A 57,671-nucleotide genomic window follows, 5' to 3' on the forward strand; every position below is an offset into this window, starting at 1 on the left:
GCGTGAACGATCCCGCGCGGTCGCGGGGGATGTCGATGGTCACCGGCCCCACCTGGGAGAGCACGGTCTTGCGGCTGGTGCCGTTGCGGTGGTTGCCCGACCCCGCGCCGGCCGGGTCTCCTTTCTCGTAGCCCAGGTGCTCGGCCATCTCGGCCTCCAGCGCACCCTCCAGGACCAGCTTCACCAGCCCGGTGAGCAGACCGCTCTCGCCCACCAACTGGAGCCCGTCCCGTCGGGCCCGTTCCACCAACTCCTCGGCCAAATCCCGGTTCTTCTCAGCGATCCGCGCCAACTCCGCCCCCGTCCGCACCTGGTGCTCGCTCTCAACGGGGCCCGGTTCGTCCTTGCTGCCCATCTGTGATCCTTCCCGGCAGAGAACCCATCTCATGCCAACTAGGGTCACACCAGGCCAGACACACAAACTTCAGGACAGTCCCACTGATATTGGGTCTCACCGCTGTCGGGGCAAGGTGTCCAAAGAAGACGGGCTGAACGTCATCAGGCTCAAGTGCGATGACGGCAACACCGACCGGACTGTTGGACGGGTGTACGGGCTGTCGGCGAAGACCATGACTGTTGACTGGGAGGGGTTCGGGGCCGACATGTTCCTGCGAGCTACGCACGCAACTGGTTCGGCCTGAGCGGACGAGTCAAGCCTTCGGTCCGCGGGTTCGCTCCCCGGCGAACAGCAACGAGCTCCCCTTCCCGGTCAGGAATGGGGAGCTCGCAGGGTCGTACATGTCACGCAGAAGCCGAACCAGGCCTCAGACCCACTCCACCTCGGAAAAGATGTGCAGTGAAGCCTCAGGGCCCGGCAGCGGCGTCCGGAGGGGCACTGGCGGCGCCGACGGGCGCGGGACCGAGACGCCAGCCGCGGACAGTGCCGCCGTCAGCTCGTCCTCGCTCACTCCCGCCAGTGTCTCAATCACCCGATCGAGTGGCCCGCTCACGTCAGTGAGAGTGACCGCTCGACGCCGGCGCCGGACCCGCGTTCTTGACCGTCAGGGGCAGCAGCTTCTTGCCGGTCGGGCCGATTTGTATGGCCGTGTCCATCTGCGGGCAGACCCCGCAGTCGAAGCACGGAGTCCAGCGGCAGTCCTCGACCTCGGTCTCGTCGAGGGCGTCCTGCCAGTCCTCCCACAGCCAGTCCTTGTCGAGGCCGGAGTCGAGGTGGTCCCAGGGGAGGACTTCCTCGTACGTGCGCTCGCGCGTCGTGTACCAGTCGACGTCCACGCCGAAGGCGGGGAGGGTCTTCCCGGCGCAGGCCATCCAGCGGTCGTACGAGAAGTGCTCGCGCCAGCCGTCGAAGCGGCCGCCGTCCTCGTAGACCGCGCGAATGACGGAGCCGATGCGGCGGTCGCCGCGGGAGAGCAGGCCCTCGACGATGCCGGGCTTGCCGTCGTGGTAGCGGAAGCCGATGGAGCGGCCGTACTTCTTGTCGCCTCGGATCTTGTCGCGGAGCTTTTCGAGACGGGCGTCCGTCTCCTCCGCCGAGAGCTGGGGCGACCACTGGAACGGCGTGTGGGGCTTGGGGACGAAGCCGCCGATCGACACCGTGCAGCGGATGTCGTTCTGGCCGGAGACCTTGCGGCCCTCGGCGATCACGTTCATCGCCATGTCGGCGATCTGGAGGACGTCCTCGTCGGTCTCCGTCGGCAGGCCGCACATGAAGTACAGCTTCACCTGGCGCCAGCCGTTGCCGTAGGCGGTGGAGACCGTGCGGATCAGGTCCTCCTCCGAGACCATCTTGTTGATGACCTTGCGCATGCGCTCGCTGCCGCCCTCCGGCGCGAACGTCAGGCCCGAGCGGCGACCGTTGCGGGTCAGCTCGTTCGCCAGGTCCACGTTGAAGGCGTCCACACGGGTGGAGGGGAGGGAGAGGCCGATCTTGTCTTCCTCGTACCTGTCCGCCAGGCCCTTGGCGATGTCACCGATCTCCGAGTGGTCGGCCGACGACAACGAAAGCAGGCCCACCTCCTCGAAGCCCGTCGCCTTCAGGCCCTTCTCCACCATGTCGCCGATGCCGGTGATCGAGCGCTCGCGCACCGGACGCGTGATCATGCCCGCCTGGCAGAAGCGGCAGCCGCGCGTGCAGCCGCGGAAGATCTCGACCGACATGCGCTCGTGGACCGTCTCGGCCAGCGGGACCAGCGGCTGCTTGGGGTAGGGCCACTCGTCGAGATCCATGACCGTGTGCTTGGACACGCGCCACGGGACGCCCGACTTGTTCGGGACCACTCGGGCGATACGGCCGTCGGGGAGGTACTCGACGTCGTAGAACGCCGGGATGTAGACGTTGCCCGTCTTCGCGAGGCGGAAGAGGACTTCCTCGCGGCCGCCAGGACGGCCCTCCGCCTTCCAGGCGCGGATGATCTCGGTCATGTCGAGCACGGCCTGCTCGCCGTCGCCGATGATCGCCGCGTCGATGAAGTCGGCGATCGGCTCGGGGTTGAAGGCCGCGTGGCCGCCGGCCAGCACGATCGGGTCGTCCAACCCCCGATCCTTCGACTCCAGCGGAATACCCGCCAGGTCCAGCGCGGCCAGCATGTTCGTGTAGCCCAGCTCCGTGGAGAAGGACAGGCCGAAGACGTCGAAGGCCTTCACCGGGCGGTGGCTGTCCACCGTGAACTGGGGAACCTGGTGCTTGCGCATCAGCTCCTCCAGGTCCGGCCACACGCTGTACGTGCGCTCGGCGAGGACGCCCTCGCGCTCGTTCAGTACCTCGTAGAGGATCATGACGCCCTGGTTGGGCAGCCCGACCTCGTACGCGTCGGGGTACATCAGCGCCCAGCGGACGTCACAGGCGTCCCAGGGCTTGACCGTGGAGTTGAGCTCTCCGCCGACGTACTGGATCGGCTTCTGCACATGCGGGAGCAGAGCTTCGAGCTGTGGGAAGACCGACACAGCGGATTCGGCAGGCATCTCGCGAACCTTTGTGAGCTGGCAGGGGTGACCATCTAGCGTAACGCGGCCGGAGGGACCCGCCGGACCGTCAGACCGCTCCCTGCCCCTCGATGGCCTCCCAGGCCCCCGGCAGCGCGGCCTCGGCCGCCGCCGCCCGCTGCTCCTCGCGCCCGTACAGCACCCCGTACGTGAAGGAGCTCTCCCCCGCTGCGTACGCCTGCGCGGACAGAGCGAGCAGCGCGTCGCGGGCCATCACGCTGTCCTGGTGGTCGCCGAGCAGGGTCTGCAACGACTTCATCGACTTGACCAGGTCGGATGCGGGTTTGCCCAGGGCCGGGGCGGCGGTCTCGGCCGCGTACCTGGTCCGCTTGGCCTTCTTGCGGGCCTCGTGCATCGCGAGGTCGCGGTCGGCGCCGGGCGGCAGGTCGAGGGCCTGTCCGATCAGGTCGGAGACCTTCTTGAAGTCCTTGCGGACAGCCTTCGCGATCACCTTCGCGGGGTCTTGGGAGGCCGCCTTGAGCAGCGGCGGGTCGGAGACTGTCGCGTCGAGCGCGGTCAGCAGGTCCAGGTACCGCTTTCCGTCCAGTACGGCGATCAGGCGGCGCCGGGAGCCTCCGTGGCGGGCGTGGGACCAGGTGCGCAGGCGGGTGCGGACCGGGCCGGAGAGCAGGGTGCGGGGCAGGTTGTCGAGCGCTTCCGTGAGCCGCTCGGTGAGCACCTCCTGGTCGCGGTCGATGCCGAGTTCGCCGGCCAGCCACTTCAGCTCGTCGCCGATCGGGTCGGTGACGGTGCGGTCGAGGACTTTGCCGTACGAGCGGAACGTGCTGCGCATCCTGCGGGTGGCGACGCGCATGCTGTGCACGGAGTCGTAGACGTCGCGGCGGACGGCGGGGTCCAGTTCGACGATCGCGTCGCGCTGGGCGCGGATGTACGCGAGGACGTGGTCGCCCGCCGTGACCGGGTCCTTCTCCACGGGGGCCGCGGCGACCTTCTTGCGCTTGCCGGTCTCTCCCAGCGCCTTCGCCAGCTTGGAGGGCGAGGAGGAGCGGCTCAGGCCCGCCTTGCGGAGCTTCTTCTCGACCTTGTCGAGGAACGCGGGGTCGCCGTCGTCCGCGAGCTCCACCTCGATCTCGGTCCACTCGGCGGTGCCTTCGCCGCCGCTGAGCCGCTCGGCGCGCACGCGGTCGAGGCTGACCTCGGCGAGAAGGGCGCCGGAGGCGTCCACGAGGTGGCGGATGTCCCGGGCCGACAGCAGGCGTACGAGGGGGACGAGTTCGGCGTCACGGATCCGGGAGCGTACGAGGCCGGTCAGGGAGCGGGGCACGGTGTCGGAGAGCGGGGCGTGGATCTCGTCGCGTACGCCCTCGGAGACCGGGAGTTTGAGGTGCCAGCCCGCGTCGTCGCCGCCGGTGCGGCGGCGGAGGGTGAGGGAGGCGGCCGCGAGCCGTTGGTCGGGGGTGTCGTAGTAGGTGGCGTCGAGCTCGGCCACGCCCTTGTCGATGACACCCGAGACTCCGGACACGCCGGTCAGGTCCGGCAGTCTCGCGTCTTCGCCGGCCGGGGGACCCTCGTACTTTCGCTCGATCTCGCGCTTGGTGTCCGCCATGACATGAATCTAGTGGCAGCGGGGCTGGGATGGCAGTGCCGGAGCCTGCCGGGAAGGAACGGTTTTTCGCCCCCTCCGCCCCTACCCTCCCCCACTCTCGGCTTCGCTCGAGCGGGGGGACCCCCATCGTCCCTGGGGGCTGCCGCCCCCAGACCCCCTAAAAGACTGCGCAGTTCCCCGCGCCCCTGAAACGGGGCGCGGGGAACTGCGCGACCAAGGACCCACCCCTACGCCGACATGGGCCGCTGCACCCTGATCGACTGCAGCAACCCCACCGCCACCCACACCGCGAACATCGACGAGCCGCCGTAGGAGACGAAGGGCAGCGGGAGGCCCGCGACCGGCATGATGCCGAGGGTCATGCCGATGTTCTCGAAGGACTGGAAGGCGAACCAGGCGATGATGCCGGCCGCGACGATCGTGCCGTAGAGCTCGGTGGTCTCGCGGGCGATGCGGCAGGCGCGCCACAGGACCACGCCCAGCAGGAGCAGTATCAGGCCCGCGCCCACGAAGCCCAGTTCCTCGCCCGCGACCGTGAAGACGAAGTCCGTCTGCTGTTCGGGGACGAACTGGCCCGTCGTCTGCGAGCCGTGGCCGAGGCCCGTGCCGAAGAGGCCGCCCGAGCCGATCGCGATGCGGGCCTGGTTGGTGTTGTAGCCGACACCGGCCGGGTCGAGGTCGGGGTTGGCGAAGGCGGCGAAGCGGTTGATCTGGTACTCGTCCAGGATGTGGAGCTGCCAGACGGCGATCGCGCCCAGAGCGCCTGTGCCGAGCAGGCCGAACACCCAGCGGTTGGAGGCCCCCGACGCCAGCAGCACGCCCAGGATGATGATCACCATGACCATGACCGAGCCGAGGTCGGGCATGAGCAGGACGATCACGACCGGGACGGCGGCGAGGCCGAGGGACTGCAGCACCGTGCGGTGATCCGGATACTGCTTGTCGCCGGCGTCGACCCTCGCCGCGAGCAGCATCGCCATGCCCAGGATGATCGTGATCTTCACGAACTCGGAGGGCTGGAGCGAGAAGCCACCGCCCAGGACGATCCAGGCGTGCGCGCCGTTGACCGTGGCGCCCAGCGGGGTCAGCACCATCAGGATCAGGAAGACCGAGAGGCCGTACAGGATCGGCACGGCCGTGCGCAGGGTGCGGTGGCCGAGCCAGATCGTGCCGATCATCAGGCCGAAACCGATGCCGGTGTTCATGAGGTGGCGGATGAGGAAGTAGTACGGATCGCCCTGGTTGATCTCGGTGCGGTTGCGGGTCGCCGAGTAGACGAGTGCCGAGCCGATCATCGAGAGCGCGATGGCCGACAGGAGTATCGGCCAGTCGAGGCGGCGGGCGAGCGAGTCGCGGGCGAACAGGCGTGTCCAGCCCGCGCGCTCGGGTCCGTACCCGGAGACGGAGAAGTTGTTCGCTCCGGTCACCTCTGCCTCCCCCGCCGCTTCGTCACTCTGGTCATGTCTGGATCCTCTGCCGCCTCGTCGCTCCGGTCGTCATGTCAGGAGCCTCCGCCTCTTCTTCGGGCGGGCCGTGCGCCTTCGGGTATCGCGGTTGCTCCCGGTCGGCGACGGCGCCGTACCGGCGGGCAGTTGCTGGTCGGTGGCTCCGGGCGACGGGGACTCGCTGGCGTGCTGGTCCTTGGCCGGGTCCTTGGAGATCGCCGGGGCGTCGATCGAGCCGTCGGACTGGATCTTCGGCAGGCTCTTCTCCGGGGTGGGCAGCAGGGCCTTCTTGTCGTCGATCGAGCCGTCGGACTGGACGCCGTACAGCGCGTTGTAGATGTTGCGCACGGCCTCACCGGAGGCGCCGGATCCCGTACCGGCCTGGGCGATCGTCATGACGACCGTGTAGTCCTTGCTGTACGTGGAGAACCACGACGTGGTCTGCTTGCCGTAGACCTCGGCGGTACCCGTCTTGGCGTGCAGCGCGATCTTGTCCTGCGGCCAGCCGCCGAACTTCCAGGCGGCGGTACCACGGGTGACCACGCCCGCGAGGGCCTCGTCCATGCCCTTGAGCGCCGTCTTGTTGACCGGGAGCTTGCCCTTGGCCTTCGGCTTGATGTCCTGGACGGTCTTGCCGTCGGGGCTGACGATCGCCTTGCCGATGGTCGGCTGGTACATGGTGCCGCCGTTGGCGAGCGCGCCGTAGATCACGGCCTCCTGGATCGGCGTGACGAGGGTGTCGCCCTGGCCGATGGAGTAGTTGATCTCGTCACCCTCGCGCATCTTGTTGCCTTCGAGGCAGTTCTCGTACGCGATCTTCTCGACGTAACTGCCGTCCTTCTTACCCGTCTTGCACCAGGCGTCCTTGTTGGCCTTCCAGTAGCTCTCCTTCCACTGGCGGTCAGGGACGCGGCCGGTGACCTCGTTGGGCAGGTCGACGCCGGTCTCCTTGCCGAGGCCGAACTGGTGGGCGGCCTTGAAGAAGTAGTCCTTGGGCTCGCCCTTCTTCGGGTTGATGCCGCCGTCCTTCTTCCACTCCCTGTCGGCGAGGCCGTAGAAGACGGTGTCGCAGGAGACCTCCAGGGCGCGGCCGAGCGAGATCGGGCCGAAGCTCTCTCCCTCGAAGTTCTTGAAGACCTGACCGCCCACCGAGTACGAGCTGGTGCACGGGTAGCCGCCGTCCCACTCGTAGCCGGCCTCGACCGCGGCGGCCGTGGAGACCACCTTGAAGGTCGAACCGGGCGCGGACTGACCCTGTATGGCCCTGTTGAGCAGCGGGTAGTCGGAGTTCTTCCCGGTGAGGTTCTTGTAGTCCTTGGCGGAGATGCCGCCGACCCAGACGTTCGGGTCGTACGTCGGAGCGGACGCCATGGCGACGATCCGGCCGGTCTTGGCCTCCATCACGACGACGGCGCCCGAGTCGGCCTTGTAGTTCTCGCCGGTGATCTTGTCGAACTGTTGACGGGCGACCTTCATCGCGTTGTTCAGCTCGTACTCGGCGACGCGCTGGACGCGGGAGTCGATGCTGGTGACGAGGTTGGAGCCGGGCTCGGCGGCGTCGGACTCGGCCTTGCCGATGACGCGGCCGAGGTTGTCGACCTCGTAGCGGGTGACGCCGGCCTTGCCGCGCAGCTCCTTGTCGTACTGGCGCTCCAGGCCGCTGCGGCCGACCTGGTCGGAGCGGAGGTAGGGCGATTCGCTGTCCTTGGCCTTGGTGATCTCGTCGTCGGTGACGGGCGAGAGGTAGCCGAGGACCTGCGCGGTGTTGGACTTGCCGGGGGCGGCGTAGCGGCGCACGGCCTCGGGCTCGGCGGTGATGCCGGGGAAGTCCTCGGAGCGCTCGCGGATCTGCAGGGCCTGCTGGGTGGTGGCCTCGTCGGTGACGGGGATCGGCTGGTAGGGCGAGCCGTTCCAGCAGGGCTGCGGCGTCTTGGCGTCGCAGAGGCGGACCTTCTCCATGACCTCCTGGGGCTTCATGCCCAGGACCGCGGCGAGCTTGGTGAGGACGGCCTTGCCGTCGTCCTTCATCTTCAGCAGGTCGGTACGGGAGGCGGAGACCACGAGCCGGGTCTCGTTGTCGGCGATCGGCACACCGCGCGCGTCCAGGATGGAGCCGCGCACGGCGGGCTGCACGACCTGCTGGACGTTGTTGCCGGAGGCTTCCTTGGCGTACTCGTCGCCGTTGCGGATCTGGAGGTACCAGAGGCGGCCGCCGAGGGTGCCGAGTAGGGAGAGTACGAGAATCTGGATGACGACGAGTCGGATCTGGACCCGTGGGGTCCGGCCGGTCTCGGGGATGTTGGTCACTGCTGCTGCCTCCCCCTCTCAGTGTGTGTACGAGACATACGAGTACACGGTGAACCTGTGCGCGGCGACGCCGCGGTCGGCCAACTTCCGTGACGTGCGCGGCGCTTGAGGTCCCCTCACAGCTACCGTCGCCACTGCCCTGGCCCCTGTCCTCACAGCCGCTTGACCCCCTTGATGCGTCCCGCGCGGGCGACGCGCGCTCTCGCGGCCTTCACCCGCAGCCCGCCGCGCTGCCTGCCGATGCGCAGCCCGGTGCCGGAGGACAGCCAGCCCGCGGAGACGTCGGCCGCCTTGGCGGACGTGTTGGTCTCGGCGAGCGGATTGTTCTCGGCGCGCCGAGCCAGGGCCATCAGCGCCGGGACGACGAACGGCGCGAGCAGCAGGTCGTACAGGGCGGCGGTGAACAGCAGGCTGCCGAGGCCGACATGGCGGGCGGCGGTGTCGCCGACGAGGGCGCCGACACCTGCGTACAGCAGAGTGGAGCCGACCGCGGCGGCGACGACCACGGCCATCGGGCCGGTCGCGGACTTGAGCTGGCCGTTGTCCGGCTTCACCAGTCCGGCGAGGTAGCCGATGACGCACAGCACGAGGGCGTAGCGCCCGGCGGCGTGGTCGGCGGGTGGCACGAGGTCGGCGAGCAGGCCCGCGCCGAAGCCGATGAGGGCACCGCTGACATGGCCGTAGACCATGGCGAGGGCCAGCACGGTGAGCAGCACCAGGTCAGGGACGGCGCCCGGGAGATGGAGTCGGGCGAGCACGCTCACCTGGATCACCAGGGCGACGACCACCAGGGTGGCGGAGAGCAGCATCCGGTTGAAACGCATGGGATTCGGCTCCTCCTACTGCTGCTGGTCGTCGACGGGCACGGACTCCGAGGGGGTGACCGTCACGGTCACCGTCGGTGTGGGCGTCGGCTTGGGTTTCGGCGGCAGCACGGTGTCGCGCGGGTCCTTACTGGGGGCGTCGACGACGACACCGACGATGTCGAGCTTGGTGAACGAGACGAACGGCTTGACGTAGATCGTGCGGGTCAGCCCGCCACTGGAGGGGTCCACGCGGGACACCATGCCGACCGGGACGCCGGGCACGAACGGCCTGTCGGCCTGCGAGCCGAACGTGACCAGGCGGTCGCCCTTGTTGATTTTGGCCTTGCCGTTGAGCAGCTCCACCCGCAGCGGCCGGTCGCCCTGCCCGGAGGCGAAGCCGAGTTCGTCGGACGATTCCATCCGCGTACCGACGGTGAAATCGGGGTCGTTGGCGAGCAGCACGGTGGCCGTGTTCGGCCCGACGGTGGTGATCCTGCCGACCAGACCGTCCCCGTTCAGCACGGTCATGTCGCGCTTGATGCCGTCGTTGGCGCCGACGTCGATGGTCACGGTCCAGGAGAAGCCCTGGGCCGCTCCTATGGCGATGACCTCGGCGCCCTTGATGCCGTACTGACCCTCGGCCGCCACGTTGATCATCTTATTGAGCTGTTTGAGGCGGCTGCGGTTGCGGTCGTCGCTCCCGAGCTTCGCCTTCAACGCGGCGTTGTCGTGCTCGAGTTGGGCGATGCGATCGTGCCGGCCGCCCGAGTCACGGATCGCCGAGATCGCGTTGCCGACGGGGTCGACCGCGGACGACACCCCGTTCTCGATCGGGCCGAAGACCGTCGCGGCGGCCTGGCGGGCACCGTCGACCGGTGAGTCCTGCCCACCGCGGATGTCCACCGTGATCAGTGCGAACGCGATGGCGATCAGCAGCACCAGGAGCAGCCGGCTCTCTCGTGTGTCCCTCACGTGCGGCGGCCGTGCCTTCCTCATTGGATTGGGTCAACAGGGGCGCACCCCGAGCAGAAGATGCCCAAGGGTGTGATGAGGCGGTTATGGGGGGGGCAGTTGTACGTGGCTGGTATGGGGGGCCGTTGTGGGGCTGATGTGGGGGCTGTTATGGGGGAGCTTATGACTCTTTGCCGGAGGAGTTTATGCCTCCATACCAACGATCCGCCGTACGAGGAGGGATCATCCCGTACGGCGGAATCGAAGTGTTACTTCATCTGCGGGGCTGGGCGTCCAGGACCTGCTGGAGCGCCTCGAACTCCTCGACGCACTTGCCGGAGCCGAGCGCCACGCTGTCCAGCGGGTCCTCGGCGATGTGGATCGGCATACCGGTCTCGCGGCGCAGCCGCTCGTCGAGGCCGCGCAGCAGGGCGCCGCCGCCGGTCAGAACGATTCCGCGGTCCATCACATCGCCGGACAGCTCCGGCGGACACTTGTCGAGGGTCGTCTTCACGGCGTCGACGATCGCGTTGACGGGTTCCTCGATCGCCTTGCGCACCTCGGCGGCCGAGATGACCACGGTCTTGGGAAGCCCGGAGACGAGATCCCGGCCGCGGATTTCGGTGTGCTCGTCAGTGTCGAGGTCGTACGCCGAACCGATCGTGATCTTGATCTGTTCGGCGGTCCGCTCACCGAGAAGAAGGCTGTACTCCTTCTTGATGTGCTGGATGATCGCGTTGTCCAACTCGTCGCCCGCGACGCGGATGGACTGGGCGGTGACGATGCCGCCGAGCGAGATGACCGCGACCTCCGTGGTGCCGCCGCCGATGTCCACCACCATGTTGCCTGTGGCCTCGTGGACCGGCAGGCCGGATCCGATGGCCGCGGCCATGGGCTCCTCGATGATGTGCACTTGGCGGGCGCCGGCCTGGGACGACGCCTCGATGACGGCACGGCGCTCGACCCCCGTGATGCCCGAGGGCACACAGACGACGACACGGGGGCGGGCGAGGTAGCGCCGCTTGTGGATCTTCAGGATGAAGTAGCGGAGCATGCGCTCGGTGATCTCGAAGTCGGCGATGACACCGTCCTTCAGCGGGCGCACGGCAACGATGTTGCCCGGCGTCCGTCCGATCATCTTCTTCGCTTCCGCGCCGACCGCGAGGATGCCACCGGTGTTGGTGTTGATCGCGACCACGGACGGCTCGTTGAGTACGATCCCGCGACCCCTGACGTACACCAGCGTGTTGGCGGTCCCGAGGTCGACAGCCATGTCACGGCCGATGAACGACATTGAGTTCCCCATCAGGATTCGTCTGGCCTTCCCAAGTGGAGCTTTGACGGCTTTTTAGGACGGCGAGTTGGGTGCAGCGACGTGAAGGCTTCCATCGTAGACGCGCCTGCCCGAACACTGCGCGAGGGTCTTCGCCATTGTCAGCAGATGACGGGCCGCCCCGCTTGTGGAGACGGTCCATCGGGGGAACGCGTTCCCCCGATCGGCACGCATATGCCACGGGACGACCGAAAAACTATCGGCCGTCCCAGGTCAGGTGTCCGAGTGACGTGACGGTCCCTCAGAAAATTCTTGGAAAATTGATGTCCGCGTGATGTCCGCGCGGCGCTTCGGACGCTGTCCGGGCCGCGCTTCGGACGATGCTCGCGCGATGCTTCGGACGATGTCCGGAGGGTGCTCAGACGCGGCCGGGGAAGAAGATCTTCAGCTCGCGCTCGGCGGACTCCTCGGAGTCGGAGGCGTGGATCAGGTTCTCACGGACGATCACGCCGTAGTCACCGCGGATGGAGCCGGGAGCGGCGGCGATCGGGTCGGTCGGACCCGCCAGCGCCCGGAGGCCCTCGATCACACGCTCGCCCTCGACGACCAGCGCCACGACGGGCCCGGATGCCATGAACTCCACCAGCGGCTCGTAGAAGGGCTTGCCCTTGTGCTCGCCGTAGTGCTGCTCCAGCGTGTCCTGGTCCAGCGTCCGCAGCTCCAGCGCGGTGATCTGCCAGCCGGCCTTGCGCTCGATACGGCTGATGATCTCGCCGGTCAGGCCGCGACGAACGGCGTCGGGCTTGAGGAGGACGAGGGTGCGCTGGCTCACGGGGTGGCTCCTTCAGGTCACAAGTGTGCGGGTCACCGAGGCTACAGGGCGTAGCTGGGTGCCCTTTCGGCCCGTCCGGCGTTTGAGGACGAGGCCGTCAAGGCCGAAGCGGGGGGTCTGGGGGCGGCAGCCCTCCAGGGACGATGGGGGTCCCCCCGCTCGAGCGAAGCCGAGAGTGGGGGAGGGCAGGGGCGGAGGGGGCGAACAACCCCGACGGCCACCCCTACGCCGGGTTCCCCCCGGCCTCGGCCGACGCGGACGCCGATGCCTGCGTCCCCGCCTGCGCGGCGAAGCGGGCCTTCGCCTCGTCGATCTTCCGCCCGTAGTGCACCGACGCCCACCACAGGGCGGCGAAGATCGCCCCGAGGAAGAACATCGACGGCACCACGAACCCACTCGCGATCAGCGCGATCTGCAGCGCCCAGCCGAGCTGGACACCGCCGGGCCGGGTGATCATGCCGCAGAGCAGCACGCTCAGCGCCATGACGACCCCGCTGACCGTCCACACCGTGGCCGTCGAGAGGTCGGGATCCTTCATGGCGACGAGCCCGGCGAAGCCGATGACAAAGAACTCGCCGATCAGCGTGGAAGCACAGAGCGTACGCACAGCGGTCAGCCCCTCCCCAGGAGCAGTCGGGCCTCGCCGACGGTGATGACGGAACCGGTGACCAGCACGCCCCCGCCCGCGTACTCGCCCTCCTCCTCGGCAAGCGTGATCGCGGCCTCCAGCGCGTCGTCGAGCCGCGGCTCGACCTGCACCCGGTCCTCGCCGAAGACCTCCACGGCGATTCCGGCCAGCTCGTCCGCGTCCATCGCGCGCTGACTGGAGTTCTGCGTGACGACGACCTCGGCGAAGATCGGCTCGAAGGCTTCGAGCAGCTCTCGTACGTTCTTGTCGCCGCTCGCGCCGACGACCCCGATCAACCGGCTGAAGTCGAAGACCTCGCTGACGGCCTCGGCGGTGGCGCGGGCGCCCGCCGGATTGTGCGCGGCGTCCACGACGACGGTCGGCGAGCGGCGTACGACCTCCAGGCGGCCCGGCGAGGTCACCGAGGCGAAGGCCTTGCGGACGGTGTCGATGTCGAGCCCCTGGGTGTGTGCGGAACCGACGCCGAAGAACGCCTCGACCGCGGCGAGCGCCACGGCGGCGTTGTGCGCCTGGTAGGCACCGTGCAGCGGCAGGAAGATCTCTTCGTACTCGCCGCCGAGTCCGCGCAGCGTCACCAACTGTCCGCCCACGGCGACCTGTCGCGCGACCACCCCGAACTCCAGGCCCTCCCGGGCCACGGTCGCGTCGACCTCGACGGCCTTCTTCAGCAGCACCTGGGCCGCGTCCACCGGCTGCTGCGCCAGGATGACCGTCGCGTCCTGCTTGACGATGCCGGCCTTCTCCGCGGCGATCTCGGCGTGCGTCTCGCCGAGACGGTCGGTGTGGTCGAGATCGATGGGCGTAACGACCGCGACGTCCCCGTCGATGACGTTGGTGGCGTCCCAGCTGCCGCCCATGCCGACCTCGACGACGGCGACGTCGACGGGGGCGTCCGCGAAGGCCGCGTAGGCCATGCCGGTCAGCACCTCGAAGAACGACAACCGGTACTCCTGCCGGCCGTCGACCATCTCCACGTACGGCTTGATGTCGTTGTACGCCTCGATGAACCGCTCAGCGGAGATCGGGGCGCCGTCGAGGCTGATGCGCTCGGTGATCGACTGCACGTGGGGGCTGGTGTAGCGGCCGGTGCGCAGGTCGAAGGCGCCCAACAGGGCCTCGATCATGCGGGCGGTGGAGGTCTTGCCGTTCGTGCCCGTGATGTGGATCGAGGGGTACGCGCGCTGGGGCTCCCCGAGGACGTCCATCAGCGCGGCGATACGGCTGACCGAGGGCTCCAGCTTGGTCTCGCCCCAGCGGGTCGCCAGCTCCGCCTCGACCTCGCGCAGCGCCTTGTCGAGCTCGGGGTCGGCCGGGCGGGCGGGGACGTCGGCCTGCTGGCCGCCGGCGCCCTGCGTGCGCAGGGTGCGGCTGCCGGCCTCGATCACCGCGAGGTCGGGGTCGCGGTCGGTCTCGGCCGCGACGATCTCGTCGAAGAGGCCGAACGGTTCGCTCGGCTCCGGCTCGTCTGACTCGCTGCTGTCGTGCGGGGGGAGGTCACTCACGAGGCCAGTCTACGGAGCCACCGCTGTGTCTGGGCGTGTGGGGTTTTCGCCCCCTCCGCCCCTGTCCTCCCCCACTCTCGGCTTCGCTCGAGCGGGGGGACCCCCATCGTCCCTGGGGGCTGCCGCCCCCAGACCCCCGCCAAAAGATCGCGCAGTTCCCCGCGCCCCTGAAAAGGGGCGCGGGGGCGAAAACGACTACCCCGCCGGTAGCTCCGTCACGACCTCGTACATCCCGTCCCGGCGCCCCGCCGAGAAGGTCCCGCCCGCTGTCCGTACCCGCTCCGCCATCCCGGCCGTGCCGGTGCCCGTGGAGACGGCGGCGTGGACGGCGGCGCCGGTCGCGGGCACGCGGTTGCGGATCTCGGCCCGCAACCGCCCCGTCGCGACCAGGACGTGCACATGCACGCTCTCACCGGGCGCATGCTTCGCCGCGTTCGTGAGGCACTCCTGCACCACCCGGTGCACAGCGGCCTGCCGGAGCGGCGACAGCCGGTACGCGGCACCGTCGACGAGCAGCTCGACGGGGCTGCCGACCCGCTCGCTCGCCGCCGCCAGCGCGGGCAGCGCGTCCAGCCCGGGCGTGGGCGCACCGTCGACACCCCGCTGGACGATGATCTCGTTCAGCATCCGGTGGGCACCGCGCGCGGTCTCCGACAGTTCTTCGAAACCGTCCGAGTACGCCGACTCGCGCGCCCGCCGCGCCAGCACCTGCGAGCGCACGCTCAGCAGCGTCAACTCGCGCCCCACGAAGTCGTGCACATCCCGGGCGATCCTCGACCGCTCCCGCTGCACCGCCTGCAGCGCGGCCGTCTCCGCCCGCTGAGCCTCCAACTCCAGCTCCAGCCCCTGCCGGTTCGCCGCGATCCCGACCCCTGCCGCGAGCCCCCCGATCGGCACCACCAGGCTGAGGAAGTCGCTCAGCGACTCCCCGCGGTGCGGCGGCCACCCGGGCAGCTCGAAGAGGACGTACGCGACGAGGACGTATCCCACGACGCCGAGCACGCCCGCCCGCCGTCCGCGGTACCGGCCGAGGGAGTACAGCACGAACTGCGCCATCGTCAGCTCGTGCAGCCACCCGAGAAACACGAGTGAGACGACGTACGGCACCCACGGCGCCGTTCGCCGCAGCAGCAGCGTCGCCGAGCCCAGCGCGAGGACGGCGGCGGCCATCGGCCCGTTGAGCGAGTTGTCCGCCTCGGCGAGGCCGGGGATGTCGAGACTGGTCAGTCCGAGGCAGGTGAGCGCGGCGAGGACGTCGAGGCCGCGCGGGGAGCCGGTCGCCCGATCCACCGCACGCCCGACGCGGCGACGGCCCGCGGCCGCCGCCTGGCGCAGCGCGGGGGCGACGGGCAGGTCGTGCATTCCCTCATCCTCCGGGCCCCGTCTCTCCGATTCATCAGACTTTTGGCCCCTTTTTGTATGCAATGGAGTGATATGCGCCACGAGGACCGTCGCCGCCCTGACGTGGAACCGAACCGCCACCGACGCGGTCGTACGACGGACGAAGGCCCCCGGAACCATGGAGGTTCCGGGGGCCTTCGCACACGTACAACCGGCGGCTACGCCTCCGGCAGGCGGTCCAGCTGTGCCTTGATGCGGGCGATGTCCTCGTCCGCCTTGGCGAGCCGCGTGCGGATCTTCTCCACGACGTGGTCCGGGGCCTTGGCGAGGAACGCCTCGTTGCCGAGCTTGGCGTTCGCCTGGGCCTTCTCCTTCTCGGCGGCGGCGAGGTCCTTGGCGAGGCGCTTGCGCTCCGCGGCGACGTCGATCGTGCCGGACAGGTCGAGCGCGACCGTGGCGCCCGCGACCGGCAGCGTCGCCGTGGCCGAGAAGCTCTCGCCCTCCGGCTGCAGGCGCAGCAGCTGGCGGATGGCCGCCTCGTGCGGGGCCAGCGCGGTCCCGTCGAGGGTCAGCCGGGCCGGGACGCGCTGGCCGGGCTGCAGGCCCTGGTCGGCACGGAAGCGGCGGACCTCCGTGATGACCTGCTGGAGCGTGTCGATCTCGCGCTCGGCGGCGGCGTCGCGGAAGCCGCTGTCGGTCGGCCAGTCGGCGACGACGACCGACTCGCCACCGGTGAGGGTGGTCCAGAGGGTCTCCGTGACGAACGGGACGATCGGGTGGAGGAGACGAAGGGTCACGTCCAGGACCTCACCGAGGACCCGGCCGGAGACCTTCGCGGGCTCGCCGCCGCCCATGAACGTCGTCTTGGACAGCTCGACGTACCAGTCGAAGACCTCGTCCCACGCGAAGTGGAACAGGGCGTCGGACAGCTTGGCGAACTGGAAGTCGTCGTACAGCGCGTCGACCTCGGAGACCACCGAGTTGAGCCGGGACAGGATCCAGCGGTCGGTGGCCGACATCTGCTCGGGCGAGGGCAGCGGGCCCTCGATCGTCGCGCCGTTCATCAGCGCGAAGCGCGTGGCGTTCCAGATCTTGTTGGCGAAGTTGCGGGAGCCCTGGACCCAGTCCTCGCCGATCGGGACGTCGACGCCGGGGTTGGCGCCGCGGGCGAGCGTGAAGCGCAGGGCGTCGGAGCCGTACTTGTCCATCCAGTCCAGCGGGTTGACCGCGTTGCCGAAGGACTTCGACATCTTCTTGCCGAACTGGTCGCGGACCATGCCGTGCAGGGCGATGGTGTGGAACGGCGGGGTGCCGTCCATCGCGTACAGGCCGAACATCATCATCCGGGCGACCCAGAAGAAGAGGATGTCGTAGCCGGTGACCAGGACGGAGTTCGGGTAGAACTTCGCGAGCGATTCGGTCTGTTCGGGCCAGCCCATCGTGGAGAACGGCCAAAGACCGGAGGAGAACCAGGTGTCGAGGACGTCGGTGTCCTGATGCCAGCCCTCGCCGGTCGGAGCCTCGTCGTCGGGACCGACGCAGACGACCTCGCCGTTCGGGCCGTACCAGACCGGAATGCGGTGCCCCCACCACAACTGCCGTGAAATGCACCAGTCGTGGAGGTTGTCGACCCAGTCGAAGTACCGCTTCTCCATCTCCTGGGGATGGATCTTGACCTTGCCCTCGCGGACCGCGTCACCGGCGGCCTTCGCGAGCGGGCCGACCTTGACCCACCACTGCATGGACAGGCGCGGCTCGATGGTGGTCTTGCAGCGCGAGCAGTGGCCGACGCTGTGGACGTACGGCCGCTTCTCGGCGACGATCCGGCCCTCGGCGCGCAGCGCGGCGACGATGGCGGAGCGGGCCTCCAGCCGGTCCAGGCCCTGGAAGGGGCCGTGGGCGGTGATGACCGCGTGCTCGTCCATGATCGTGATGGCCGGCAAGTCGTGCCGCTGCCCGATCTCGAAGTCGTTAGGGTCGTGAGCCGGGGTGACCTTGACGGCGCCCGTGCCGAACTCGGGGTCGACGTGCTCGTCGGCGACGACCGGGATGGAACGGTCGGTCAGCGGCAGCCTGATGAGCTTGCCGACCAGATGCCTGTACCGCTCGTCCTCCGGGTGAACGGCGACGGCCGTGTCACCGAGCATGGTCTCGGCACGCGTGGTGGCGACGACGATGGTGTCGTCCCCGTCGCCGTACTTCATGGAGACGAGCTCGCCGTCGTCGTCCTGGTACTCGACCTCGATGTCGGAGATGGCGGTCAGGCAGCGCGGACACCAGTTGATGATGCGCTCGGCGCGATAGATCAGCTCGTCGTCGTAGAGCCGCTTGAAGATGGTCTGAACGGCCTGCGAGAGCCCTTCGTCCATGGTGAAGCGCTCACGAGACCAGGCGACGCCGTCGCCGAGGCGGCGCATCTGTCCGCTGATCTGCCCACCGGACTCGGCCTTCCACTGCCAGACGCGCTCGACGAAGGCCTCACGGCCCAGGTCGTGCCGGGACTTGCCCTCCTTGCCGAGCTCCCGCTCGACGACGTTCTGCGTGGCGATACCGGCGTGGTCCATGCCGGGCTGCCACAGCGTCTCGTAACCCTGCATGCGCTTGCGGCGCGTAAGGGCGTCGATGAGGGTGTGCTCGAATGCGTGCCCGAGGTGCAGGCTGCCCGTGACGTTCGGGGGCGGGATGACGACGGTGTACGGAGGCTTGTCGCTCTTGGCGTCGGCCTCGAAGTAACCGCGCTCTACCCAGCGCTCGTACAGCGGCCCCTCTACGTCGGCCGGCGCGTACTGGGTCGGCAGTTCGGTGTGGGGCGCTGATGGCTGCTGCTGAGCGTTGTCGGTCACGGGGTCAGTTTAGGGGCGTCACCGCCCTGTCCCGAAACGCGATTCTTTCGTAACGGTGAGGCCCCCGGGAGCCTGGCCGGGTGACCTGTGCGCCAGGATGTCAGGAACACATAAGCATCTGGAGGGGAACCCAGTAATGAGCTACAACCAGCCGGGCCCGTACGGCGGGCAGCCCCAGCAGCCCGGACCGTACGGTCAGCCGGGCCCCTACGGCCAGCAGCCGCAGGCCCCCCAGCCCGGCTACGGCTACCCGCAGCAGGCTCCCCCCGCGCAGCCCGGCTACGGCTACCCCCAGCAGGCTCCCCAGGGTGTCCCGCCGCAGACTCCCCCCTACGGCCAGCAGCCCGCGTACGGCCAGCAGCCCTACGGCGCCGTGCCGCAGCCGCCCGCCCCGAGCGGCGGCAAGAAGAAGACGGGCCTGATCATCGGCGCCGTCGCCGTCGTGGCAGCGATCGCGGTGGGGGCGTACTTCGTGATCGGCGGGGGTGGGGGTTCCGACGTCGCCGACGACGGTCCGCACAAGCTGACGACTCCGGCGACGGTGCTCACCGACTACAAGAAGGACAACAGCGCCGACAGCGGCGGCTTCGACGAGAACGACGTCAAGGACGCCGAGAAGCACGGCGTGAAGAACGCCAAGGACGTTCACGCCGGCTACCAGTCGGGGGACGAGGAGACCAGTCCGCTGACCGTGAAGGCGATCAACTTCATGGGCGTGTACGGCGAGATCGACGATCCTGAGTCGGTCGTCGACGCCATGTTCGCCGAGATGAAGAAGGACACCAAGAGCGACGAGGGTGAAATCGTCGGCAGCCCCAAGGCGTTCACCCCCGCCGGCCTGGACGGCGCGGTCCTGAAGTGCCAGGAGATCAAGTACAAGGGCGACTCGTCCTCCTCCAGCTCCTCGGCCGGACCCAAGGAAATCAGCATGCCGGTGTGCATCTGGGGTGACCACAGCACCCTGGGCGTCATCATCCAGGCCGATGTGGCCAACGCCATGACGGGCAAGAGCGCCGACCTGAGCGCGGGGGCCGACCTCACGGCCAAGTTCCGCAAGGAAGTCCGCGTCAAGATCTGACGACTGCACGGCAGTTCGCGCCCATGGGCGCCCGGCGAGTCTGCTGGGCGCCCATGGCGCGTACGGGCCGACGTCAGGCTCGTACGCACGCCCCCTGTGCGTCTGCCGGGCTGACGTGTATCTGTATCAGCTGGTTGAGGCAATTGGGGTTCCAGGCCTTGCCGAGCCCGACGTCAATCGCACCATGACTGCATGCCGTCTTCACCTTGGGTCCAACCAAGTACCCGTGGTTGCCGATGTAGTTCACGCAGGTGCTCTGATTGGCTTGTGCTGATGTCGCCACCACGACCGGCGTGATGGCCGCCGCAGCAACCACGGACAGTGCTGTGAACGCGCGTCTCATCCTCGTGTTCTTGCCTCCCGTTTCACTTGCCGCGAGGTGGTCGGCCTCGCGGTGATCAAGAAGATCACCCGAAGCCGGCGTCGCACAAGTGACCGACCTCGACGTGGCTTGATCCGGGCATGCAGCGACGGAGGGGGCGCCCAGCGGAATCCGCTGGGCGCCCCCTCCGTCGTAAGGGAACCGGCTACGCCGTCTTCTGCTCGCCCGGGCCCCGTCCGCGGGCATCCCGCGGAATCAGCGTCGGGTTCACGTTCGAGTGGACGACGTCCGCGGTGATGACGACGCGGGCCACGTCCTTGCGGGACGGGACCTCGTACATCACCGACATCAGGACTTCCTCCATGATGGCGCGCAGGCCGCGCGCGCCGGTCTGGCGGAGGATGGCCTGGTCGGCGATGGCTTCCAGCGCCTCGCGCTCGAAGTCCAGTTCCACGCCGTCGAGTTCGAAGAGGCGCTGGTACTGCTTCACCAGAGCGTTGCGGGGCTCGACCAGGATCTGGAGGAGGGCCTCGCGGTCCAGGTTGTGGACCGAGGTGATCACCGGGAGGCGGCCGATGAACTCGGGGATCATGCCGAACTTGACCAGGTCCTCGGGCATGACGTCCTCGAACTGGTCCTTGGACTCCAGCTCGCGCTTCGAGCGGATCGTCGCCCCGAAGCCGATTCCCTTGGCGCCGGCACGGGATTCGATGAGCTTCTCCAGGCCCGCGAAGGCGCCGCCCACGATGAACAGGACGTTCGTCGTGTCGATCTGGATGAACTCCTGGTGCGGGTGCTTGCGGCCGCCCTGGGGCGGGACCGACGCCGTCGTGCCTTCGAGGATCTTGAGGAGGGCCTGCTGGACGCCCTCGCCCGACACATCTCGCGTGATCGACGGGTTCTCGCTCTTACGAGCCACCTTGTCGATCTCGTCGATGTAGATGATGCCCGTCTCGGCCTTCTTGACGTCGTAGTCGGCCGCCTGAATGAGCTTGAGCAGGATGTTCTCCACGTCCTCGCCCACGTACCCAGCCTCCGTCAGCGCCGTCGCGTCGGCGATGGCGAACGGCACGTTCAGCATGCGGGCCAGGGTCTGGGCGAGCAGTGTCTTGCCGGAGCCCGTGGGGCCCAGCAGCAGGATGTTGGACTTCGCCAATTCAATGGCGTCGTCGCGATTTTGACCCGTGCTGTTCTCGCCGGCCTGGACCCGCTTGTAGTGGTTGTACACCGCGACCGAGAGAGCTTTCTTGGCCGACTCCTGGCCGACCACGTACCCCTCGAGGAACTCGTAGATCTCGCGGGGCTTCGGGAGCTCCTCCCAGCGGACCTCGCTCGTCTCCGCGAGCTCTTCCTCGATGATCTCGTTGCAGAGATCGATGCACTCGTCGCAGATGTACACACCGGGGCCTGCGATGAGCTTCTTGACCTGCTTCTGGCTCTTGCCACAGAACGAGCACTTGAGCAGATCGCCGCCGTCACCGATGCGTGCCACGGTGTGCTTCCCCTTCGCCTGGGAGACGCCTAGGTCCAGCGGCTCCTGGTGCTGCCTTATGTCCGACGGTACCTTGCCGAGCCCCCCGTTCGGGCCCCCCTTGGCGTGGTTCACTTTGTCGTGAACCACGCCAAGGAGCGGCAGACGATACAGCGATACGTCAGACGATCGCGGAACTGTTCATCTTGCGGGTGGAGATGATCTGGTCGATCAGGCCGTACGCGAGCGCGTCCTCAGCGGTGAGGATCTTGTCGCGCTCGATGTCCTCGCGGATCTTCTCGATCGGCGTGGTCGAGTGCTTGGCCAGCATCTCTTCCAGCTGCGCGCGCATCCGGAGGATCTCGTTCGCGGCGATTTCGAGGTCCGAGACCTGGCCGCGGCCGGTCTCGCTGTAGGGCTGGTGGATCAGCACACGGGCGTTCGGAAGCGCCATGCGCTTGCCCGGCGTACCGGCGGCCAGCAGGATCGCGGCGGCCGAGGCCGCCTGGCCCATGCAGACCGTCTGAATGTCGGGCTTCACGAACTGCATCGTGTCGTAGATGGCCGTGAGGGCCGTGAAAGAGCCACCGGGGCTGTTGATGTAGACCGAGATGTCACGGTCGGGGTCCATCGACTCCAGGCACAGCAGCTGCGCCATGACGTCGTTGGCGGAGGCGTCGTCGATCTGCACGCCGAGGAAGATCACGCGCTCCTCGAAGAGCTTCGCGTACGGGTCGTACTCACGCACGCCCTGCGAGGTGCGCTCGACGAAGCGCGGGATGACGTAGCGGGACTCCGCGCGAGGACCGGTGTACTCGGCCTGCGTGCGGGCGTGGAGGCCGCTGCCGGGGAAGTCGTTCACTGTGTCTCCTGAAGAGCCTGATAAGGGCTGAGGCGGTCGGCTGGGGGCGCTGGGCGGCTCGCGCCGCCCCTGGGGGCGGTGGAGAAGCCCTGCGCCGCCCTGGAGGGCGCTGAGGGGCTTACGCCGCCCCGGTGCCGCCGCCGCCCGGCATACCGGCAGCGGTGGGCATGATGTCGTCGATGAGGCCGTACTCCTTGGCCTCGATCGGGTCGAACCAGCGGTCGCGGTCCGAGTCACGAGTGATCTGCTCGACCGTCTGTCCGGTGTGGAAGGAGGTCAGCTCCGCCATCCGCTTCTTGGTGTGCAGCAGCCGCTCGGCGTGGATCTTGATGTCCGACGCGGAGCCGGCGAGGCCGGCGGAGGGCTGGTGGATCAGGATCTCGGCGTTCGGCAGGGCGAAGCGCTTGCCGGGGGTGCCGGCGCTGAGCAGGAACTGGCCCATCGAGGCCGCCATGCCCATGGCGATGGTCACCACGTCGTTCTTGATGTACTGCATGGTGTCGTAGATCGCCATGCCGGCCGTGATCGATCCGCCGGGGCTGTTGATGTAGAGGTAGATGTCCTTGTCCGGGTCGGAAGCAAGGAGCAGCAGCTGCGCCGTGATCTTGTTGGCGATGTCATCGTCGACCGCCTGGCCGAGGAAGATGATCCGCTCGCCGAGCAGCCGGTTGTAGACCTGGTCGCCGAGGCCACCACCGATGGAGGGGTCGCCGGCGGCGGAGGGCATCAGATTCGTCACGTATCCACCTGCTCGTCTTACGACGGCGCCGGGCCGTCTCACGTCTTCTGCTGGGGGCGTGGGACCCCGGTCCAACACCGCTCGGGCGGCTTCGGGGACTCCCCTGCCCTCGTATTCATGGACCCTAACGCGCGGGTCCCTCCGGTGAATCCCGCAGAAGGAACTGTTCGCTGTGAGCGCAGGTCGGGCGCCCCGCCGGGCGCGCCCCGCAAGGGGCGCGGGGAACCGCGCGATCAGCCCACGAAAGGCCGCATTCGCCGAGAGAGCGCCCCTGGCAGACGCGTCTGCGGGTTTGGCGGGGGTTGCTCGCGCCCACGCGGCGGAGCCGCAGATGTCACAGCCCGCGCCCAAAAGCCCGACGGGGCCCCCGGTGTCCCCGGGAGCCCCGTCCAGCTGTACAGCGAGGCTGATCAGGCCTCGGTGGTCTCCTCGGCGGAGCCGTCGGCGGCCTCACCCTCGGTGACCTCGGCGGCGACCTCCGTGGCCGTCTCCGTCTCGTCCTCGTCCTCGAGGTCGACGATCTCGCCGTTCGTGTCCTTGACCGTGGCGGCCTCGACGACGACCGCGAGGGCCTTGCCGCGGGCGACCTCGCCGACGAGCATCGGGACCTGGCCGCCCTCGACGACGGCCTGGGCGAACTGGTCGGGGGACATGCCGGAGGAGGCAGCGCGCCGCATGAGGTGCTCGGTGAGCTCCTCCTGGTTGACGTTCAGCTTCTCCTTGTTGACGAGCTCGTCCAGGACGAACTGCGTCTTGATGCCCTTGACCGCGGCTTCCTTGGTCTCGGCGTCGAACTCTTCCTCGGTCTTGCCCTGGATCTCCAGGTACTTCGCGAGGTCGAGACCCATCTGGCCGAGCTGGTGGTGCTCGAGGTTGTGCTTACGGGTGTTGATCTCGTCCTCGAGCAGCTTCTCGGGGACGGGCACCTCGACCAGCTCGAGCAGCTTCTCCAGGACGCGCTCCTGGGCCTGCGTGGCCTGGTCGTACTGCTTCATGTTCTCGAGGCGCTTGCGGCTGTCCGCCTTCAGCTCCTCCAGGGTGTCGAACTCGGAGGCGAGCTGCGCGAAGTCGTCGTCGAGCTCGGGGAGTTCGCGCGCGGCGACCTGGGTGACCTTGACGGTGACCTCGGCCTCCTTGCCGGCCGCGGAGCCGCCCTTGAGCTCGGAGGCGAAGGTGGCCTCGCCACCGGCCTCCAGGCCCGTCACGGCGTCGTCGATGCCGTCGAGCAGCTCGCCGGAGCCGATGGTGTAGGAGACACCGCTGGCGATGCCGTCCTCGAGGACCTCGCCGTCGACCTTGGCCTCCAGGTCGATGGTGACGACGTCGCCGTCCTGGGCGGCGCGCTCGACCGGAGAGGTCGACGCGAAGCGCTCGCGCAGGTCGGAGACGGCCTTCTCGACGTCCTCGTCGCTGACCGCGATGGCGTCGACCTCGACCTCGATGCCGGAGTAGTCCGGGATCTCGATGGTCGGGCGGACGTCGACCTCGGCGGTGAAGTTCAGCGTCTCGCCGTCCTTCAGCTCGGTGATGTCGACCTCGGGCTGGCCGAGGACGTTCAGCTCAGCCTCGTTGACCGCTTCGGTGTAGAACTTCGGGAGCGCGTCATTGACGGCCTCTTCGAGCACGGCGCCGCGACCGAACCGCTGGTCGATGACGCGCGCCGGGATCTTGCCCTTCCGGAACCCCTTCACCGTGACCTGCTGGTTGATCTTCTTGTACGCCGCGTCGAGGCTGTCCTTGAGCTCCTCGAAGGGCACCTCAATGCTGAGCCGAACCCGGGTCGGGTTCAGGGTCTCCACGGCGCTCTTCACGGTTCGGTCTCCTTGGGGGCTGACTTCTTGGGGGTTCTGCTGCGTGCTTCTGCCGGGTCGGGCAGAGCCTTAAGCGGATTCGCGGCCCTTGAGAGACGTAACAGTGCAGACACACGGGCGCGCAGCTTGCATAGTAACCGCAGGCGGTACACGCCCCAAAAGGTGATCTTGCGACGCGCGGAACCCTGGCGGGTTCCGGCTGGTGGTCGGGGTGGCGGGATTTGAACCCACGGCCTTCCGCTCCCAAAGCGGACGCGCTACCAAGCTGCGCCACACCCCGTCGGTGCGACACGTAGGGTACATGCCCGCAGGCAGTGGGGCTGCCGCATTTCCCGAGCGCCCGTGCGGCACGGAAACGGGGTGTGCGTCGAAGGCGTACGACCCGCTACGATGCCTCCTGTGCCGCGGTCACTGACCTGCGGCGCGACCTGCTCGCGGGCGTAGCTCAATGGTAGAGCCCTAGTCTTCCAAACTAGCTACGCGGGTTCGATTCCCGTCGCCCGCTCCAAAAGACGTAGGGCCAGGCCAGAGGTTCGATCCTCTGCCTGGCCCTGAGTCGTTTCCGGGGGCATCTTGAGTCCGCCGTGTCCCCCGCGTGCCCCTCGGGTTTTCGACCTTGCTTCTTCTTTGCCTCCAGGGATGGAGGCGGCGCCGTTCGCGAGTACCGGCCCGTAGTGGCGTGCGCGAGGTGCTGCCATCCCGTCCGGGCGCGGGCGGTGGGATCAGAAACCGATGGTGGTCTCGAAGGTGTCGCGGGCGCGGCTGAGGTGGTACCAGCGGTCTGCGATGGCGGCGGGGTCGCCGTCGCCGCTGCCGGGCAGGATCGGCAGTCCGACGCACATGTGGCCGACGTAGACGCCCTGGGGGGCGAGTTCGGTGTGTGCGGCGCCGGCCCAGTTGCGCAGGCCGGCCTGGGCGATGCCGGCGTTGCCGAGGATCGGCATGGGGGTGATGGCCGAGCGGCCGGTGGTGAACAGCAGGGCGCCGTCGCCGGCTTCACGCATCGCGGGCAGGACGTTGGCGACGGCGGTCAGGGCGCCGCCGACGACGAGGTCGAACTGGGCGCGGGCGGAGGCGGGGGTGGTCTCCAGGGTGCTGGTGATGCCCATGGCGACCATGTCGATCAGGCCGCCGCCGGAGTGGTCCCACACCGGAGCGGGGCTGTAGGAGAGAACGCCGATGCGGCCCAGCTCGTCCGCGGCCGCTTGGAGTGTGCCGGTCAGGGCCTTCTCGTCGGTGGCGTCGGCCGCGTAGGCGCGGGCGGTGATGCCCTCGTCGGAGAGGGAGGCGGCGAGGGCCTCCAGCTTGGCCTGGTTGCGGGAGATCAGGGCGACGGGGTGACCGGCTGCGCCGAAGCGGCGGGCGATGGCGAGGCCCAGGTTGGCTCCGGCACCGACGACGGCGATGGTGGACGAGGACAAGGGAGGTCCCCTTCATGGTTACGCTTTGTGCGTAACCGCACGATACTGACGTACGAAGACCTTCACAAAAGGCACATCTGCGTTCGGTAGTGACACCGGTGATAGCCACGGCGCCCCCAGGTTCGTCCCGCCGCACCCCTGTGCGGCATGGCCGGACAACGGTGCCGGCATCCGTCGGACCCTGGACCGCGTCGGCGACAAGTGGTCCGTGCTGGTGATCGGCATCCTCGCGGCGGGCCCACTGCGCTTCAGCGCCCTGCGTGACCAGGTCCCCGGCATCTCCCAGCGCATGCTGACCCTCACCCTGCGCCATCTGGAACGCGACGGGCTGCTCACCAGGACCGTCTACCCCGCGGTTCCGCCGCGCGTGGAGTACGAGCTGACCCCGCTGGGGGAAGGCCTCCGCGAGACCGTCTACGCGTTCGTACAGTGGGCGACCGACCACAACGACGAGATCGAGGAATCCCGCCGACGCTACGACGCCCGCTGAAGCGACTTTGGCCGTGTCGGGCACAGCCTGGGCCCTCGGCCCACTCAGCGCCGGCGGGGCGTGACGGCGGGCAGCAGGAACCCAGTCCCGGTGAGCGCGTCGGCTCCCCCGTTCCACATCCCCCGGCGCCCGTCGAAAGCGCGACGAGCGCATGCGTGCCATCCCGTCCCGTTCAGAAGCTGATCGAGTTGATCGTCTCCGCTATCGAGTTCAGGAACCGGTTGATGGACGGAGCCATGCCGGTCGACGCGAGGAAGAAGCCGAAGAGCACCGCGACTATGGCAGGTCCCGCCTTGATCGATCCTCCTCGGATCAACACCACAAGGATGATCGCCAACAGCAGCACCACTGACAGCGAAATGGCCACAACTGATCACACCCTACGGTCGGTCCGCTCTCCCGGCCCGGAGGTGCAACCCCTCACACCCCCGCCAGAACCATCGTGCCACCAACCAGGCTTTCGTATGCGGCGGGTGACGCATCGTCGGCCATGGACACGCCGGACCTGTACACCCGCACCGCCTCGGCGCGGACCAACGGCGGGACTCCGCACGGCAATTCGAGAGTGCACCCGCACGGGTCCGACAACGGAAATTCAGAGGGACCGTTGCCATGTCCACACATCCTGTTCGCAGGTAATTCGAATTGTTGCCACAGGCACATCGAAGACTCTGTAGACGGGTAACTAAAGGCCAATGAACCGGACATATCACCAGAGTCGCCCGCGAGCCTTATGCACCATTTAGTCGGGATGTATGGGGACAGAACTGCCCCATACGGTAAGCAAATCGGTATGCGGAACCACTTGCGACCCGACAAGCAGACATCTTCAAATCCTGGGTACTCGCAGGCGATAAGCAGGAATGACGTCGAGCGTTTTACGAAGACGCATAGACAACGCTAGGGTGCCTCAGATGTTCCACGCCGCCACGTCCCCCGCATGCGCAGCGAGGTCCAGGATCGTCTCCCCGAGTTCTTGGTGGGAGGGCCTGTGACGAACTCGCTCCGACCGCACGGCCACCACAGAGCGCCGCTCCCCCCGGCACAGCAGCCGGCGGAGGGAGTGCCGAGTCCGCGCTCACCTCAAACCCCCAGAGCGGCCACCGATGCCGCCGCATCGGGTGCCAAGCCCGCCAAGCAGCGCGACGCCTTCTTCGACAACGCCAAGTACCTGGCCATCGTGCTCGTGGCCATGGGGCACGCGTGGGAGCCGCTGAAGGGCCAGAGTCGCATCATAGAAGCGGCGTACACGGTCGTGTACACCTTCCACATGCCGGCCTTCATCATCATCTCCGGCTACTTCTCGCGCAGTTTCGACATGCGCCCCGACCGGCTCAAGCGGCTGGTGACCGGTGTCGCCGTGCCGTACATCCTCTTCGAGACGGCGTACTCCCTCTTCGATCGCTGGGCCGGCGGCGATCCGAGCCAGGCGATCACCCTCCTCGACCCCTGGTACCTCACCTGGTTCCTGGTTGCCCTCTTCGTCTGGCGGCTGACGACGCCGCTGTGGAAGCTGGTGCGCTGGCCTCTTCCGCTGGCGCTCGTCGTCGCGGTGCTCGCGTCCGTCTCCCCGGACATCGGCGACGACCTGGACCTCCAGCGCGTGCTGCAGTTCCTGCCGTTCTTCGTCATGGGCCTGTTCATGAAGCCCGAGCACTTCCAGCTGGTGCGGCGCCGTGAGGTGCGGATCCTGTCGGTGCCGATCTTCGCGACGGCGCTGGTCGTGGGCTATTGGGCGGTGCCGCGGATGAACACGGCGTGGTTCTACCACCGCGACGCGGCGCAGAATCTCGGCGCCCCGTGGTGGGCCGGTGCCGTGATGACACTCGCGCTCTTCGGCTGCTCGCTGCTGCTCACCGCGTGCTTCTTCGCCTGGGTGCCGCGGCGCTCCTTCTGGTTCACTGCGCTCGGCGCGGGCACGCTGTACGGCTATCTGCTGCACGGTTTCCTGGTCAAGGCCTCCGAGTACTGGGGCTGGTTCGACCACCCGTGGCTGCACAAGCCGCTCGGCGAGATCTTCGTGACGGTCCTCGCGGCCGCGCTGGTCACCGCGCTGTGCACAGTGCCCGTCCAGCGGATCTTCCGCTTCGCGATGGAGCCGAGGATGGAGTGGGCCTTCAAGCGGGACGCGACGGAGCTGGCCCGGGAGCGGGCGAGGGCCAAGGCCTAGCCACGTACCTGACCGGTTTTGAAGTGCGGGCCCGTGTTCTCACGTGCCCGCACTTTTCTGTGCCCGGCTACCTGTGCCCATCCACCCTTCCCTGCCCGGCCGCACTTCCGTGCCCGGCCGCACTTCCGTGCGCTTCCCGCGCAAGGGGCTTGGGCGGCTCAGGACGGCGGCAGCCCCAGCAGCGCCCGCATCGCCGCGTACTTCTTCGTCAGCCGGGCCCGGGTGTGCTCGTCCAGGACCGCGAGCCGGGCCGGATCGGCGTTGTGCGCCAGGTCCGACACCTTCACCAGGAGGGCACCCGGGGTCGTACGGATGCGTCGCGCGTACGACTCCGGCGGCTCCTCCTCCCGCTTGGTGAGCGCCAGCACGATGTCCTTCGTGCGCCGGGTCAGCGCGGCCTCGCTCAGCCAGTCCTCGGAGAGCGCGTCGTCCTCCACCGCGTCGTGCAGCCAGGCGGCCGCTATCTGTTCGTCGTCGCCGCCGCGTTCGCGGACGCCCTCCGCCACGGCCTGGAGGTGCTCGGCGTACGGCCGCCCCGCCTTGTCGGTCTGGGCGGCGTGCGCCTCGCGGGCGAGGGCTTCGACTTCGGCCAGGGTCAGAAGAGTCTGCGTCACTCCTCCAGTGTCTCCCCGCGCAGCGCCGCGCGGGCCGGGACGGTCGCCGCCGTCACGCCGAGCACGACGATCGTCGCGGCGAACGAGCCGTACAGCAGCGGCGGTATGTAGGGCCCCTGCCCGGTCAGCCCCTTCATCATCGGCACGAGCGTGGCGAGCGCGATGGCCGTGCCGATCGCGATGCCGGCGAGGACGACCAGGAGGGCCTCCCACCGGATCATGCGCAGCACCTGGCGGCGGGTGGAGCCGATCAGCCGGAGCGTGCCCAGTTCACGCCGGCGGTCGAGGACCGTCATCACCAGGGTGTTGACGGCGGCGACGGCCGCGAATCCGCCGAGCACCGCCGCCATCACGGTGTTCGCCCAGGCGTTGAGCTCCCGGTCCAAGGACTGGGCGGTGGTGTAGTCGCCTCGGTCCAGGACCGTGCCCAGCTCGGCCAGCGTGCTCGCCGTGCCACCCTTCGTCCAGATCTCGGTGTCGAAGGAGCTGGTGACGTGTGTCGCCAAATCAGCCCGATTCAAGGTGACTTGGGACAGACCCAGACCGCGGCCGTACGTCGCCACGACCGTCGGTGAGACCTTGGTGCCGTCGGGCAGCCGGAGCTCGACGCGCTGACCGACCTTGGCGTGGGCGCTGTCGGCGAGCGAGGCGTCGATCGCCACCTCGCCGGGCTTCAGTGACAGGGAGCCGTGCTTCACGTCCAGGTCCTGGACGCGCGCCAGGTCCTTCGGCGTGCCCGTCACGCCCTGCGTGGAGGCCGACTCCAGCGAGCCGCTCACCGGGATCAGTACGGCGGTCTTCAACAGGCCCACGGCGGAGGTCACTCCGGGCGCGCGGGCGGCCCGGTCCAGCGCGTCCGGGGCGAGGCCGGTGTCCGAGGTGACGATGTGGTCGGCCACGATGCCGTCCCGCTGCTGCTCCTGGGTGACCCGCTCCTCGCTGGTGTGCATGAAGACGAGTACGCAGGAGAAGGCCATCGCGAGGACGATCGGGGTGATCGCGGAGGCCAGCCGACGGGCGTTCGTACGGGAGTTGGCGGCCGCGAGCGATGCTGACGCGCCGGCCCCGCGCAACGGCAGCCCGAACAGCGCGGCGCAGGCGCGTGCGACCAGCGGGCCCAGCAGCGCCACGGCCAGCATGAAGAGCATGACGACGCCGAGGGAGGCGTTGGCCGCGTCCTCGCCGGTCAGCGAGGCGGCGAGGCCCGCGCAGACGAAGCCGCCGGCCGCCGCCGCGACACCCAGCGGCGTACGGATCCAGCCGGGCCGCAGCCGCTCCACGGACGCCTCGCCGATCGCCAGGCCCGGCTTGATGCGTGAGGTGCGGTGGGCCGCCATGTAGCCGGCGAACAGCGCGGTGAGCAGGACGGTGCCGACCGCGGAGAGCGGCGGGATGTACGAGACGGACAGGTCCACGGCCCGCGGGACCGCGCCCTTGTCCTGGAGCTGCCCGAACCACCAGCGGGCCAGGGCGATCCCGGGCAGGCAGCCGACGAGTCCCGCGAGGGGCGCGACGAGCAGAGCCTCGGTGGCGATCGTGCGGCGGATCTGCCGCGGGGTCGTCCCGATCGCCCTGAGCAGCGCGAACTCGCGGGCGCGCTGGCCGACCGAGAGCGCGACGGTGCCGGCCGCGGTGAAGACGGCCACCAGGGTGGCGACGCCCCCGAAGGAGCCGCCGAGCCCTGTGAGCATCTCCTTGGCATAGCCGAGCGAGGCGTCCTCGACGGCGCCGCGGTCGTCGCCGGTGTGCACCTTGGCGTCCACCTTGTCGCCGAGCGCGTGCGCCACTTGGGACTTGAGGGTCTCGGTGCGCACGCCGTCCTTGGGGAGTACGGCGATGGCGTCGATCCGGCCCGGGTGCGGCGAGAGGCGTACGGCTTCGGAGTCGGCGAACCAGGCGCTGGGGGTGGCTTGCCGGGCCGTTCCGGACACCTGGAAGGTGCGGGGGCCTTCGGCGGTGGTGAGGGTGAGGCGCTCCCCCACGGACGCGCCCTGGGAAACGACGACTTCTCCGTTGCCGGGGGCGTGTCCGGAGGTGAGCTTCTCGCCGGTGAAGGCCGTGGAGCCCCAGCCGTGGGCCGTGAGAGCGCCGTGCGCTGCGGTCCGCACCGGGAAGGTCACATCGGCGACCGCCGTACGCGCTCCCGGCACCGAAGCGGCCTTCGCCACCAGGGAGTTGTCGAGCCGGACCCGGTCCGGGACCTGTACGGCCTCGTCCTCGCGGTCCTCGCCGTGGCCGCTGACGAGGTGGGCGCGCTGGTCGGCGGCGACCAGCACGGGCGCGCCGGCGTAGCGCTGGGGCGGCACCGAGGCCCGTACGCCCGTCTCCAGGAGGATGCCGCAGGCCGACACGATCAGCGCGGCCATTGCGAGCGCGACGAACGTGCCCACGAAACCCGCGGGCTTGAAGCGGACGGCGGCGCGGGCCAGACCGTTGGGCATCAGCATCAGGCTGCCGCTCCGGCGTACGCGGGTGCGGTCAGCGCCGTCATCCGGGCCGCGATCCGCTGGGCCGAGGCGCGCTCCAGGCGGTCGGCGATGGAGCCGTCGGCGAGGAACAGGACGCGGTCGGCCCAGGCGGCCGCCGCGGGGTCGTGGGTGACCATGACGACGGTGGAGCCGAGGCCGTCGACGGCCTGGCGGAGCAGACCGAGGATCTCCGCGGCGGTGGTCGTGTCGAGCGCGCCGGTCGGTTCGTCCGCGAAGACGACGTCGGGGCGGGTGACCAGTGCGCGGGCGATCGCGACGCGTTGCTGCTGGCCGCCGGAGAGTTGGCCGGGGCGGCGGCGTGCCTTGTCGGCGAGGCCGACCTGGGCGAGTACTTCGGCGGCGCGGCGGCGGTCGGGGCGGTGGCCGGCCAGCCGCGTCGGGAGGACGACGTTCTGTTCGACCGTCAGGGACGGGAGCAGGTTGAAGGCCTGGAAGACGAAGCCGAGGCGGGTGCGGCGCAGGGCGGTCAGTTTGTTCTCGCTCAGGCCGGTGATGTCCGTGCCGCCGAGGCGTACGGTGCCGGCGGTCGGGCGGTCGAGTCCTGCCGCGCACTGCAGGAACGTGGACTTTCCTGAGCCCGAGGGGCCCATGACCGCGGTGAAGGTGCCGCGGGCCAGGGCGAGGTCGATTCCGCGCAGGGCGTGTACGGCGGAGCCGCCTCGGCCGTACTGCCGTCGTACGCCGTGCAGTTCGACCGCCCAGTCGTGGGTCGGGCCCGCGGGCGCGTCCTCGTGGCGCTTCTTTCGCAGGCCCATGGTGGGTCCCGTCCTTTCGTCCGTCACATCCGATTCGGTGATGTCTCGAACGTACGGATGCGCACGGGGTCTGGACCATGAGGGCTGCCGCCGACTTGGGGTGGGGAGAACCCCACTACCGGTTGTGGGGGGCTGGGCTGGGATTTTTTCGCCCCCTCCGCCCCTGCCCGTCCCCTGGGGGCTGCCGCCCCCAGACCCCCGCTAAAAGATCGCGCAGTTCCCCGCGCCCCTTTTCAGGGGCGCGGGGAACTGCGCGAACGGGGTCTGGGGCGAGAACCATCCTGTGCGTCACCGGGCCGGGGTCGGGACCTCTCGGCAGATCAGGAGGAGGGCGCGGTCGTCGTTGACGTCCCGGGCCACGGCTTCGATGAGGTGCCAGGCGGCTCCGTGGAAGCCGCCTGCCACGTAGCGGTCGGCTTCGCCGGTAAGGCGGTCGATGCCCTCGACGATGTCGCGGTCGGAGGTCTCCACCAGTCCGTCCGTGAACAGCATCAACACGTCTCCGGGACGCAGCGAGCCCTTCACGGGATCGAACTGGGCGCCGTCGTACACACCCAGCAAGGGGCCTTCCGCGACCTTCTCCTCCCACCGCCCACTGCCCGCGCTGAGCTGCAGGCCCGGCGGATGTCCGGCGGAGAAGAGTTCGTAGTCCCCGGAGTCCAGGTCGAGGACCAGGTGGATCGAGGTCGCGAAGCCCTCGTCCCAGTCCTGGCGGAGGAGGTAGCCGTTCGCGGCCGGAAGGAAGGCGTGCGGAGGGAGGGAGCCCAGGAGGCCTCCGAAGGCTCCGGAGAGGAGGAGCGCGCGCGAGCCCGCGTCCATGCCCTTGCCCGAGACGTCCGTGAGGACGACCTCCAGGGTGCGGCCTCCGTTCGTACGGGCGGCCACCACGAAGTCCCCCGAGAACGACTGCCCGCCCGCCGGCCGCAGCGCCATCTCGCGGTGCCAGCCCAGCGGCAGCTTCGGCAGCTTGCTCTGCACCCGGATGCGTTCTCGGAGGTCGAAGAGCATGGTGCCGCCCCGCCGCCAGGGCACGCCCACCCGGCTGCGGAACTGCGCGATCAGGAGTCCGAAGAAGCCGCAGGCCGCGACCACCAGCACCACGCCCGGCGTCACCCGGGACGGGCCCTCGGTGTACGGGCCCAGCTTCACGGACTCCACTATCAGCGCGGTGGCGGCGGCCGCGTACAGACCGAGCAGGCTGGCCGGGCGCAGCAGGAGGCCTCCGGCCACGATCGGGAGGACCAGGGCGGCGGGCGAGCACCACACCGAGTTCACCAGCGTCGTAGCCGCGATCAGGGGAATCGTGATCAGCAGACCGGCCAGCGCGATCCAGTCCGAACCGTCCCCACGGAAGTAGTCGACGGCGGATCTGCGCAGCCCTGTGCGGGCCCGGTGCCACTGCTTCTTCAACCGGGCCGTGAACGTATCGGCTTCCGCGCGCCGCTCTCGTCCTGCTGCCATTAGTTCGGGACCCTATCCATCGGACCAGGTGCTTGGCACGGGAGGTCCCACTTGTCCCCCGTCCGAGCGCTCAACTTCACAGAGAACTTCACACAGGGCACCGTGACGGCGGGGGAGAAATTCCCTCGCTCGTACCGCATTGCCCTGGTAGGCATGGGCTATGACGACTGACGTGCGGGTGCTGCAGCAGGCCGACTGGAATGTCTGGTACGACAACCTCATTCGCGCGTTCGGTGGCGTCCCGGAGTCGTCCGAGGAGCGCGAGCTGTACGACGCGCTCACAGAGTACGACCGTTCCCTGGGAGCGTGGGACGGCGATCAGTGCGTGGGTACGGCGGGCGCGTTCTCGTTCCGTGTCACCGTCCCCGGCGGCGCCTGTGTCCCGGCCGCGGGCATCACCATGGTGAGCGTCGCGGCCACGCACCGCAGGCGCGGGGTGCTGACCGCGATGATGCGCCGCCAGCTGGACGACATCCGCGCCTGGGGCGAGCCGCTCGCCGTCCTGACCGCCTCGGAGCCGGCGATCTACGGCCGGTTCGGCTACGGCATCGGCACGCTGCAGCTCAACGCCGAGATCGACACCACCCGCGCACGACTGTCGGTGCCGCCCGGCACCGACGACGTACATCTGCGCTACGCCGTGCCGGCCGAGGTGCTCGACGCGTGCGAGGCGGTGTACGCGCGCCTGGTTCCCCGCCGGCCGGGGATGCTGGCGCGGCAGCCCGGCTGGGAGCGCCTCCAGGTCCTCGACCCGGAGAGCGAGCGGGACGGCGCGTCGCCGCTGCAGTGCGTACTCGCCGAGCGGGACGGCGAGGTCGTCGGCTACGCGCGCTTCCGGGTCAAGCCGGAGTGGGGCCCGTCCGGGCACAACGGGTCCGTGATCCTGATCGACCTCGAGGGGCTCGACCCGGCGGCGCGGGCCGCGCTGTGGCGCTTCCTCTTCGACCTCGACCTGACGTCCACGCTGCGCACCCGGGCCCGGCCTGTCGACGAGGACGTGCAGCACCTGGTGTCCGACATCCGGCGCTGCAATCTGCGGATGAAGGACTCGCTGCACGTACGGCTCGTCGATGTCGGCGCCGCGCTGGAGGCGCGCACGTATCAGGCGCCGGTGGACGTGGTGTTCGAGGTCGAGGACGCGTTCTGCCCCTGGAACGAGGGGCGTTGGCGGCTCACCGGGGACGCCAAGGGCGCGTCGTGCGTGCGTACCGAAGACGCGGCGGATCTCGCCCTGACCGTACGGGAGTTGGGGGCCGCGTATCTGGGTGGGGTGTCGCTCGCCTCGCTCGCGGCGGCCGGGCGGGTGCGGGAGCTGCGGCAGGGGGCGCTGACGGAGGCGTCCGTGGCCTTCTCGTCCGTGGTCGCGCCCTGGCTGCCGCACGGCTTCTGACGGCAGCGCCCGGCTACGGCTTCTGGCAGGTCGGGCACCAGAACAGGTTGCGGGCGGCGAGATCGGCGGTGCGGATCTCGCCGCCACAGATGTGGCAGGGCAGGTGGGCCCTGCGGTACACGTAGACCTCGCCGCCGTGGTCGTCCACGCGCGGCGGGCGGCCCATCGCCTCGGGGGTGTGTTCCGGGCGCACCGTGTCGATGCGGTTGTTGCGGACGCCCTCGCGCATGAGATCCACGAGGTCCGTCCAGACCGCTTCCCACTCCGTGGGCGTGAGGTCCTTGCCGGCGCGGTACGGGTCGATGCCGTGCCGGAAGAGGACCTCCGCGCGGTAGACGTTGCCCACGCCCGCGATGATCTTCTGGTCCATGAGGAGGGCGGCGATCGTCGTACGGCTGCGGGAGACGCGGTGGTACGCCGCTGACGGATCGGCGTCGGGGCGCAGGGGGTCCGGGCCGAGGCGGTCGTGTATCGCCTGCTTCTCGGTATCCGTGATCAGGGCGCAGGTGGTGGGGCCGCGGAGGTCTACGTACGCGGTGTTGTTCGCCAGGCGGAGGCGGACGGTGTCCGTGGGGGGTGGGGCGGGGGCGTCGCCGAAGTTGACCTTGCCGAAGAGGCCCAGGTGGATGTGGATCCATTCCGCTGCACGGAAGCCGAGGAAGAGGTGTTTGCCGTGGGCTTCCGCGGTGCCGAGTTCCGTGCCGTCCAGGAGGGCGGCGGCCGCGGTGAACTTGCCCTGCGGGCTGGTGACGCGGGCCGGGCGGCCGCCGAAGCTCGCGAGGTAGTCCTCGGCGAGCCGGTGAATCGTGTGCCCTTCGGGCACGGGGTCCTCCTGCTGTTGTCTGCCGTCTGACGGCCCGGGCGTTTTTCGCCCCCTCCGCCCCTGCCCATTCCCGTCCCCTGGGGGCTGCCGCCCCCAGACCCCCGCCAAAAGATCGCGCAGTTCCCCGCGCCCCTTATCAGGGGCGCGGGGAACTGCGCGACAAGCCCCGACGGGGCTACGGCTGCTGCGGGTGGTGGGCCGGGATCGGGGGGAGTTCGTGGGTCGTCTCGTAGGTCGAGAGCATGTCGATGCGGCGGATGTGGCGCTCGTCACCGGAGAAGGGGGTGTTGAGGAAGGTCTCGACGAACTTCGTCGCTTCGTCCTCCGAGTGCATGCGGGCGCCCACGGCGACGACATTGGCGTTGTTGTGCTGGCGGCCCAGCGACGCCGTCTCCTCGCTCCAGGCGAGGGCGGCACGAACCCCGGCCACCTTGTTCGCGGCGATCTGCTCACCGTTGCCCGAGCCGCCGATCACGATGCCGAGGGACTCGGGATCGGCCGCCGTACGCTCCGCGGCGCGGAGGCAGAACGGCGGGTAGTCGTCCTGGGCGTCATAGATGAGGGGCCCGCAGTCGACGGGCTCGTGACCGGCGGCCTTGAGCCACTCGACGAGGTGGTTCTTGAGTTCGAAACCGGCATGATCGGAGCCGAGGTACACGCGCATGGTCCGAGTGTGACACGGCTGTTTCGCCGCCGCGCCGCGGGGGTTCGACCCCGAAAACTGTGAGCTATACTACAGAACCTCAGGGAAACCTCAAGTAACGATCTGGATTCAAAGGTTCACGAATTCCTTTGCCTCCGTTTCACTGGTCCGACCCGTACACCGCTCATGCACGGGAATCTGCTCACCGGCGCAAAGGAATCCCCCTCATGACCTCGCAGCCGACCCCCACGAAGGCCGCAAGCGGCCCCGGAGGCCCCGGAGAACCCGGTGGCGGCCTCCAGGCCGGACTCAAGAACCGTCATCTGTCCATGATCGCCATCGGTGGTGTCATCGGAGCCGGGCTGTTCGTCGGCTCCAGCACCGGCATCGCCACCGCCGGACCCGGCATCCTCCTCTCATACGCCCTCGTCGGCACGCTCGTGGTGCTGGTGATGCGGATGCTCGGCGAGATGTCCGCCGCGAACCCGACCTCCGGTTCGTTCTCCGCGCACGCCGACCGCGCGCTCGGCCGCTGGGCCGGCTTCTCCATCGGCTGGCTCTACTGGTTCTTCTGGGTCGTCGTGCTGGCCGTGGAGGCCACCGCCGGCGCCAAGATCCTCGAAGGATGGATCCCGGCCGTGCCCCAGTGGGGGTGGGCGCTCATCGTGATGATCGTCCTCACCGCCACCAACCTGGTGTCCGTGGGGTCGTACGGCGAGTTCGAGTTCTGGTTCGCCGGGATCAAGGTCGTGGCGATCGGCGCGTTCATCATCGTCGGCGCGCTCGCCGTCTTCGGTGTGCTGCCGGGCGTCGACAGCGACAAGGCCGGGCTCGGCAATCTGACCGACCACGGCGGCTTCCTGCCGCACGGCCCCGGCGCGATCCTCACCGGCGTACTGCTGGTCGTCTTCTCCTTCATGGGCAGCGAGATCGCGACCCTCGCGGCCGGTGAGTCCGAGGACCCGCAGCGGGCCGTCACCAAGTCCACCAACAGCATCATCTGGCGGATCGGCGTCTTCTACCTCGGCTCGATCTTCGTCGTCGTGGCCCTGCTCCCGTGGAACGACCCGTCGATCAAGGACAAGGGCTCGTACGTCGCCGCCCTGGACTCCCTCGGTATCGCACACGCCGGTCAGATCATGAACTTCATCGTGCTGACGTCGGTGCTGTCCTGCCTCAACTCCGGGCTCTACACGGCCTCCCGCATGGCCTTCTCGCTCGGTCAGCGCGGTGACGCGCCGAAGGCCTTCGCGAAGACCACCTCGCGCGGTGTGCCGATGGCCGCGATCGTCGTCTCGGTCGTCTTCGGCTTCGTCGCCGTCTTCTTCAACTACAAGTTCCCGGACTCGGTCTTCCTCTTCCTGGTCAACTCCTCCGGTGCGGTCGCCCTGTTCGTCTGGCTGGTCATCTGCTTCTCGCAGCTGCGGATGCGGAAGATCATCCAGCGCGAGGCGCCGGAGAAGCTGGTCGTGAAGATGTGGCTGTACCCGTACCTGACCTGGGCGACGGCCGCGCTGATCGTCTTCGTGCTCGGGTACATGCTGACCGATACGGAACACGACGGCCGGGAGACCGTGCTGCTGTCGCTGCTGGTCGCGGCCGTGGTCCTCGTCATCGCCGTCGTCCGGCAGAAGGTCGGGGCGGGCGCGCCCTCCGTGAAGCCCCTCGCGGCCGCCGAGCCTCGGGACGAGGATCCGGTGAAGGTCGGCTGAGCCGAGCGCGACGCCGGGCACGGCGTCGTGATGTGACATGCGGGAGGGGCTCCGCGGCGATGGTCATCGCCGCGGAGCCCCTCCTTTCGTTTGCGCCACGCGTCGTTTGCGCCACACGGCCCCGGGTCACAGGACCGTGAAGCTGCTCTTGACCCGCTGGTAGACCTGGAGTGCCCGGTTCTCGATGTCCGGCTGGTACCAGGTGTTGATCTGGTACGACTTGCCGTCGGCGTCGAAGCCGAGCAGCAGGGCGTGCCAGTGCACACCTTTGAGCGTGAAGGTGTACTCCCAGACGACCGCGGGCCTGCCCTGGAACGTCGTCCGGTCCAGGCGGATCTTCTGGTAGTCCCGCCCCTGGCGCGCGTTCCGTTCCGAGGTCTGCCACGTCTGCATCAGGTCTCCCTTGGCCAGCGAGGACTTGGCCGCGAGTTCCTGTTCGCCGTCGGGTGAGGTGTAGTGCACCTCCGAGCCCGTCTTCAGGTCGCGACGCCAGTCCTTGGGCGTCACCCAGGCATACCCGCCGGCCTCCCTATGGGCTCCCGGGGGCAGGCTGGGCGGCCGCGAGGTGCCCTCGACCGTGGACGAGGGGGACGGGGAGCCACCAGTGCCTGCCGACGAGGCGGTCGGCACGGACGATCCGGAGGAAGCCCCGGTCCCGTCGTCGGGGGATCCGCCCGTCGCCGCGATGACGACCCAGGCGACGACTCCCGCGGCGACCACACCACCGGCCGCGGCCAGCCCCATACGACGCCTGCTCTGTCCCGGGCCGCTGGACGGCACGGCGGGGCCGGGGAGTTCGCCGGGAGGCATCACGCCGGGGCCGGGCGCCGTCGGCAGCCGTGCCGCGGTCACCGCCGTCGCGGTGTGCGCCGACGGGTCGGGAGCGCCGACGGAGGGGATCTCCGAGCCGACCTCCGCGCGCAGTTCGGAGGGGACTTCGGTGGAGGCGTTGGGGGCGGAGGCGGGCGACTGCTCCGGACGCTTCTTCGGTGGCCTCTTCGGGTCCTTCTCGAAGTCGGGTGGGCTCTCTCGCGTCGGGGTGCGGTGCGGCGGTATCGCGTCGTGTACGGGCTCGGGTTCGGGGGCGCGCTGTTCTTCCGGAGGTGGGGTGGCCTCGGGGAGGTCCGACGGGGGCTGCCGTGCGGCACGTAGCAGCTGGGCGTCGAGGAGCGCGGGCGTGGGCGACTCCTCGCGAGCCGGCGGAAGGGGCGGTGGGGTGGCTTCCGGCACGTCCGGCTCCGGCTCGGAACTGGACACCGGCTGGGCCCCGGGCTCGGGCCCAAGCCCGGGCCAGGGCTCTGACTCTGACTCTGACTCTGACTCTGACTGAGTCTCGGTCGCGTACTCGAATTCGTACTCGGAGTCGAAGTCGTACTCGGGCCCCGTATCCGGCAGTTCGGCGGGACCAGTGCCCACCCCCGCCCCCGATCCCCGGTGCACGATCGCCGCGAACTCCGCCTCAAGTTCCTCAAGGCCGGGCCGGGTCGACGGCTCCTTCTCCAGGAGTGCGGCCAGAATGTCCCGCAAGTCGCCTGCCGAGGCGGGGAGTTCGGGCTCCTCGTACAGGACGGCGTGCAGGGTGGCCAGCGTGGTGGAGCGGGAGAACGGGGAGCGGCCGCCGAGGGCCGCGCAGAGGGTCGCGCCCAGGGACCACACGTCGGACGGCGGGCCCTGCGGGCGGCCGGAGATCCGTTCGGGCGCCATGTAGTCGGGGGAGCCGACCAGCATCCCGACCATGGTGAGCGCCTCCGCGTCCTGCAGCGCGGCGATGCCGAAGTCGGTGAGGACGACCCGGTGGCCGCGCCGCTCGACCAGGACGTTGCCCGGCTTGATGTCGCGGTGCAGCACTCCCCCCGCGTGCACCTGGCGCAGCGCCGAGACCAGTTCGAGCCCGATCCGGGCCGCCTCGGGCGCGCCGAGCGGTCCGTCCTCCACCACGATCTGTTCGAGGGAACGCCCGGCGACGAGTTCCATGACGATCCACAGCCGCTCGCCCTCGTCCACGACGTCGTAGATGCGGACGACGTTGGGATGGTCGATCCGGGCCGTGGCCCTTGCCTCGCGCAGTGTGCGTTCGCGGCGCGTCCTCGTGTCCTCGGGATCGAGTCCGTCGATACGCATTTCCTTGACCGCGACCTGCCGGTCGAGCATTTCGTCGGCGGCTCGCCACACCCGCCCCATTCCCCCCTGCCCAATACTCTCGACCAGCCGATAACGCCCCGTCACCAGTAATCCCGGAACACCGCCCTGTACGTTCGCCGACAATCCCTGCACCCCCTCAACATCAGCCACAATCGCTCGTCACAACAGAAACACAATGGTCACACTTCAGGCCGTACCAGCATAGTGCGGAGAAATCTTGTGGTACCTCTTCAAGTACTGCGAATTCAGGCGCAGCCAAGGGGGACGAACATGAGTTCTCGTCACACGACGACCATCGCGGGATCGCTGCTCACGGCATCTTTCTCGGCCGTGATGATCCTTTCCTTCACCGCCGTCGCGGACGACCAGGGACCGGGGAGCAGCAAGGGGGGAAAGGTAATTGACGAGGCACCGGCGGGTGTAAAGCTGACCACGCTGCTGCCCGAGAAGATCTCGGTCGACAACAGTTCACAGAAGACGGCGATTACCGCCACGGTAAAGAACGAAGGAACCAAGGACAGCGGCGACATCAGGCTTTTGGTGGTCGGTTTCGACGGCCTTCAGGTCAAGGGCGTCAAGGGCTGCACCGCCATGGCCGACAAGGATCTGCCCAAGGGATCGAACAGTGGTTTCGTCTGCTCGGTCGGCAATCTCGCGGCCGGCAAGTCGAAGTCGTACGCGGTCGACGCGACGTTCGATCTGAGCAAGACCGGGAAGATCTGCCTCCCGGTGCAGACGGGCGACGGGAAGAAGACGTACTGGCAGCAGGGCCCGGTGCCGTTCGGTACGACGAACCCGTCGCCGAACGCCCCGGCCACCCCGCTGCTGCTCGGCACCGACAACAAGCCGGTGGCACCCGGCGGTGACCAGCTGCCGAAGACCGGCGCGGGGAGCGACGTACTGCCGCTCGGCGCGGCGGGCGCGACGCTGATCTCCGCGGGAGCGGCGGGCCTGTGGTGGGCCACGCGGCGACCGCGGCAGCAGCAGTCCTGAACAGCGACCGCCAAGGGCGGGCCGGGATGCCGAGCGTGGCATCCCGGCCCACCTTTTTTCATGACTCCGGAAAACCTGACGGCACTTGTCAAGTAATGCCGCCACGATGAGCCGTATGGACACCGTCGACAACACCGCATACCAGGACCGGAACTCCGCAGACCGTGACCGGCTCGTCCTTCGCCCCGGTGAGCCCGGGTACGACGAGGAACTCGCCGGTTTCCAGACCGGCTTCGCGCAACGGCCCGCCCTGATCTTCGCCGCCTCGTCGGCCGACGACGTGGCCGCCGCGGTGCGGTACGCCGCCTCCGCGGGCCTGCCGGTCGGCGTGCAGGCCACCGGGCACGGGCTGCCGGGTGCGGCGGAGGGCGGCGTCCTGATCACGACGAAACGCATGGACGAGGTGAGCGTCGATCCTCAGGCGCGCACCGTCCGGGTCCAGGCGGGCGTCCGCTGGGGCCAGGTCGTCGCGGCGGCCGAGCCGTACGGGCTCGCCCCGCTGAACGGATCGGCGCCGGGCGTGGGCGCCGTCTCGTACACGCTCAGCGGCGGACTCGGCATCCTGGCACGGGAGTTCGGGTACGCCGCCGATCATGTGCGCTCGCTCGACGTGGTCACCGCCGACGGCCGGCTCCGCCATGTGACGCCCGCCTCGGACGGCGACCTGTACTGGGCGCTCCTCGGCGGCGGCCACCACTTCGGCGTCGTCACCGAGTTGGAGATCGGCCTCGTACCGGTCGCGCGGCTGTACGGCGGCTCGCTCGCCTTCGACGGGCGCGCGGTCGATCCGGTGGCCGTACTGCGGGCGTACGAGCGCTGGACGCGGACCGTGCCGGACGGGCTGACCTCGTCGTTCGCGGCCGTGCCGTACCCGGACGTGCCGGGGATGCCGGCGCAGCTGCGCGGGCGGTACGTGATCTCCGTACGCGTGGCGTACACGGGCGCGGACGGTGAGCGGGTCGTCGCCCCGCTGCGGGAGATCGGGCCTGTCCTCGCGGACTCGCTGCGCGAGATGCCGTACGCCGAGAGCCACACCATCCACAGCGACCCGGACTTCCCGCACACGTACTACGGCGACAGCGCGGTGCTGAGTGAACTGGATGCGGCCGCTGCGGGCGAACTCCTCGCCCGCACCGGTCCGGACGCGACCGCGATGTGCGTCGTGCAGATCAACCATCTGGGCGGGGCACTGGCGCAGGACGCGCCGAACTCCGTACCCCACCGCGAAGGGCGTTTCCTCGTACGGCTGTTGGCGATGGCCGACCGGGAGCAGGCTCGCGAGGTGCTGGACCCGGCGTTCGAGGGGATCGCATCGTGGACGATCGGGCGTGCGCTCAACTTCGCGTTCGGGGCGGGCGATCGGACGGAGGGGCTGTACGACGCCGGAACGCGGAAGAGGCTCGCCGGGCTGAAGTCTCAGTACGACCCGGCGAACCTCTTCCGCAGGAACTACAACATCAGCGACTGAGCGTCACTTGTTGATCAGCTTCCAGGCGGTGGGCAGCGCGCCCATCGCCAGGGCGGCCTTGAGGGCGTCGCCGATCAGGAACGGGGTGAGGCCGGCCGCGATGGCCGCGCTCGCCGACATGCCGGTGGCCAGGGCCAGGTACGGGACGCCGATCGCGTAGATGATCGCCTCGCCGAGCAGCATGGCCCCGGCCATGCGCAGGACCGAGCGGTCCGCGCCGCGGCGGGCGAGGGCGCCCACGACGGTGGAGGCGAGGAGCATGCCGAGGATGTAGCCGAAGGACACGGTGACGCCGGAGGCACCGCCGGCGAACCACGGGACACCGGCCAGGCCGAGCAGGGCGTACAGGGCGAGGGAGAAGAGGCCCCGGCCGGCGCCGAGCGCCGTGCCGACGAGGAGCGCCGCGAAGGTCTGGCCCGTCACCGGCACGGGGGAGCCCGGTACCGGGAGGGAGATCTGGGCGGCCAGGCCGGTGAGGGCGGCGCCGCCGAGCACAAGGGCGACGTCACGGACGCGAGACGCGGGCAGGAGGTCGGCGAGGACCTCTCCGGGGCGGGCGGTGGCGACAGCGGTGCTCATGGGGACTCCGGCGGGTGCGGGCAGGTTGGGACACGGTGACGCTATCCCAGGGGTGCGTGGGCGATCACCGTCAGTGGTCGACAAAGGACCGAACGGGGGCTTGGTGGACTCCCGACAAGAGTGTGCGTTACACCGGGTACGGCGTGATGCCGGTCACTGAGGTGGAGTGGCTTGCCCTACGTGACTGCGACGCAGGCTGTCTGTAGGGACTCACCAAATGTGTCAGCCGTCTGTACGGATGCCGTCTCGCCCGTCGGTCGCCGTCTGGGCAGCGGTGGCCCGTTTTGCTAGCTTCGAGCACATGGTTGCCCAGGCCCGGAACTTCTCGTCGCGTCGCCATGTCGACCTGCGACGTGTGAGCGCGGCCGCCTGTCGCCGTCCTTAGCGAGGCGGGCGGAGCGGATCCCGTGCGCCTCACTTACGAGACGGCGCAGTGTCGGACCCGTTCCCGAGGATGATCGCCATGCCCAGTACCGCGGCACCCACTCTCACCTCCCCCGCCCCTACTTCTCCCCCCTCCCGCATACCGCGCGCCGCCGATCCCGACCGGCGCAGGACGAGCGCGAGCGTCGTCCTGCGGTCCGTGCTGGAGCACGGTCCGGTGGCCCGCAGCACCATCGCCCGGCTGACCGGTCTTTCGCCGGCGTCGGTGACCGACTACTGCGCCCGGTTCGCCGAACTCGGCCTGATCCGCGAGGCGGCCGCGCCCCGGCGGTCGAACGGGGTGGGGCGTCCGCACGTCCCCGTCGACCTGGACGACTCACGGTTCGTGGTCGGCGGCGTGCATGTGGCGGTGCCGTACACCACGGTCGCGCTGCTGGATCTGCGCGGCAAGGTGGTGGCCCGGCGCGAGCTGAAGCACGAGGGCACCGATCCCGGTGCGGTGCTGGCGCGGGCCGCCCACGGGCTGGGGACGCTGCTGGCCGGGGCCCCCGGCTGCAGACCCCTGGGCGTCGGCGTGGCCGTCGGCGGGTGGGTGGACCGGGAGTCCGGGACCGTCGTCGAGCATCCGCTGCTCGGCTGGCGGGACGTGGCGGTGCGGGAGGTGCTCGGCGAGCGCACCGGGCTGCCGGTCCATGTGGACGGGCACGCGCGGGCGCTGGTCAACGGGGAGCGGCTGTTCGGGCTGGTGCGGGGCAGCGGGAGCGTGCTGCACCTGTTCGTCGGCAACGTCGTCGACGCGGCCTTCGCCACCCACGACGAGGTGCACCACGGGCCGCGCTCGCAGGCGGGCGCCATCGCCCATCTGCCGGTGCCGGGCGGCACGGAGCCCTGCGACTGCGGGCGCATCGGCTGCCTCCAGGCGGAGTTGAGCGAGCGGACGCTGTGCCGGCGGGCACGGGAGGCGGGCGTCGTCGAGGGCGTGAACCCCATGCACGTGGTCGCGGCGGCGGCCGGCGGTGACCCGGAGGCCGTACGGCTGCTGGTGGAGCGGGCGCGCGCCATCGGACGGGCGGTGCGGCTGCTGCTCGACGTGCTCAATCCGGAGACGGTGGTCGTGACCGAGGTCGGGATCATTCACCGGGAGGACTGCCTCGGCGCGCTGCGCGAGGGGGTCGGTGACGAACGCGCGGCCTCCGTCGTGCCGACGAGTTTCCCGGATTCCGTACTCGCCGTGGCCGGCGGCTCGGTGGCACTCGACGTGCTCTACCGGGATCCGCTGGCCGCTTCACCTGAGGCTATTTAATTCAGAAACTCCGAATGTTGACAGGAGTTGCACTTGACCAGGAACATCCTGCTCATGAGCCCGTTCGTGAGCTGTCGCACCCTTTGTTGCTGACACGTTGCCGCGTGTGAAGCGCTCATTTCTTCCTGCGTGAATTCCCTTTTCCCTGGGCTTCCCCGCGCCCGGAATTCCGCATGCATTCCTGCCTTCTTCCGAACTCACGGAGTACTTCCATGCCTTCTTCTCCCGTGTCGGGTGTCGACCGACGGCTCTTCCTCACCTCCCTGCTCGGCGCCGCGGCCGGCGTCGCCGGTCTCAGCGGCTGCGCGGGCAGCAGCGCCGCCGCCGACACCAAGGGCGCCTCGTCCGCCCCGCTCGCCGACAAGGTCCCGGCCGGTACGAGCCTGAAGATCGCGTCCTACCAGAACACCCAGCAACTCCAGTTCAAGCTGGCCAAGTTGGACGACCTGCCCTTCAAGGTGTCGAGCTGGGTGAACATCGGCGCCGGACCCGACGTCATCAACGCCTTCCGCGCCAAGTCCCTGGACGTCGCCAACAACGCGGGCATTCCGCCGATCCAGGCGCACTATCAGGGCTTCGACGCGAAGATCGTCGCGATCAACATCACCCGCAAGCCCAACTACCTCTTCGCCACCAAGCCCGGCAGTGACATCCAGTCGGTCGCGGACTTCAAGGGCAAGAAACTCGCCTTCTCGCAGGGCCAGGCGCAAGGCGTCGTACTCCTGCGGGCGCTCGAGAAGGCCGGGCTGAAGTACGACGACGTCGAGCTCGTCCCACTGACCAGCAACCAGTTCCTGACGGCCCTGCAGTCGGGCCAGGTGGACATCGCGCCGCTCGCCAACAGCCAGTCGCCCGCCTATCTGCAGCAGTACAAGTCCAAGGGCGCGCACGTCATCACCACGGACGTCGTCGACCTCCTCAACCTGCTGTGGGCGCCGGTCTCGGTGCTGAACGACTCCGCGAAGGCGGCCGCAGTCGCCGCGTACATCCCGTACTGGGCCAAGGGCCAGGTCTGGACGTACGAGCACCCCGACACCTGGAACGAGGAGTTCTACGTCAAGACGCAGAACCTGACCCTCCCCCAGGCCCGGTCGATCAGCAAGCTCGCCAACAAGCCGCTGTTCCCGCCGAGTTGGGACGAGGCCATCAAGTGGGAGCAGGAGACCGCCGATCTGCTGGCGGAGGGCGGCTTCGTGAAGAAGTTCGACGTCTCCTCACTCTTCGACCACCGCTTCGAGGACATCGCCGCCAAGGCCGTGGCGGCGGAGTACCGGAGGTGAGCGCCGTGACCACCACGACCACTGCCCCTCCGGTGACGGCTCAGGAAGAGAGCCCTCGGGTACGACGGCGGCGCCGAGGCCTCTCCCCCGGCAAACGCCTGCCCGCCTCCCGGCTCATCGGCCCGGCCTTCATCGTCGCCCTGTGGGCCGTCGCCTCCGCCGCCGGACAGCTCGACCCCGGCGCGATCCCGGCCCCCTGGACCGTCCTGAAGACGGCCGGTCATCTGTGGACCGCGGGGACTCTGCCCACCGACATCCTGACCTCGCTGGAGCGCGCCGGGTACGGATTCGCCATCGGCCTCACGGCCGGGGTCACCCTCGCGCTGGCGTCCGGGCTCAGCCGGGTCGGCGAGGCGCTGATCGACGGGACGGTGCAGCTGAACCGGGCGATCCCGACCCTTGGTCTGATCCCGTTGTTCATCCTGTGGCTGGGCATCGGTGAGACGTTCAAGATCGCGATCATCGCCATCGTCGTCTACATCCCGATCTACCTCAACACGCACGCCGCGCTGTCCGGAATCGACAGCCGTTTCGTCGAACTCGCCGAGGTCCAGGGCCTGTCGAAGTGGGCCTTCATCCGCCAGATCGTCATTCCCGGAGCGCTGCCCGGCTTCTTCGTCGGGCTCCGGCTCGGGGTGACCGGCTCCTGGCTGGGCCTGGTGGTCCTGGAGCAGATCAACGCCACGAGCGGACTCGGCTACCTGATGTTCCAGGCCCAGAACTACGGCCAGTCCGACGTCATCCTCGTAGGCCTGCTCGTCTACGGCGTCTTCGGCCTCATCTCCGACAGCGCGGTCCGTCTCATCGAACGGAGGGTGCTGTCATGGCGCCGCACACTGAGCAGCTGACCCGGCCGGCCGTCCAACTCCGCGGACTGACGAGGTCGTTCGACGGCCGTACCGTCCTCGACGGCATCGACCTCGACCTGCCGGCCGGACAGTTCACGGCCCTGCTCGGGCACAGCGGCTCCGGCAAGAGCACGCTGCTGCGGGCCGTCGCGGGCCTCGACCACGAGGTCGCGGGGAGCGGTCAGCTCACCGCCCCGGAGCGGGTGTCCGTGGTCTTCCAGGACTCCCGGCTGCTGCCCTGGCGCCGGGTGCTGGACAACGTACTCCTCGGCCTCGACGGCAAGGAAGCGGCGCAGAGGGGCCGCGAGGCCCTCGTCGAGGTGGGTCTGAAAGGCCGCGAACGCGCCTGGCCCAACGAGCTGTCCGGCGGCGAGGCCCAGCGCGCCGCCCTCGCCCGCTCGCTCGTCCGCGAGCCCGAACTCCTGCTGGCCGACGAACCGTTCGGTGCCCTCGACGCGCTCACCCGGATCCGGATGCATGTCCTGCTGCGCGAGCTGTGGGAACGCCACCGGCCCTCCGTCCTGCTCGTCACGCACGACGTCGACGAGGCGATCGTGCTCGCCGACCGGGTGCTCGTGCTCGACCAGGGCCGCATCGGCCTCGACCTGACCATCGACCGCCCGCATCCGCGCTCGTACCGGGACCCGCTGCTCGGCGAGTACCGGGAGCGGCTGCTGACCGCCCTCGGCGTCACGGAGGACCACAAGTGACCCGCCCAGCCCGCAGTCTCCACCTCAACGCGTTCCTGATGAACACCGGCCACCACGAGGCGTCGTGGCGGCTGCCGGAGAGCGACCCGTACGCCCACGTCGAGCTCGCCCACTACGTCGAGCTGGCCCGCATCGCCGAGCGGGGGACCTTCGACTCCCTCTTCCTCGCCGACGGCCCACAGCTGTGGGGCAACCTCGCCCAGCGGCCGGCCGGCGCCCTGGAACCGCTCACCCTGCTCACCGCCCTGGCGACGGCCACCGAGCACATCGGTCTGATCGCCACGGCCTCCACCTCCTACAACTCCCCCTACAACCTGGCCCGCAAGTTCGCCTCCCTGGACATCATCAGCGGCGGCCGGGCGGGCTGGAACATCGTCACCACCGCCGGCGCCGAGGCCGCCCGCAACTTCGGCCTCGAACACGAACCCGCACACGCCGACCGGTACGCCCGCGCCGCCGAGTTCCTGGACGTGGCCCTGAAGCTCTGGGACAGCTGGGAGGACGACGCGATCGTCGGGGACAAGGCGGCCGGTGTCTGGGGCGACGACACCAAGATCCACCCGCCCCGGCACAAGGGGACGTACTTCAGCGTCGAGGGCGCCCTCAACGTGCCCCGCTCGCCGCAGGGTTACCCGCTGCTCGTGCAGGCGGGCTCCTCGGAGGACGGCAAGGCGTTCGCGGCCCGGTACGCGGAGGCGGTGTTCACCGCCCAGCAGACCCTCGCCGACGCGCAGGCCTTCTACGCCGAACTCAAGTCCCGTACGTCGGCGGCCGGTCGGGACCCCGACCACATCAAGGTGCTGCCCGGCATCGTCCCGGTGCTCGGCTCCACGGAGGCCGAGGCACGGGCGAACGAGCAGGTCCTCGAAGACCACATCGTGTACACGCACGGGGTGGACCGCCTCGAGAGACTGCTGCAACTCGAGCCCGGAACACTGGAGTTGGATGCCCGGCTCCCCGCCGACCTCCCTCCCGAGGACGCCATCGAGGGCGCCAAGAGCCGCTACACGCTCATCGTCGAACTCGCCCGGCGCGAACGCCTCACGGTCCGGCAGCTGATCGGCCGGCTCGGCGGCGGACGCGGACACCTCACCTTCGCCGGCACGCCCGAGCAGGTCGCCGACGCGATCGAGGAGTGGTTCACGCACGGCGCCGCCGACGGCTTCAACATCATGCCCGCCGTCCTGCCGTCCGGCCTCGAGCTCTTCGTCGACCACGTCGTCCCGATCCTCCGCGCCCGCGGCCTGCTCCGCGTGGAGTACGGCACGCGGCAGACCCTGCGGGAGCGCTACGGCCTCCCGCGCCCCGCCAACCAGCACGTCACCCCGGCACCCGCCCTCGTCTGAAAGGACCCGCCCGCCATGGCAGACATCCAGATCCACAAGGTCACCGGAAACATCGGCGCCCGGATATCCGGCGTCGACATCGCCAAGCCCCTCGACGACGAGACCGTCGCCGCCCTGCGCACCGCCCTCAACGAGCACAAGGCGCTGGTCTTCGACGACGTCGACCTGGACGACGAGGGCCAGCAGGCGTTCGCCCGGCACTTCGGCGACCTCACCACCGCCCACCCCACCGTGTCCGCCGTGGACGGCGCCCCGAACGTGCTGCCCGTCGACAGCGAGCGCGGCCGCGCCAACCACTGGCACACCGACGTCACCTTCGTCCTCAACCCGCCGCAGGCCAGCACCCTGCGCAGCATCACGATCCCGCCGTACGGCGGCGAGACGCTCATCGCCAACTCCGCGGCCGCCTACCGCGACCTGCCCGAACCCCTGCGCGCGCTCGCCGACACGCTGTGGGCCGAGCACACCAACGACTACGACTACGCGGTGCCGGACGAACAGATCGACGAGGAACAGGCCGCACAGCGCGCCCAGTTCACCTCCATCAAGTACCGCACCGCCCACCCGGTCGTCCGGGTCCACCCGCTGACCGGCGAGCGCGGGCTGTTCATCGGCGGCTTCGCACAGCGGATCGTCGGCCTGTCGGCGGGCGAGTCCCGCAAGATCCTCGATCTGCTCCAGGCGTATGTCACCCGGCCGGAGAACATCCTGCGCTGGCGCTGGTCCCCGAACCAGCTGGTCCTGTTCGACAACCGGATCACCCAGCACTACGCCATCGACAACTACGACGGCCTGCCGCGCCGTCTGCACCGCGTGACCGTCGCCGGTGACGTGCCGGTCGGCATCGAGGGCAAGGAGAGCTACTCGATCGCGGGCGACGCCTCGCACTACACGTCCGTCGCCGCGTAACGCGGACGTCACTCACCGTGCGGCGCGTGTCCGCATAGTGGGCAGCCTCTCCCTCTGAGCGGAGAGGCTGCCCAGACTGTGGGCGTTTTTGCCACTCGCACGTAAGGGACCACCCGCTCTCATGTCCCGCACCACCCTCGACGCCCCTCCCGGCACCCCCGACACGGACGTCTCCCTCTCGCACGGCCTCAAGCAGCGCCACCTGTCGATGATCGCCCTCGGCGGTGTGATCGGCGCGGGCCTGTTCGTCGGGTCCGGCGCGGGGATCGCCGCCGCCGGGCCTTCGATCGTCATCGCGTACGCCGTCTCCGGTCTGCTCGTCATGCTGGTGATGCGGATGCTCGGCGAGATGTCGGCCGCTTATCCGTCGTCCGGCTCCTTCTCCGCGCACGCGGAGCGGGCGATCGGGCCGTGGGCGGGCTTCACCGCGGGCTGGTCGTTCTGGGTGCTGCTGTGCACGGCCGTCGGCCTGGAGGGCATCGGCGCCGCGAAGATCGTCACCGGCTGGCTGCCGGGCACGCCCGAGTGGGCGTGGGTGGCGCTGTTCATGGTCGTCTTCTGCGCCACCAATCTCGCCGCCGTGAAGAACTTCGGCGAGTTCGAGTTCTGGTTCTCCGCGCTGAAGGTCGGCGCGATCAGCCTGTTCCTGGTCCTTGGCGTGCTGGCCATCGCGGGCGTCCTGCCGGGCACGGATTCCCCCGGCGCCTCGAACCTCACCGGTGCGGGCGGCTTCCTGCCGAACGGCAGCGAGGGGCTCGTCATCGGCCTGCTCGCCTCGGTGTTCGCGTACGGCGGCCTGGAGACGGTGACGATCGCGGCGGCCGAGTCGGAGAACCCGGTCAAGGGCGTCGCGAGCGCCGTACGCACCGCCATGTGGCGCATCGCGCTCTTCTACGTCGGCTCGATGGCGGTCATCGTCACCCTGGTCCCGTGGGACTCCAAGGAGGTCGTGGAGAAGGGCCCGTACGTCGCAGCCCTCGACCACCTGGGCATCCCGGGCGCCGCGCAGCTGATGAAGGTGGTCGTCCTCGTGGCCCTGCTCTCGGCGATGAACGCCAACATCTACGGGGCCTCGCGCATCGGGTACTCGCTGGTGGCGCGCGGCCAGGGCCCGAAGGCGCTCGGCCGGGTGTCGGGCGGGGTCCCGCGCATCGCGGTGCTGGCGTCCTCCGTCTTCGGCTTCGTGTGCGTCGTACTCAGCTACTGGCGCCCGAACGACGTCTTCCCCTGGCTGCTGAACATGATCGGCGCGGTGATCCTGGTCGTCTGGATCTTCATCGCGGTCTCGCAGCTGCGGCTGCGGCGCCAGGTGGAGCGGGAGGCCCCGGAGAAGCTGGTCGTGCGGATGTGGGCGTTCCCGGTGCTGACATGGGTCGCGCTGGCGGGCATGGCGGCGATCTTCGTCCTGATGGCCCGGGAGCCGGACACCCGCGTACAGCTCTACTCGACGGGCGGGATGACGCTGTTCCTGGCGGCCGTCGGCTACGCCTGGCAGAGGGCGCGGGCCCGTCACTGACGCCCCTCGACTTGCCGAAAGGCCCCCGCGTTGCGCACGCGGGGGCCTTTTTGTTGCTAGCGTGCAGTTGCAAGTAAGTTGCAATAAGAGGTCGGAGGGGACCCCGCATGCCCGTCTACACGCTCCCTGAGCTGCCGTACGACTACGCCGCGCTCGCGCCCGTGATCAGCCCCGAGATCATCGAGCTGCACCACGACAAGCACCACGCGGCCTACGTCAAGGGCGCCAACGACACGCTGGAGCAGCTCGCACAGGCGCGGGACAAGGAGTCGTGGGGCTCGGTCAACGGCCTGGAGAAGAACCTGGCCTTCCATCTCTCCGGCCACATCCTGCACTCGATCTACTGGCACAACATGACCGGTGACGGCGGCGGCGAGCCGCTGGCCGCGGACGGCGTCGGCGACCTCGCGGACGCGATCACGGAGTCCTTCGGCTCGTTCGGCGCCTTCAAGGCCCAGCTGACCAAGGCCTCCGCGACCACGCAGGGCTCCGGGTGGGGCGTCCTCGCGTACGAGCCGCTGAGCGGCCGCCTCGTCGTCGAGCAGATCTACGACCACCAGGGCAATGTGGGCCAGGGCTCCGTGCCGATCCTCGTCTTCGACGCCTGGGAGCACGCCTTCTACCTGCAGTACAAGAACCAGAAGGTCGACTTCATCGAGGCCATGTGGCAGGTCGTCGACTGGCAGGACGTGGCCCGGCGTTACGAAGCGGCCACGTCCCGCGCAGACGTATTGCTGCTGGCCCCCTGAGGCAGGTATGAAACGTCCTGCTCGTGATCGTCTTCTCACCCTTCACGTGGCAGGCGGAGAAAAGGAAAGCCCCCGCGAGGACCTGACTCGCGGGGGCTTTCCCTCATGGTGCGCACGGCACGTTGAGCGACAGCAGGGCGACGCTCCCGTCCGCCACCCGCAGTTCGCTGACCGCCGCGTTGCGCAGGTGCGGAAAGACGCGGCGGTACTCGCCCAGCGGGATGGACAGGACGGAGCAGAGCACCAGGCGGAGCAGGGTGTTGTGGGCGACGACCAGGACGCGTTCGCCGGGGTGCGCGGCCGCGATGCGGCGCAGGGCGCCCGCGCCGCGGGCCGCGGCGGTGCGGGGGTCCTCCGCCTCGGGGAAGGGGTACGACACCGGGTCGGCCCGGAAGGCCTTGGCGCGCGCCGGGTTCTCCGCCTCGAACTCGGCGAGGGTGCGGCCCTCCACGACCCCGAAGTCGCATTCGCGCAGGGCGGGTTCGCGGTGCGGGGTGAGTCCCAGGGCGCGGCAGGCCGGTTCGGCCGTGGCGATGGCGCGGGCGAGCGTGGACGTCCAGATCGCGTCGACCGGGTGTGCGGCGGCCCAGCGGCCGAGGGCCTCCGCCTGGGCGCGGCCCTCGTCGGTGAGGGGGACGTCGCTCACGCCGGCGTAGCGGTTCTCGGCATGCCAGACGGTCTGCCCGTGCCGGGCCAGCAGAAGGGTCGCACCGCGGGTGCTTGTCGTACTCATGAGCCCGCAGTATCCAGGTCCAGGCGCGCTCGCGCGTGCGCCGCGACGGAAGCGGGGAGCCAGCCGCGCCGCTCCAGCTCGTCGACGAACCGCGCGTACGGGTCCGCGAAGAGTGCCGTACGGGCGGGGCGGGGTTCGAGGACCGTGCGGAGCCGGACCATGGCTTCGGCGGCGTCCGCGAGGGTGCGGGCGGCGCCCGTGCCGTAGGCCGCCAACACCGCCATGCCCAGGGCGGGTTCGGTCTGTTCGGGTACCCGGGCGGGGCGGCCGAGGATGTCGGCGCGGAGCTGATTCCAGTACGGGCTGCGGGCCGCGCCGCCGGTGAAGGTGAGCGGTCCGTCCAGCGGGGCGCCGAGGTGGTGCAGGTAGTCCAGGCAGAGCCGCTCGGCGAGGCCGACGCCCTGGAGAAGCGCGGCCCACAGGTCGGCGTCGGAGGCGGGTTCGCCGAGGACGAAGGCGGTGGCGTCCGGTGCGAGGAAGGGAAAGCGTTCACCGGGTGAGGTGAGGGGGTAGGCGAGGACGGACGCGGGCTCGTGGGCCGGGGCGGCCTTGTCCATGGCGGCCGGTGAGGCATGGGGGAAGTACGCCGCCAGCGCGCCCGCGCCGACGCTGGACGCACCTCCGGGCAGCCAACTTCCGTCCGGGGCGAGGTGGTTGTAGACGACGCCGGTCGCGTCCCGTACGGGCTGCGCTGCCGCGCCCTTGAGCACGAGCGTCGTCCCGAGCACCGAGTTCCAGGAGCCCTCGCGCAGGGCGCCCGAGGCGATCTGGGCCGCGCAGCCGTCGGTCATACCGGCGATCACGGGGGTGCCGGCGGGGATGCCGGTGCGCTCGGCGGCGGCCGCGCAGACCTCGCCGAGGCGGGTTCCGGGGCGTACGACCTCGGGCAACAGGTCCTCGGGCAGGCCCAGTTCGGCGAGGGCCGCGTACGGCCAGGTGTCGCGCTCCAGGTCGTAGGCGGTCTTCAGGGCGTGGCTGGAGTCGGTGGGCGTCGGGTGGCCGGTCAGGCGGGCGGTGATGACATCGGCCTGGTGCGCCAGGCGAGCGCCGCCGCACTCCCGCACCAGCCACAGCGCCTTCGGCAGCCCCCAGCCGTTCTGCACAAAGAGCCCCGCCGCACGGGCCCGCCGCCCCTCCGCCGCGGCGCGTCCGTCGTCGTACATCAGGCCCGGTGTCAGCGGACGCCCCGCATCGTCCGTGAGCAGCACCGTGCCGGACGTGGCGCACACGGCGAGCCCACCGATCCGTACCCGGTCGAGCGACCCGAGCGCCGCCCGGGACGCCGCGCACACCGCGCCCCACCAGTCCCCCGCGCCCTGTTCATGGCGCGGACCCGCCCGCCGTCCGGTGAGCGGGGCCGCGCCGCTGCCGAGGACGCGTCCGGCGCCGGTGACGGCGAGGACACGAACCCCTTGTGTGCCCAGGTCGATCCCCAGCCACGCCGTTCCGTCTTCCGCCATCCGGACCTCCTGCTTTTTTGGCTCGCTCGCCTCCGGGGGCGCTCAAGCCGGTGTCGAGAGCCCGAGCGTGCCCACTCGCGGTATCCCGACCCAGACTGTGAACTTCTCACTCTGCCCTGAGATTTTCCCCTGCGCGAGGGATTGACGGTCAACCCCCGCCGTTACACCCTCTGTTAACGAGTCGACTCGACGTGTTAACCGGAACCGGACCGAACCGAACCGACGTGGAGGTCACGGATGGACATGCACGTGCACGACCGCCGGCGCTTCCTCGCGCTGGCCGCCGCGGCGGCCACGGCCCCGCTGCTGACCGCCTGCGGCGCCGGGTTCGGTGGGGACGACAAGAAGAACGACGGGTCGGCGGCCGCCGACGTCACCGGCTCCTTCGACTGGAAGCGGGAGAAGGGGAAGACGGTCAAGGCACTGCTGAACAAGCACCCTTACACGGACGCGCTGATCGCCGACCTCAAGTCGTTCACCGAGAAGACCGGCATCAAGGTCGAGTACGACGTCTTCCCCGAGGACAACTACTTCGACAAGCTCACCGTGGACCTGTCCAGCGGGCGTGCCTCGTACGACGTCTTCATGCTCGGCGCGTACATGGTGTGGCAGTACGGGCCGCCGGGCTGGCTGGAGGATCTCGGGCCCTGGATGCGCAACTCCTCGGCCACCGGCGACGAATGGGACCAGGCCGACTTCTTCCCGAACCTCCTGCAGGCCGACCAGTGGTCCCTGAAGGCGGGCGCGCCGCTCGGGCAGGGCGGACAGTACGCGCTGCCGTGGGGCTGGGAGACGAACGTCGTCGCCTACAACACGGAGGTCTTCAAGAAGCTCGGCCTCAAGCCGGCGGAGAGCTTCGACGAGTTACGGGAAGTGGCGTCCGTCATCAAGAAGAAGGCGCCGGACGCCGGATTCGACGGCATGTACGGCATCGCCGTGCGTGGCTCGCGCAGCTGGGCGACCATCCACCCCGGCTTCATGACGATGTACGCGCGCAATGGACTCAAGGACTTCACCGTCACCGACGGCAAGCTCAAGCCCGCCATGAACACCCCGGAGGCCAGCGCCTTCACCCAGGACTGGGCGGGCATGGTCAAACAGGGCGGCCCGCCGTCGTGGACGTCGTACACCTGGTACCAGTGCTCCAGCGACCTCGGCGCGAAGAAGGCCGGGATGCTCTTCGACGCGGACACGGCCGCGTATTTCCAGGCCGTGAAGGGGGCGAGCCCGGCGTCCGGGAAGATCGCCTTCCATCCGGGCCCGAAGGGGCCCGACGGGTCGCTCGCCACCAATATGTGGATCTGGTCGCTCGGCATGAACGCCAAGAGCAAGAAGAAGAGCGCCGCGTGGCTGTTCCTGCAGTGGGCCACCGGCAAGGAGCATCTGCGCAAGGGCGCGATCACGTACAACCACATCGACCCGGTGCGGAAGTCGATCAGCCAGGACGGCGCCTACAAGGACAAGATGAGGCACCTGGAGGGCTTCATCGACACCTTCGAGGCGGTCGTCGACCAGACGAAGATCCAGTTCACCCCGCAGGCGCAGTTCTTCGACGCGACGACGAGCTGGGCGTCGGCGCTCCAGGAGATCTACGGCGGGAAGAACGCCGAGTCCGTGCTCAACGGCCTCGCAAGTGACCTTGCGACCAAGGTGAGTTGAGCCCGATGACCTCGTTGACGGAGACCGACCACGGGGCGGCCTCTCGCGAGGAGGGGGCACGGCAGGTACGGGCCGTTCCGCGCTGGCGACGCGGTCTGCGCCCGTACCTGCTGATCGTGCCCGCCCTGCTGCTCACCGGCGGGATCCTGTACCCCTTCGGACTCGGCCTCTACTACACGCTGTTCGACTTCTCGGCGAGCAAGCCGCAGCCGGACATGGTGGGCTTCGAGAACTACCGGACGGTCTTCACACAGGAGGCCTTCTGGAACTCCGCCTGGGTGACGGTGCTGTACGCGGTCGGGGCCGCCGCCGTCGAGACCGTGCTCGGGGTCGCCGTCGCCCTGCTGCTGCACCGGTCGTCCCTCATCGGCCGGGTGCTGGAGAAGATCCTCATCCTGCCGCTGATGATCGCGCCGGTGATCGCCGCGATCATCTGGAAGCTGATGCTCCAGCCCTCCGTGGGCGTGATCAATCACTTGCTGAAGCCCTTCGGCCTGGGCGGAGTCCAGTGGACGGACACCCCCACCGGCGCGCTCCTGTCGTCGATCGCGGTGGACGTGTGGGTGTACACACCGTTCGTGGCGATCCTGGCGCTGGCCGGGCTGCGCTCGCTGCCGACCTCCCCGTTCGAGGCGGCCGCGGTGGACGGCGCGGGCTGGTGGTACACCTTCCGGCGGCTCACGCTGCCGATGCTGTGGCCGTACGTCCTGGTCGCGGTGATCTTCCGGTTCATGGACTCGCTGAAGGTCTTCGACATCATCTACGCGCTCACCGAGGGCGGACCCGGCGACTCCACGGTGGTGCTGCAGATCCGCGCCTATCTGGAGGCGATCCGCTTCCAGCGCTACTCCTTCGGGATCAGCTACACGATCGTGCTGTGGG

The 57,671-nt window shown here is 69.4% G+C and carries 46 protein-coding genes and 2 tRNA genes (2 of these 48 cut by a window edge); 18 read left to right on the forward strand and 30 right to left on the reverse strand.

The window, feature by feature from the left end; translation table 11 throughout:
• The 13 genes from AB5J53_RS17360 to AB5J53_RS17420 form a co-directional block, all read right to left on the reverse strand.
• A protein-coding gene (locus AB5J53_RS17360; protein WP_369246561.1) for an IS256 family transposase crosses the window boundary here: on the reverse strand, window positions 1-355 show its 5' portion. It extends 947 nt beyond the left edge of the window; the window shows 355 of its 1,302 coding nt (coding positions 1-355); its start codon is at window positions 353-355; the stop codon falls past the left edge of the window.
• 596 nt (window positions 356-951) lie between these two features.
• Window positions 952-2,922, reverse strand: coding sequence for a TIGR03960 family B12-binding radical SAM protein (locus AB5J53_RS17365; protein ID WP_369246562.1), 1,971 nt, complete (start codon window positions 2,920-2,922; stop codon window positions 952-954).
• 70 nt (window positions 2,923-2,992) lie between these two features.
• Window positions 2,993-4,510 (reverse strand): CHAD domain-containing protein, encoded by a 1,518-nt coding sequence (locus AB5J53_RS17370; RefSeq protein ID WP_369246563.1) that lies wholly within the window; start codon window positions 4,508-4,510, stop codon window positions 2,993-2,995.
• 227 nt (window positions 4,511-4,737) lie between these two features.
• Window positions 4,738-5,937 carry a rod shape-determining protein RodA gene (rodA, locus tag AB5J53_RS17375; RefSeq protein WP_369246564.1) on the reverse strand — a complete coding sequence of 400 codons (1,200 nt, stop codon included), beginning with the start codon at window positions 5,935-5,937 and terminating at the stop codon, window positions 4,738-4,740.
• Between the two features lie 69 nt (window positions 5,938-6,006).
• Complete coding sequence (gene mrdA, locus AB5J53_RS17380; RefSeq protein ID WP_369246565.1) at window positions 6,007-8,262, reverse strand: penicillin-binding protein 2; 2,256 nt, start codon at window positions 8,260-8,262, stop codon at window positions 6,007-6,009.
• A 152-nt stretch (window positions 8,263-8,414) separates the two neighbouring features.
• Window positions 8,415-9,086, reverse strand: a complete 672-nt coding sequence (gene mreD / locus AB5J53_RS17385; RefSeq protein ID WP_369246566.1) for a rod shape-determining protein MreD — start codon at window positions 9,084-9,086, stop codon at window positions 8,415-8,417.
• 15 nt (window positions 9,087-9,101) lie between these two features.
• The gene (mreC, locus tag AB5J53_RS17390; protein WP_369246567.1) at window positions 9,102-10,040 is read right to left on the reverse strand and encodes a rod shape-determining protein MreC; all 939 of its coding nucleotides are present in this window, start codon (window positions 10,038-10,040) and stop codon (window positions 9,102-9,104) included.
• 253 nt (window positions 10,041-10,293) lie between these two features.
• A complete protein-coding gene (locus tag AB5J53_RS17395) occupies window positions 10,294-11,313 on the reverse strand; it encodes a rod shape-determining protein (RefSeq protein ID WP_081217257.1) in 1,020 nt (339 codons plus the stop codon).
• 397 nt (window positions 11,314-11,710) lie between these two features.
• The gene (gene ndk, locus AB5J53_RS17400; RefSeq protein WP_369246568.1) at window positions 11,711-12,124 is read right to left on the reverse strand and encodes a nucleoside-diphosphate kinase; all 414 of its coding nucleotides are present in this window, start codon (window positions 12,122-12,124) and stop codon (window positions 11,711-11,713) included.
• A gap of 223 nt (window positions 12,125-12,347) precedes the next feature.
• Window positions 12,348-12,731: a DUF4233 domain-containing protein gene (locus AB5J53_RS17405; RefSeq protein WP_369246569.1), complete on the reverse strand. Its 384-nt coding sequence runs from the start codon at window positions 12,729-12,731 to the stop codon at window positions 12,348-12,350.
• A gap of 5 nt (window positions 12,732-12,736) precedes the next feature.
• Entirely contained in the window at window positions 12,737-14,275 is a 1,539-nt protein-coding gene (locus AB5J53_RS17410) for a folylpolyglutamate synthase/dihydrofolate synthase family protein (RefSeq protein ID WP_369246570.1), read from the reverse strand.
• Between the two features lie 195 nt (window positions 14,276-14,470).
• The gene (locus AB5J53_RS17415) at window positions 14,471-15,637 is read right to left on the reverse strand and encodes a sensor histidine kinase (RefSeq protein ID WP_369246571.1); all 1,167 of its coding nucleotides are present in this window, start codon (window positions 15,635-15,637) and stop codon (window positions 14,471-14,473) included.
• A gap of 197 nt (window positions 15,638-15,834) precedes the next feature.
• Window positions 15,835-18,459, reverse strand: a complete 2,625-nt coding sequence (locus AB5J53_RS17420) for a valine--tRNA ligase (protein ID WP_369246572.1) — start codon at window positions 18,457-18,459, stop codon at window positions 15,835-15,837.
• Window positions 18,460-18,595: 136 nt separating this feature from the next.
• Here AB5J53_RS17420 and AB5J53_RS17425 point away from each other — a divergent pair, with 136 nt between their 5' ends.
• Window positions 18,596-19,537 carry a hypothetical protein gene (locus AB5J53_RS17425; RefSeq protein WP_369246573.1) on the forward strand — a complete coding sequence of 314 codons (942 nt, stop codon included), beginning with the start codon at window positions 18,596-18,598 and terminating at the stop codon, window positions 19,535-19,537.
• A 527-nt stretch (window positions 19,538-20,064) separates the two neighbouring features.
• Here the strand turns inward: AB5J53_RS17425 and clpX are convergent.
• The 5 genes from clpX to AB5J53_RS17450 all read right to left on the reverse strand — a co-directional run bounded on the left by clpX (window position 20,065) and on the right by AB5J53_RS17450 (window position 25,022).
• Entirely contained in the window at window positions 20,065-21,351 is a 1,287-nt protein-coding gene (gene clpX, locus AB5J53_RS17430; protein ID WP_189185069.1) for an ATP-dependent Clp protease ATP-binding subunit ClpX, read from the reverse strand.
• Between the two features lie 160 nt (window positions 21,352-21,511).
• A complete protein-coding gene (locus AB5J53_RS17435) occupies window positions 21,512-22,192 on the reverse strand; it encodes an ATP-dependent Clp protease proteolytic subunit (RefSeq protein ID WP_369246574.1) in 681 nt (226 codons plus the stop codon).
• Window positions 22,193-22,310: 118 nt separating this feature from the next.
• Window positions 22,311-22,919, reverse strand: a complete 609-nt coding sequence (locus tag AB5J53_RS17440; protein ID WP_362018419.1) for an ATP-dependent Clp protease proteolytic subunit — start codon at window positions 22,917-22,919, stop codon at window positions 22,311-22,313.
• A 422-nt stretch (window positions 22,920-23,341) separates the two neighbouring features.
• Complete coding sequence (tig, locus tag AB5J53_RS17445) at window positions 23,342-24,742, reverse strand: trigger factor (protein WP_369246575.1); 1,401 nt, start codon at window positions 24,740-24,742, stop codon at window positions 23,342-23,344.
• A 203-nt stretch (window positions 24,743-24,945) separates the two neighbouring features.
• Window positions 24,946-25,022, reverse strand: a tRNA-Pro gene (locus tag AB5J53_RS17450).
• A 154-nt stretch (window positions 25,023-25,176) separates the two neighbouring features.
• On the opposite strand from AB5J53_RS17450, the gene AB5J53_RS17455 reads away from it, so the two are divergent.
• Window positions 25,177-25,250: transfer RNA gene (locus tag AB5J53_RS17455), tRNA-Gly, on the forward strand.
• A gap of 214 nt (window positions 25,251-25,464) precedes the next feature.
• Here AB5J53_RS17455 and AB5J53_RS17460 read toward each other — a convergent pair.
• Window positions 25,465-26,163 carry an SDR family NAD(P)-dependent oxidoreductase gene (locus AB5J53_RS17460; protein WP_369246576.1) on the reverse strand — a complete coding sequence of 233 codons (699 nt, stop codon included), beginning with the start codon at window positions 26,161-26,163 and terminating at the stop codon, window positions 25,465-25,467.
• Between the two features lie 169 nt (window positions 26,164-26,332).
• On the opposite strand from AB5J53_RS17460, the gene AB5J53_RS17465 reads away from it, so the two are divergent.
• Window positions 26,333-26,653, forward strand: coding sequence for a winged helix-turn-helix transcriptional regulator (locus AB5J53_RS17465; RefSeq protein WP_369252290.1), 321 nt, complete (start codon window positions 26,333-26,335; stop codon window positions 26,651-26,653).
• 172 nt (window positions 26,654-26,825) lie between these two features.
• Here AB5J53_RS17465 and AB5J53_RS17470 read toward each other — a convergent pair whose 3' ends face one another.
• On the reverse strand, window positions 26,826-27,020 hold the full coding sequence (locus AB5J53_RS17470) for a hypothetical protein (protein ID WP_016435177.1): 195 nt from the start codon (window positions 27,018-27,020) through the stop codon (window positions 26,826-26,828).
• Between the two features lie 624 nt (window positions 27,021-27,644).
• Here AB5J53_RS17470 and AB5J53_RS17475 point away from each other — a divergent pair.
• On the forward strand, window positions 27,645-28,823 hold the full coding sequence (locus AB5J53_RS17475; protein ID WP_369246577.1) for an acyltransferase family protein: 1,179 nt from the start codon (window positions 27,645-27,647) through the stop codon (window positions 28,821-28,823).
• A gap of 158 nt (window positions 28,824-28,981) precedes the next feature.
• Here AB5J53_RS17475 and AB5J53_RS17480 read toward each other — a convergent pair whose 3' ends face one another.
• The 4 genes from AB5J53_RS17480 to AB5J53_RS17495 form a co-directional block, all read right to left on the reverse strand.
• Entirely contained in the window at window positions 28,982-29,437 is a 456-nt protein-coding gene (locus tag AB5J53_RS17480; protein WP_369246578.1) for an HD domain-containing protein, read from the reverse strand.
• On the reverse strand, window positions 29,434-31,884 hold the full coding sequence (locus tag AB5J53_RS17485) for an ABC transporter permease (RefSeq protein ID WP_369246579.1): 2,451 nt from the start codon (window positions 31,882-31,884) through the stop codon (window positions 29,434-29,436). Before AB5J53_RS17485 ends, AB5J53_RS17480 begins: the two co-directional genes overlap by 4 nt.
• Complete coding sequence (locus AB5J53_RS17490; protein WP_369246580.1) at window positions 31,884-32,681, reverse strand: ABC transporter ATP-binding protein; 798 nt, start codon at window positions 32,679-32,681, stop codon at window positions 31,884-31,886. The genes AB5J53_RS17485 and AB5J53_RS17490 overlap by 1 nt, the downstream gene beginning before the upstream one ends.
• Window positions 32,682-32,969: 288 nt before the next feature.
• Window positions 32,970-34,142 carry a PP2C family protein-serine/threonine phosphatase gene (locus tag AB5J53_RS17495; RefSeq protein WP_369246581.1) on the reverse strand — a complete coding sequence of 391 codons (1,173 nt, stop codon included), beginning with the start codon at window positions 34,140-34,142 and terminating at the stop codon, window positions 32,970-32,972.
• A gap of 160 nt (window positions 34,143-34,302) precedes the next feature.
• Here AB5J53_RS17495 and AB5J53_RS17500 point away from each other — a divergent pair, with 160 nt between their 5' ends.
• Window positions 34,303-35,532, forward strand: coding sequence for a GNAT family N-acetyltransferase (locus AB5J53_RS17500; RefSeq protein ID WP_369246582.1), 1,230 nt, complete (start codon window positions 34,303-34,305; stop codon window positions 35,530-35,532).
• A gap of 13 nt (window positions 35,533-35,545) precedes the next feature.
• On the opposite strand, the gene AB5J53_RS17505 is transcribed toward AB5J53_RS17500, so the two are convergent.
• Window positions 35,546-36,355, reverse strand: coding sequence for an Fpg/Nei family DNA glycosylase (locus AB5J53_RS17505; protein WP_369246583.1), 810 nt, complete (start codon window positions 36,353-36,355; stop codon window positions 35,546-35,548).
• A 175-nt stretch (window positions 36,356-36,530) separates the two neighbouring features.
• Window positions 36,531-37,019 (reverse strand): ribose-5-phosphate isomerase, encoded by a 489-nt coding sequence (locus AB5J53_RS17510; RefSeq protein ID WP_369246584.1) that lies wholly within the window; start codon window positions 37,017-37,019, stop codon window positions 36,531-36,533.
• A gap of 206 nt (window positions 37,020-37,225) precedes the next feature.
• Here AB5J53_RS17510 and AB5J53_RS17515 point away from each other — a divergent pair, with 206 nt between their 5' ends.
• Window positions 37,226-38,710, forward strand: coding sequence for an amino acid permease (locus AB5J53_RS17515; protein ID WP_369246585.1), 1,485 nt, complete (start codon window positions 37,226-37,228; stop codon window positions 38,708-38,710).
• 126 nt (window positions 38,711-38,836) lie between these two features.
• Here AB5J53_RS17515 and AB5J53_RS17520 read toward each other — a convergent pair whose 3' ends face one another.
• Window positions 38,837-40,939 carry a protein kinase gene (locus AB5J53_RS17520; RefSeq protein WP_369252292.1) on the reverse strand — a complete coding sequence of 701 codons (2,103 nt, stop codon included), beginning with the start codon at window positions 40,937-40,939 and terminating at the stop codon, window positions 38,837-38,839.
• Between the two features lie 183 nt (window positions 40,940-41,122).
• Here AB5J53_RS17520 and AB5J53_RS17525 point away from each other — a divergent pair, with 183 nt between their 5' ends.
• Both AB5J53_RS17525 and AB5J53_RS17530 read left to right on the forward strand, forming a co-directional pair.
• On the forward strand, window positions 41,123-41,845 hold the full coding sequence (locus tag AB5J53_RS17525; RefSeq protein WP_369246586.1) for an LPXTG cell wall anchor domain-containing protein: 723 nt from the start codon (window positions 41,123-41,125) through the stop codon (window positions 41,843-41,845).
• Window positions 41,846-41,960: 115 nt separating this feature from the next.
• Window positions 41,961-43,313 carry an FAD-binding oxidoreductase gene (locus tag AB5J53_RS17530; RefSeq protein ID WP_369246587.1) on the forward strand — a complete coding sequence of 451 codons (1,353 nt, stop codon included), beginning with the start codon at window positions 41,961-41,963 and terminating at the stop codon, window positions 43,311-43,313.
• A 3-nt stretch (window positions 43,314-43,316) separates the two neighbouring features.
• On the opposite strand, the gene AB5J53_RS17535 is transcribed toward AB5J53_RS17530, so the two are convergent.
• Window positions 43,317-43,892, reverse strand: a complete 576-nt coding sequence (locus tag AB5J53_RS17535) for a biotin transporter BioY (RefSeq protein ID WP_369246588.1) — start codon at window positions 43,890-43,892, stop codon at window positions 43,317-43,319.
• A gap of 463 nt (window positions 43,893-44,355) precedes the next feature.
• On the opposite strand from AB5J53_RS17535, the gene AB5J53_RS17540 reads away from it, so the two are divergent.
• The 8 genes from AB5J53_RS17540 (at window position 44,356) to AB5J53_RS17575 (ending at window position 52,937) form a co-directional block, all read left to right on the forward strand.
• Complete coding sequence (locus AB5J53_RS17540; RefSeq protein WP_369246589.1) at window positions 44,356-45,579, forward strand: ROK family protein; 1,224 nt, start codon at window positions 44,356-44,358, stop codon at window positions 45,577-45,579.
• 212 nt (window positions 45,580-45,791) lie between these two features.
• The gene (locus AB5J53_RS17545; RefSeq protein WP_369246590.1) at window positions 45,792-46,859 is read left to right on the forward strand and encodes an ABC transporter substrate-binding protein; all 1,068 of its coding nucleotides are present in this window, start codon (window positions 45,792-45,794) and stop codon (window positions 46,857-46,859) included.
• Window positions 46,860-46,864: 5 nt separating this feature from the next.
• A complete protein-coding gene (locus AB5J53_RS17550; protein WP_369246591.1) occupies window positions 46,865-47,707 on the forward strand; it encodes an ABC transporter permease in 843 nt (280 codons plus the stop codon).
• Window positions 47,683-48,417, forward strand: a complete 735-nt coding sequence (locus AB5J53_RS17555; protein WP_369246592.1) for an ABC transporter ATP-binding protein — start codon at window positions 47,683-47,685, stop codon at window positions 48,415-48,417. The genes AB5J53_RS17550 and AB5J53_RS17555 overlap by 25 nt, the downstream gene beginning before the upstream one ends.
• The gene (locus tag AB5J53_RS17560) at window positions 48,414-49,763 is read left to right on the forward strand and encodes an LLM class flavin-dependent oxidoreductase (RefSeq protein ID WP_369246593.1); all 1,350 of its coding nucleotides are present in this window, start codon (window positions 48,414-48,416) and stop codon (window positions 49,761-49,763) included. The genes AB5J53_RS17555 and AB5J53_RS17560 overlap by 4 nt, the downstream gene beginning before the upstream one ends.
• Window positions 49,764-49,778: 15 nt before the next feature.
• Window positions 49,779-50,672: a TauD/TfdA dioxygenase family protein gene (locus AB5J53_RS17565; RefSeq protein WP_369246594.1), complete on the forward strand. Its 894-nt coding sequence runs from the start codon at window positions 49,779-49,781 to the stop codon at window positions 50,670-50,672.
• A gap of 121 nt (window positions 50,673-50,793) precedes the next feature.
• A complete protein-coding gene (locus AB5J53_RS17570; RefSeq protein WP_369246595.1) occupies window positions 50,794-52,188 on the forward strand; it encodes an amino acid permease in 1,395 nt (464 codons plus the stop codon).
• 107 nt (window positions 52,189-52,295) lie between these two features.
• Window positions 52,296-52,937 carry a superoxide dismutase gene (locus AB5J53_RS17575; RefSeq protein WP_369246596.1) on the forward strand — a complete coding sequence of 214 codons (642 nt, stop codon included), beginning with the start codon at window positions 52,296-52,298 and terminating at the stop codon, window positions 52,935-52,937.
• A 103-nt stretch (window positions 52,938-53,040) separates the two neighbouring features.
• Here AB5J53_RS17575 and AB5J53_RS17580 read toward each other — a convergent pair whose 3' ends face one another.
• The gene (locus tag AB5J53_RS17580) at window positions 53,041-53,670 is read right to left on the reverse strand and encodes a histidine phosphatase family protein (protein ID WP_369246597.1); all 630 of its coding nucleotides are present in this window, start codon (window positions 53,668-53,670) and stop codon (window positions 53,041-53,043) included.
• Complete coding sequence (locus AB5J53_RS17585; RefSeq protein WP_369246598.1) at window positions 53,667-55,130, reverse strand: FGGY-family carbohydrate kinase; 1,464 nt, start codon at window positions 55,128-55,130, stop codon at window positions 53,667-53,669. The genes AB5J53_RS17580 and AB5J53_RS17585 overlap by 4 nt, the downstream gene beginning before the upstream one ends.
• Window positions 55,131-55,367: 237 nt before the next feature.
• On the opposite strand from AB5J53_RS17585, the gene AB5J53_RS17590 reads away from it, so the two are divergent.
• Entirely contained in the window at window positions 55,368-56,789 is a 1,422-nt protein-coding gene (locus AB5J53_RS17590) for a sugar ABC transporter substrate-binding protein (RefSeq protein ID WP_369246599.1), read from the forward strand.
• A gap of 5 nt (window positions 56,790-56,794) precedes the next feature.
• Window positions 56,795-57,671, forward strand: partial view of a carbohydrate ABC transporter permease gene (locus AB5J53_RS17595; RefSeq protein ID WP_369246600.1) — the 5' portion only. It continues 80 nt past the right edge of the window; only the first 877 of its 957 coding nucleotides appear in the window; its start codon is at window positions 56,795-56,797; its stop codon lies off the right edge, out of view.

It is taken from the genome of Streptomyces sp. R41, from assembly GCF_041053055.1.
Taxonomy (GTDB): Bacteria; Actinomycetota; Actinomycetes; order Streptomycetales; family Streptomycetaceae; genus Streptomyces.

Bases quoted from the DNA above. Each gene is read 5' to 3' on its own strand.
- AB5J53_RS17365 (WP_369246562.1), bottom strand. From the start codon at position 2,922: ATGCCTGCCGAATCCGCTGTGTCGGTCTTCCCACAGCTCGAAGCTCTG.
- AB5J53_RS17370 (WP_369246563.1), bottom strand. From the start codon at position 4,510: ATGGCGGACACCAAGCGCGAGATCGAGCGAAAGTACGAGGGTCCCCCG.
- mreD (WP_369246566.1), bottom strand. From the start codon at position 9,086: ATGCGTTTCAACCGGATGCTGCTCTCCGCCACCCTGGTGGTCGTCGCC.
- AB5J53_RS17395 (WP_081217257.1), bottom strand. From the start codon at position 11,313: ATGTCGTTCATCGGCCGTGACATGGCTGTCGACCTCGGGACCGCCAAC.
- AB5J53_RS17415 (WP_369246571.1), bottom strand. From the start codon at position 15,637: ATGCACGACCTGCCCGTCGCCCCCGCGCTGCGCCAGGCGGCGGCCGCG.
- AB5J53_RS17425 (WP_369246573.1), top strand. From the start codon at position 18,596: ATGAGCTACAACCAGCCGGGCCCGTACGGCGGGCAGCCCCAGCAGCCC.
- AB5J53_RS17440 (WP_362018419.1), bottom strand. From the start codon at position 22,919: ATGCCCTCCGCCGCCGGCGACCCCTCCATCGGTGGTGGCCTCGGCGAC.
- AB5J53_RS17485 (WP_369246579.1), bottom strand. From the start codon at position 31,884: ATGCTGATGCCCAACGGTCTGGCCCGCGCCGCCGTCCGCTTCAAGCCC.
- AB5J53_RS17490 (WP_369246580.1), bottom strand. From the start codon at position 32,681: ATGGGCCTGCGAAAGAAGCGCCACGAGGACGCGCCCGCGGGCCCGACC.
- AB5J53_RS17495 (WP_369246581.1), bottom strand. From the start codon at position 34,142: ATGGCAGCAGGACGAGAGCGGCGCGCGGAAGCCGATACGTTCACGGCC.
- AB5J53_RS17500 (WP_369246582.1), top strand. From the start codon at position 34,303: ATGACGACTGACGTGCGGGTGCTGCAGCAGGCCGACTGGAATGTCTGG.
- AB5J53_RS17510 (WP_369246584.1), bottom strand. From the start codon at position 37,019: ATGCGCGTGTACCTCGGCTCCGATCATGCCGGTTTCGAACTCAAGAAC.
- AB5J53_RS17515 (WP_369246585.1), top strand. From the start codon at position 37,226: ATGACCTCGCAGCCGACCCCCACGAAGGCCGCAAGCGGCCCCGGAGGC.
- AB5J53_RS17525 (WP_369246586.1), top strand. From the start codon at position 41,123: ATGAGTTCTCGTCACACGACGACCATCGCGGGATCGCTGCTCACGGCA.
- AB5J53_RS17530 (WP_369246587.1), top strand. From the start codon at position 41,961: ATGGACACCGTCGACAACACCGCATACCAGGACCGGAACTCCGCAGAC.
- AB5J53_RS17535 (WP_369246588.1), bottom strand. From the start codon at position 43,892: ATGAGCACCGCTGTCGCCACCGCCCGCCCCGGAGAGGTCCTCGCCGAC.
- AB5J53_RS17540 (WP_369246589.1), top strand. From the start codon at position 44,356: ATGCCCAGTACCGCGGCACCCACTCTCACCTCCCCCGCCCCTACTTCT.
- AB5J53_RS17545 (WP_369246590.1), top strand. From the start codon at position 45,792: ATGCCTTCTTCTCCCGTGTCGGGTGTCGACCGACGGCTCTTCCTCACC.
- AB5J53_RS17555 (WP_369246592.1), top strand. From the start codon at position 47,683: ATGGCGCCGCACACTGAGCAGCTGACCCGGCCGGCCGTCCAACTCCGC.
- AB5J53_RS17565 (WP_369246594.1), top strand. From the start codon at position 49,779: ATGGCAGACATCCAGATCCACAAGGTCACCGGAAACATCGGCGCCCGG.
- AB5J53_RS17570 (WP_369246595.1), top strand. From the start codon at position 50,794: ATGTCCCGCACCACCCTCGACGCCCCTCCCGGCACCCCCGACACGGAC.
- AB5J53_RS17575 (WP_369246596.1), top strand. From the start codon at position 52,296: ATGCCCGTCTACACGCTCCCTGAGCTGCCGTACGACTACGCCGCGCTC.
- AB5J53_RS17580 (WP_369246597.1), bottom strand. From the start codon at position 53,670: ATGAGTACGACAAGCACCCGCGGTGCGACCCTTCTGCTGGCCCGGCAC.
- AB5J53_RS17585 (WP_369246598.1), bottom strand. From the start codon at position 55,130: ATGGCGGAAGACGGAACGGCGTGGCTGGGGATCGACCTGGGCACACAA.
- AB5J53_RS17590 (WP_369246599.1), top strand. From the start codon at position 55,368: ATGGACATGCACGTGCACGACCGCCGGCGCTTCCTCGCGCTGGCCGCC.